A 54,101-nucleotide genomic window follows, 5' to 3' on the forward strand; every position below is an offset into this window, starting at 1 on the left:
GAGACGAAGGCCTGGAAGTCGTCCTCGTCGGCCCGCCTCACCGCGCTGTTCTCTCTTCGCTGACCATCACGGCGGTACGACGCAGCGCTGTTCCGCCGAGGTTGCACGGCCGACCACACCGACCGCGCGTCGGCTCCGGCCGGGCGGTCGGAGCGGGCCCTCACACCGCACAGCGCGTCAGGCCGCCGACCGGACGGCGATCACGAACCCGCCGCGGGCCCGGCGCTGCGGAAGGTGCGGCGGTAGGCGTCCGGAGGTACGCCGACGGTGCGGTGGAAGTGCCGGCGCAGCGTCGTGGCGGTGCCCATGCCGGCCGCCTCGGCGATGGCGTCGATGCTGTCGTCGGTGTTCTCCAGCAGTTCCTGGGCCCGTCGGATCCGCTGCGTCGACAGCCACTGCAGCGGGGTGGTGCCGGTCGCCGACCGGAAGTGGCGGGTCAGGTTGCGCGAACTCATGTTCGCCCGGCGGGCCAGGTCCTCCACGGTCAGCGGGCGGTTCAACCGCTCCATCACCCAGGGCAGCAGGTCGGCGAGGGGATGATCGTCGCGGGCGGGCACCGGGGTGGTGACGAACTGGGCCTGACCGCCGGCGCGGTGCGGCGGCACGACCAGGCGGCGGGCGACGGCGTTGGCGACCGTCGAGCCGTGGTCGCGGCGGATCAGGTGCAGGCACAGGTCGATCGCGGCGGCCTTGCCGGCGGAGGCGAGCACGTCGCCGTTGTCGACGTAGAGCACGTCCGGGTCGACCGTCACCCGGGGGTAGCGGGCGCCCAGCGCCTCGGTGTGCGCCCAGTGCGTGGTCGCGCGCAGCCCGTCCAGCACCCCGGCGGCGGCCAGCACGAACGCGCCGGTGCAGAACGAGACCATCCGGGCGCCCGCCCGGTGCGCCGCGCGGACGGCGTCGAGCAGGTCGGGGGGCACCTCGGCGTCGATGTCCGCCACGGACGGGACGATCACGGTGTCGGCGCGGGCGAGCCGGTCCAACCCGTCGTCGGGATCCAACCGGAACCTGCCGACCCGGACCGGGCCCGGGCCGCACACCACGAGGTCGTACCACGGGTCCGCCAGGCCGGAGGGGTCGCGGACGAAGACCTCGCAGGCCATGGCGAGCTCGAAGTGCAGCATCCCGTCGGTGGCGGCGAGGGCGACAGTGGCCATGTCCGAAATTGTACGGGGGATGGCGTTCCAGACACTGGCCGGGTCCGGCCGCCCCTGGGAGGCTCTTTCCAGTCGATCTTTCGGAGAGAGGAACCGCAATGGATTCGGGGCAGACGGTGGCGGTGTTCGGCGCGTACGGACACACCGGGCGGTTCGTGGTGGCGGAGCTGCGTGATCGCGGGTTCGTCCCGCTTCTCCTCGGTCGCGACGCGGGCAGGCTCCGGGCGCTGGCGGCGTCGGGGCTCGAACACCGGGTGGCGTCGGTCGACGATCCGGCCTCGCTCGACCAGGCGTTGCGGGGCGCGGCCGCGGTGGTCAACTGCGCCGGCCCGTTCGCCTCGACCGCGGCTGGCGTGATCGAGGCCGCCCTGCGCGCCGGCATCCCGTACGTTGACGTGGCGGCCGAGATCGAGGCCAACGTCGACACGTTCACGCACTTCACCGAGCGCGCCCGGGCGGCGGGCGTCGCGGTGGTCCCGGCGATGGCCTTCTTCGGTGGGCTCGGCGACCTGCTGGTCACCACGGCCATGAGCGACTGGACGGCGGCCGACGAGGCGCACGTCGCGTACGGGCTGAGCAGCTGGCACCCCACGGGCGGGACCCTCGCCTCCGGCACCGTCTCCCGGGACCGGCGCGACGGACGGCGGGTCCGCTACACCGGTGGCCGGCTGGAGTACCACGTCGCCGACGGTGACCTGCCGACGCTGGACTGGGACTTCCCCGCTCCGCTGGGCCGCCGGCCAGTCCTCGGCGAGTTCACCATGGCCGACGTCGTCACCGTCCCCAGCCACCTGGCCATCCCCGAGGTCCGCACCTACATGACCACCGGCGCGGCCAGCGACCTGGCCGCCGGGGACACGCCACCGACCGCCGTCGACGAGCGCGGCCGGTCAGCGCAGACGTTCACCGTCGACGTCGTCGTGCGCTCCGGTGGGACGCGACGGCGGGTCGTCGCCAGCGGCCAGGACATCTACGCCATCAGCGCCCCGCTGGCGGTCGAGGCGGTCCGGCGCATCCTCGACGGCCGGACGAGGACGACCGGGGTCGCCTCCGCCGGCGAGATCTTCGACGCGCCCGACTTCCTCCGCGCGCTGTCCGCGCACATCTCGCTCGAACCGGTGCAGGAGTCCCGCACGCCACAGTTCGCCTGATCGCGCGAGGCGGGAATAGCCGCGAGATGCCGTACGCTGTACGGTACTCCGTACGAGAATGGAGGCCGCCTTGTTCGACGCCGCGACCGAATTCGACCGCCAACTCGACCGACTGGTGGAACTGGGCTACCCGGCACTCGCCGAGCTGACCGAGGACGCCTTCCGGGAACTGGTCGCCCCGCTGCGGGCAGCAGCCGTCGCCGGCACCGCGGGCCTGCCCGGGCCCACCGCGGCACGGGTGCCGTTCCTGCTGGTCGTCACCCGTGACCTGGTACCCGTCGAGGATCGGCTGGCGCGCACCACGCTGGCCGGCAGGCGCAAGCCCGGCTTCCTGGACCGCCACTACGCCGAGGGCGACCTGGCGACGTTCGACCCGATCAAGGAATTGGAGGTGCCCGCGGGCCCGGCGTACCTGCTCTTCGACGTCGACCGGGGCGAGGAGACGCTGAACCTGGCCCCCTCCGCCGCGATGGAGGTGATCACCGCCCAGGATCGGCTGCCGCTCACCATCGACGAGGGGCTCGCCTTCGTCACGCTGCACCCGGCGGCGCTGGCGAAGAACAAGTGCTTCTCGCTGGTCGGCTCGCGCTGCGGCGACAAGCGGGTGCCGGCGATCTGGATCAGCCAGGGCGCACCCAAGCTGGGCTGGTGCTGGTACGGCAACCCGCACACCTGGCTCGGTTCCGCCTCCGCCCGGCCGGAGCGGGTCGGCCTGTCCTGAGGCTGGCGGGCGCCCCGGTGCGGCCGGGGTGCCCGCCGCTGCGTCAGGGTCGGTAGAAGCGGCCGGCCACGTCGACGACCACGTTCACGCTGCCCGCGTGATTGCGCACGTTGAACTTCCCGTATGGACCGAGCTCGCCGAACACCGCGCCGGAAACGGTCTGCCCGGGTGCCGGGTTGAGGTTGCTCGCCCCCGGGAGGCCGTAGTCGGGCCAGTCGGCCGGCCACACGGTGAGCACGGTCTGCCTCGTCGGCGCCACGGCCGTCACGTTCATCGCCAGCACCACGTCCTCCGTGGTCCCCATCGCCGAGGGCGGAACCACCTTGCGGATGTCACCGGCGCCGAGCGCGCCCGCCGTGCCCAGACCGGTGCGGCTGTCGACGATGCGGGTGGGATTCAACGGCTGGAACCGCCGGCCGAAGAGGACCGTCCCGTCGTCCATCATCCCGAACCCGTCGACGACGATGTGCGCGCGGGCCGAGATGTAGATGGAGAAGGTCGGGGCTCCCTCCGGTGAGCAGAGTTCACCGTCGCAGGGCCGCGTCTGCACGATCGTGAGGTTCGGCGTGACGGTGCCGGCCCGGAAGTTCACCGTGGAGACGGCGGGCCGCTCGCCGGCACCCGACCAGGCCGTGACGAAGCCGTCCTGCTCGGGGTCGACCACGGTGATGTTCACGACCAGCGCCCGGGCATGTGGGTTGTCCCCGCCGAGCAGCCGTGTCAGGTGCAGGTAGCTGCCGGCCCCGCGCTTCTGACCGCCCGTGTCCGGATCCGTCCGGCTGTCGTAGATCCGGGTCGGCCGGTACGGGTGGTAGAAGCTGCCGATCCCGCGGTTGGCCAGGGTGTTGTCCGCGGCGTAGAAACCGATCACGTCGACCACGACGTGCGTGTCGCCATTCCGGTTGAACACCGACACGCGGCCGCCGGAGCCGAGCTTGACGGTGACGTTGTTGGAGCCCAGCCACCCCTTGGCGAAGTTGACCGAGGATGCGTTCGGGCGGGGCTGACCCGCTGGATAGACCGTGACGAAGCCGTCCGCGGTCGGGCCGGTGATCGTCACGTTGAGAACGACCGCACCGGCCCCGCTGGCCGGTACGCCGCCCCGCCCGGCGACCTGGAGGTCGACCTGGCCCGACGGACCGATCGTGGCCTGCGGCGCACCCAGGCCCTCCCGGGTGTCCATCAGCCGGGCCGGAGCGACCGGGTAGTAGGTGCCGGTCACGTCCGTGACGGCGCTCGCCGCCTGCGGCTGCGCGGTGGCCGGGGCGGCCGTGAGCCCGCAGACCGTGGCCAGGGTGACGCCGCTGCTGAGCAGTGCGCGGAAGATTCGCATTCAGTCCTCGGGTGAACGACGGGCGAGGTCTGCTCGGCCCAGCCTAGGGTTGGTCATCTATGCCGGCAAGCCTGTGACCTGCACACAAGTTCTCTTCGGATCCACCATTGGCAACGGGCGCCCCGGCCGTCGGTCGGGGCGCCCGTTACGCGGGTGGTGCTCAGCTGCCGGTCGAGGCCCGGCTCGCCTTGCCGGCCACCGGAGCGGTCTTGCCGGCCTTGAGCGTCGCGGCGGCGGTCGCCGACACGGGCTCCGGGTAGTAGAACGTGCCGACCACGTCAGCGATCATGTGCACGTTCCCCGAGAGGTTGTGCGTGTTGAACGCGAAGGGCGGCGTCGCCGAGGCCGGCCCGATCGGGCTCAGCACCGCACCGGACACGGTCTGACCGGCGGCGGGGTTGAGGTTGCTGGTGCCCGGCTGCGGGAAGAGATCACCGTAGCCGAACGGCCAGACGGTGATCACGGTGTTGCTGGTCGGCGCGACGGCGGTCATGTTCATCGCCAGCACGTCGGTCGTGTCGGTGAGCAGCGCGGGCGGGGTGGCGACCTTGCGGACCGAGCCCGGGTAGAGCATGCCCTGGTAGCCCTGGCCGATCCGGCTGTCGGCGATCCGGGTCGGGCTCATCGGCTTGAACCGCAGGCCGTACTCCAGGGTGCCGTCGTCCATCATGCCGACCAGGTCGGTCACGAAGTGCGCTGACTGCGAGGTGTAGACCCGGAACATCGGGGCGCCCGCGAAGCCCTCCGCGTAGCACCAGTCCTCGTAGCACGGCCGGGTCTGCACGAAGGCCAGGTTCGGCACCACCTTGCCGGCGCCGTAGTTGACCGTCGAGGCGGTCGGCATGCTGCCCGCACCGGACCAGGCGGTCAGGAAGCCGGCCTTCGCCGGCGAGACCGCGGTCAGGTTGATGACCAGGCTCCGGACGTTCGGGTTCTCGGGCCCGAAGTCGATCACATAGTCGATCCAGGAGTTGGCAGGCATCTTGCCGGTGCCGTCGTAGCGGGTGTCGAACATCCGCTCCGGGACGTACGCCTGGTACTCACCGCCGTTGCGGTTGGTCATGGTGTTGTCGGCGGCGTAGAAGCCGACGACGTCCACCACCACGTGGGTCGACCCGGCGTGGTTGTAGAACGACACCTTGCCGCCCGAGCCGAGCTTCACGGTGACGTTGTTCGAGCCCAGCCAGCCCTTGGGGAAGTTGATCGAGGAGGCGTTCGGCCGGGCCTCGCCCGCCGGGTAGGCCGTCACGAAGCTGCTCGACGTCGGACCGGTGATGGTCACGTTGAGCACGACAGCGCCGACGCCCGTTGCCGGAACGCCGCCCCGGCCGGCGACCTGGAGGTCGACCTTCTTGGTCGCGCCGATCGCGCCGGCCGGCGCGCCCAACCCGCTACGGGTGTCGAGCAGCCGGGCCGGGGCCAGCGGGTAGAACGCGCCGGTGGTGTCGTCGATCGCCGCCGCCTGCTGCGGCGCGGCCGGTGCCGCGGAGGCCGTCCCCGGCACCACGGCGAGTGCACATGCTCCGGCGAGGGTCGCGCCGAGCAGAGTGCGGAATTTGCGCATAGAAACCCCGTGGAAGGAGAGGAATAGGGAATTGCCGCCTCAGCGTAGGTGTCGGGGTCAATGCCGGCAAGGCCGATCCGGCCGAGGGACCGGCGAAAACAGCTGACGGACGAATCGGGACTTAATGGCCCCTTAAAGGTCGGCGCACTGGTTTATCCACAGGGGTGAGGCGTTTTCCACACGTTGTCCACAGCGGTCGTCGCACCCCTTGACAATCAGGCTGAGCAGGCGAGACTGCCCGGGTGGCCGCTGCCGACGACCCCGTACCGGCGCCCCGGGCGCCGGAGCCGCCCGGGCGCGCCCGGATCGTGCTGGCCGAGGTGTCCCGGCGCGCCGACCGGGCCGACCGCACCCGCACCGAACTGGCCCAGCAGACCCGGGTCGGCGAGGCGCTGGTCCGGGGCCTGGTCCGCGCCCAGTTGGCGCTGGCCCTGCGACTCTCCCTGGTGGTGGCGATCGGGCTCGGCGGGCTGCCCTGGCTGTTCGCCATCGCGCCCTCCGTCGGCCGGGTCACCGTGCTCGGCGTCAAGCTGCCCTGGCTGCTGCTCGGGGTGGTGTCGTTCCCGTTCCTGATCGGGGTCGGCTGGGCGTACGTGCGGCTGGCCGAGCGGAACGAGCAGGACTTCACCGACCTGGTCCAGCGGCCGGAGCGCTGAGGTGGGCAACTCCTTCGTCGTACCGGCGATCGTCGCGGTCACCCTGGTGACCGTCGGGATCGGCTTCTACGGGCTGCGGCTGGCCCGCACCACCTCCGACTTCCTGGTCGCCTCCCGGGTGATCAGCCCGACCTGGAACGCGGCGGCGATCGGCGGGGAGTACCTGTCCGCGGCGAGCTTCCTCGGCGTCGCCGGCCTGATCCTCAAGTACGGCGTGGACGTGCTCTGGTACCCGGTCGGCTTCGCCGCCGGCTACCTCGCCCTGCTGCTCTTCGTGGCCGCGCCGCTACGCCGCTCCGGCGCGTTCACCCTGCCCGACTTCTGCGAGCTGCGGCTCGGCTCGCGCCGGCTGCGCACCCTGGCCACCGTCTTCGTCATCTTCATCGGCTGGCTCTACCTGGTGCCGCAGTTGCAGGGGGCCGGGCTGACGCTGAGCACCGTCACCGGCTCGGCGTACCCGGTGGGCGCGCTGGTGGTGGCCGTGGTGGTGACCGCCAACGTGGCGCTCGGCGGCATGCGGGCGATCACCTTCGTCCAGGCCTTCCAGTACTGGCTGAAGCTCACCGCGCTCGCCGTACCCGCGATCTTCCTGGCGTTGCAGTGGCAGGCCGACGCCCGCCCGGCGGTGACCCCACCCGACGGGCCGACGTTCCGGGTCGCGACCACCGTCGTGGTCGAGCACCGCGCCACCCTCACCCTGCCCGACGGCGAGACCCGGGAGGTACGCCCCGGCGAGGAGCTGAGCTTCGCCGCCGGCGACCCGGTGCCGGAGGTCGCCGGGGTGGCCACCGACGCCGCCGAATGGCTGCTGCCCAGCACCGCCGGCGACGACGACCAGGGACTCTTCGCGACCTACTCGCTGATCCTGGCGACCTTCCTGGGCACCATGGGGCTGCCGCACGTGCTGGTGCGCTTCTACACCAACCCGGACGGCGCGGCCGCCCGGCGCACCACCCTGGTGGTGCTCGCCCTGGTCGGCGTGTTCTACCTGCTCCCCACGATCTACGGGGTGCTCGGCCGGATCTACACCCCGCAACTGCTGGTCACCGGGCAGACCGACGCGGTGGTGGTGCTGCTCCCCGAGGCCGCGCTCGGCCACGGCACCACCGGCCGGCTGCTCGCCGCGCTGGTCGCCGCGGGCGCGTTCGCGGCCTTCCTCTCCACCTCGTCCGGGCTGCTCACCAGCGTCGCCGGCGTGATCTCCACGGACGTGCTCGGCCGCGGCTCGGTACGCGGCTTCCGGCTGGCCACGGTGATCGCCGGCGCGGTGCCGGCGGTGCTCGCGCTCAACCTCGCCGGGCTCGACGTCTCGCAGGTGGTCGGGCTGGCGTTCGCGGTCGCCGCGTCCAGCTTCTGCCCGCTGCTGGTGCTCGGCATCTGGTGGCGCGGGCTGACCGACCTCGGCGCGGCCGCCGGGATCCTGGTCGGCGGCGGCGCCGCGATCCTCGCGGTGCTGGTCACCGTGGTCGGGCCGCCGCTGTCCGGCTGGCCGGCCACGCTCACCACGCAGCCGGCCGCCTGGACGGTGCCGCTCGCCTTCACGGTGATGGTGGCGGTGTCGCTGGCCACCCGCCGCCGGGCGCCGGCCGACGTCGGGGCCACCATGCTCCGCCTGCACACCCCGGAGTCCCTGCGCCTGCAGCCCGGCCGTCAGCAGTAGGGCCGCACGTCGGCCGGGTACGACTGCGGGATGACGGCGGATCATCCCTCGGCCGGACCAGGTGTTCGTCACGGACGGATACGGTCGTAGGCATGACTGGTGAGCACCCGGCCCTTTCGCTGCGTGGCCTGGCCAAGGCGTTCGACGGCAAGGTCGCGGTGGCCGGCGTCGACCTCGACGTGCCGGCCGGTTCCTTCTACGGCCTGCTCGGCCCGAACGGCGCCGGCAAGACCACCACGCTGTCAATGGCCGTCGGGCTGCTCCGGCCGGACGCCGGCGGGGCCCGGGTGCTCGGGCACGACGTCTGGGCCGACCCGGTCGGCGCCAAGCGGCTGCTCGGCGTCATGCCGGACGGCGTACGCCTCTTCGACCGGCTCAGCGGCGCGGAGCTGCTCGCGTACCACGGCCTGCTGCGCGGCATGGACCCGGCGGTGGTCGACCAGCGGGCGGCGGAGCTGCTCGACGTGCTCGCGCTCGGCGACGCCGGCCGGACCCTGGTGGTCGACTACTCGGCCGGCATGAAGAAGAAGATCGGCCTGGCCTGCGCGCTGCTGCACGGGCCGCGGCTGCTCGTGCTCGACGAGCCGTTCGAGGCGGTCGACCCGGTCTCCGCCGCGCTGATCCGGGACATCCTCCAGCGCTACGTGGCCGGCGGCGGGACGGTGGTCTTCTCCAGCCACGTGATGGAGGTCGTCGAGCGGCTCTGCTCGCACGTCGCGATCCTGGCGGCCGGCACCATCAAGCGGGTCGGCACGCTGCCGGAGGTCCGCGGCGAGCGCTCGCTGGAGGAGGTCTTCGTCGAGGTGGTCGGCGGTCGGACGGCGACCGGTGAGGAGCTGGCGTGGCTGTCCCGGTGACCGCACCGGCCGCCCCGGCCAACCCGGCCGCGACGACCCGTGGGGTGTCCCCGCGGCACTTCGTCCGGCTCAAGCTGCGGGTGATGGTCAACAATTTCCGCGGCCAGGGCTGGCGGATCGCGCTCTACGTGGTCGGCGTGGTGGTCGGGCTCTGGTTCGCCGGCACCGGCTTCTTCCTGTTCGCCGCGCCGGGGCTGGCCGGCGACGACCGGTACGCGCCGATGGTCGCGGCGTTCGGCGGCGGCCTGCTGCTGCTCGGCTGGCTGCTGCTGCCGCTGGTCTTCTTCGGGGTGGACGAGACGCTCGACCCGGCCCGGTTCGCGTTGCTGCCGCTGCCCCGCCGCACCCTGGTCACCGGGCTGCTCGCCGCCGCGCTGGTGAGCGTGCCGGCGGTCGCGGTGCTGCTGGCGCTCTCCGGGCTGGTGTTCACCGCCGGCGCGCTCGGTGACTGGTCGGCGGCCGTTGTCGAGGCGATCGGGGTGGTCGCCGGCCTGCTGCTCTGCGTCGCCGCCGCCCGGGCGGTGACCAGCGCGTTCGCCGCCATGCTCCGCTCCCGCCGGGTCCGCGACCTGGCCGCCGTGCTGCTCGCGGTGGCCGCCGCCCTGCTCGGCCCGGTGCAGATCTTCGGCCTGGCGGCGTTGCGGGACGCGGACTGGGACCGGCTCGATCCGGTGGCCGAGGTGGTCGGCTGGACCCCGTTCGGCGCACCCTGGACGGCCGGCATCGACGTGGCCGAGGGGCGGGTCTGGGCCGCTCCGGTCAAGCTCCTGATCACCGCGCTCGCCCTGCTGGCACTGCTGGCCTGGTGGTCCCGCTCGCTGGAGTCGGCGATGGTAGGTGCGGCCAGCGCCGGCCCGGCTCCGGCCCGCCGCGGGCCGGCCGGCGGGGCGGTGGCGCAACTCTTCCCCCGCTGGGTCGGCTGGGCGCGGCGGGACCGGTTCGGCGCGCTGGTGGCCCGGGAGGCCCGGTACTGGTGGCGGGACGCCCGGCGGCGGGCGAACCTGATCACCGTGGCGGTGGTCGGTCTCTTCGTGCCCGTCATGGTCAACCTGGGTGGCGCGAACCTGGCCGGCGGCGGCACCGAGGGGTTCACCGTGCCGGACGCCTCGTCGCCGGTGCTGGTCAGCCTCTCCATGCTCTTCGTCGGGGTGCTCGCCTCGGTCACCCTGGCCAACCAGTTCGGCTTCGACGGCAGCGCGTACGCCGCGCACCTGGTCGCCGGTGTGCCCGGCCAGCAGGAACTGCGGGCCCGGATGGCGGCGTTCTCGCTCTACGTGCTGCCGATGCTGGCGGTCGTCTCGGTCGCGCTGGCGGTGATCCTCGGCCGGCCCGGCTGGATCGGGGTGACCGCCGGCAGCCTGCTCGCCACCTACGGCGTGGGGCTGGCGGTGAACAGCTTCGTCTCGGTGCTCGGGGCGTACGCGCTGCCGGAGACGAGCAACCCGTTCGCGCTGAACAGCGGCGCCGGGGTGGCGAAGAGCTTCCTCACCCTGCTGGCCATGGTGGGCACCGCGGTCGCTGCGGTGCCGATGGTGGTGGCCGCGGCGCTGCTCGGCGGCGTCTGGCACTGGCTGGCCCTGCCGGTCGGCGCGGCGTACGGCCTGGGCGCCGCGCTGCTCGGCGCGTACCTGGCCGGCGACGTCCTCGACAGTCGTCAGCCCGAACTGCTCGCCACCGTGACCCCCCGCCGCTGACCCGTCCCGCACGGAGGACGCGGCACCGGCCGTGGCTCACCGGATCTCCGGGACGGCCGGGGTTGGCGCGGGCGGCGAGAATGGGCGGATGCCCGTCGTCGAGGCGGTGGCGACCGTGCCGGTGCCACCCGAGCTGGCCTTCGCGGTCTCGCAGACCACCGCGCCGGTGCGCTACCGGTGGGACCCGTTCGTCCGGGAGCAGCACTTCGTCGACGGGGTGACCCGACCCGGCAAGGGGGTACGCACCTACACCCGCTCCCGGCACGGGCTGGTGATGGTGAGCGAGTACGTCTCCTGGGCGCCGCCGAGCCACGTCGGCATGAAGATGGTGCGCGGGCCGTGGTTCTTCGAGATGTTCGCCGGCGGCTGGCGGTTCGCGCCGGCCCCGGAGCCCGGCCACACGATCGCCACCTGGCGGTACAGCTTCCGCTGCCGCCCCGCGTTCCTGCGCCCGGTCGCCGACCGGATCGGGGGGTGGCTGCTCGGCCGGGACATCCGCCGCCGGATCGCCGGGTACGCCGCCGGCTGCGCCGACCCGCAGGTGCTGGCCGCCGCCCGCCGCTCGCTCGCCGCCGAGGACTGACGCCAGGGGTGGCGCCACCCGGCTGAGCGCCCTGCGAGACCGCGCTCGATCGACGAAACAGTGCCATCCCGTCGACCCGGAGCGAACTACTTCCTGGATCGGGCGCGATGCTGCCGGGTCAGCCGGGGCGGGTCGACCGAAGCACTCCCACGAACGACCGCCAGGCGTCGGGGCGGAACGTGAGCGCCGGGCCGGAGCGGTCCTTGCTGTCCCGCACCAACACGACCCCCGGCAGATTGTCCGCCACCTCCACGCAGTTGCCGTCGTTGGCCGACCTGGTTGACTTGCGCCAACAGGGTGTGACACGGGTCATGGCGTCACCTTCAACTTATTGATCAGTTCGAGGGACGTGCGCTCGGAAAGCGCCTCGGCGAGTAGATGCTCCCACTTTCGCCGCATGAGGCCAATCCACTCGGGATAGTCGGCGATCTGACCTCGCGCTGCGTTGTCGAGACACAGCAGTAGGTCGTTGCCAGGCAGCTCGGCGATGACGAATCCGCCGCCCAGGCAGACGTGAGCACCGGCGTCGAGCGGCATGACGTGCAGACGGACATGCGGCAGCTCGGCTGCTTCCAGCAGCCGACCAAGCTGACGGTCCATCACTGCCGGCCCGCCGATAGAGCGGCGCAGAGCACTTTCGTCGATGACGAAAATGCACTCCGGGGGATCGTCCCGGTACAGCAGGCGCTGCCGATTCATGCGTAGGCCGAGGAGATGCTCGACCCGGTCGGCGCGATAGAACCCGCCAGCCGAGAAAACAGCTCTCGCGTAGTCCTCGGTCTGCAGGAGACCCGGGATCAGGCACGGTTCGAAGTGACGCAGCCGGACCGCCCGTTCCTCGTGGCCTGGCCATGACTCGAACCAGGACGGCGAATGGTCGGCCTCCTGTTCCTTGAGCAGGCCGGCGAGGAGGCCGCCGGTCATCAGGGCCTCGTCGGCGGCAACGGCGAACTCCATGGTGGGCCGGCGGCGGCCGGTTTCGATGGCCGCGACGGTGGACGGGCTCCACTTGATCAGCGTGGCCAGCCCTTCCTGTGACACGTCGGCGCCGGCTCGGGCCGCCTTCAGCGCCCGGATCCACATCTCGACGTTCATCCTTACCTCTCCGGTAAGTACGTGATCGCGTTGCGTAGTAAGCCCTGGCATCCTCCCCTGTCCGGCCCGTCGAGTCCAGGGTGGAGGGCACGCGGCCCGGCCGGTGGAGGCGACGACCCGGCGGCCGGTCCTGCGTCGGGCCGCCCCGGTCATTCCCCCGGCCGGGGCGGCCCCCGACATCGAGGAGGGCAGCCATGTTCAACCCGTTCCGGAAGAACGCCGCGGTGCGGTCGTACCGTCGGACGACCCGGACGGCACCGACCGAGGTGCCGGACGCGACGGCGCTGGACCGGGCGTCGGCCCGGCGGGCGATGCCGCCGGCCTGGGCGGCATGGCCGACGGTGGCGGTGCCGCGACCGGGCCGGGCCGGCTGGCTGACCCCGGCGCAGACCTGGCGGGCCAACGGCGGCCGCTGGTGACCGGCGCTCTCCGCGGCCCGACTCGTTGTCGGGATCTTGGAGGAATGCGGCCCCTGGAGGGGCGGGAATCTTCCAAGATCTCAAGCGACGGTCCGGCAGGAGCGCGGCGGTGAGCCGGTTCGTGCCGCACGTGCCGATGCGGCCGCTCTGGCGGTGCCGAGCCTGTGGCGCGCACTGGCCGTGCCAGCCGGCCCGGCTCGCGCTGCTGGTGGAATACCGGGCGGACCGCACGGCACTGCTGGTCTACCTGGGCGCGCTGATGACGGAGGCAGGCGACCAGCTCGCCCAGCTCAACGGTCACGCCCGACCGGTCGACCTGCACGACCGCTTCCTCGCCTGGGCGCGCACCCGGGTGCCCGGTGAGGAGCGGGGTGGGGTCGGGAACGTGGCCCGGCGCAACGCGGAGCCGGCACGGTCGACAGCGGGGAGCGGCAGAATGTTCCACGTGAATCATGAGCCGGGTGCCGAGATCCACCACACCGATCCGTTCGCCGTACCGGCCGGGCAGCGCTCGCCCGTCCGCCGGCTGCGGGGTCGGCTGGCCGCTCCGGTGACGCTCTGGACGGCGCCCGGCCCGGCGGGCCTGACGGTGTCGTCAACCCTGGTTGCCGAGGGTGAGCCGGACCGGCTGCTCGGCCTCGTCGACCCGGAGTCCGACCTGTGGGCGGCGGCCGAGGCGGCCGGCCGGTTCGCGGTGGCCCCGCTCGGCCCGCCGCACCGGCAGCTCGCCGACCGGTTCGCCGGTCTCTTCCCGTCGCCGGGCGGCCTCTTCGCCACCGGCGAGTGGACCGACACGCCCTACGGCCCGGTGCCGGCCGACGCCGGCGGGTGGGCCGGCTGCCGGCTGGACACCGCCCGGGAGTACGGCTGGGGGCTGCTGGTGGAGGCCACCATCGAGGCCGTCGAGCTGGCCGACGAGACCGACCCGCTGCTGCACTACCGGGGCCGGTACCGCGAGCTGACCTGACCGGCGTCGGGCCGGCCCGCGGCACGCTGCGACCCGGCCCGCAGGAACCTCGACCGGCCCGAGCAGCCCGTCCGCCGCCCCGGACGCACCGTGAGCGACCGGCCGCCGACCGCTCATCGGAGTGAGCTGGGTCACTCGGCGCAGCCACCGTGCCGTTCGGCGCAACCGGCGACCAACGTCGATCTCGGCCTTCCCCGGCGGGGAGCGCGCTTCCTACCGTGCGCGGAAATCCCCGATGCCTTGTGAAGGTGGTGATCCACAGATGTCCACGGACACACCCGCGCCGGCCGACGCGTCCACGCCGGACCGGTATCTCGCCGTACAGCGGTCGGACGAGTTCGCCGGGTTGCGCCGCGCGCTGCGCGGCTTCGTCTTCCCGATGACCGTCGCATTCTTCCTGTGGTACGCGCTCTACGTGATCCTGTCCGCGTACGCGCGGGGGTTCATGGGCACGAAGCTGTTCGGCAACATCAACGTCGCCCTCGTCTTCGGCCTGCTCCAGTTCGTCTCCACCTTCCTCATCGCCTGGCTCTACTCCCGGCACGCCGACCGCAAGATCGATCCGGTCGCCGACCGGATCCGCGCCGAGATCGGGGAGGTGACCCATGAACACGGTCCTCGCGGCTGAGGCGGGCGACACCACCGCCCGCAACCTGACCATCACGCTCTTCCTGGTCTTCGTGGCGGTGACCCTGGCCATCACCATCTGGGCCAGTCGGCAGACCAAGACCGCCACCGACTTCTACGCCGGCGGCCGGTCCTTCTCCGGCTTCCAGAACGGCATGGCGATCGGCGGCGACTACATGTCGGCGGCCTCGTTCCTCGGCATCGCCGGCCTGATCGCCCTCTACGGCTACGACGGCTTCCTCTACTCGATCGGCTTCCTGGTCGCCTGGCTGGTGGCGCTGCTGCTGGTCGCCGAACTGCTGCGCAACTCGGGCCGGTACACGATGGCCGACGTGCTGGCCTTCCGGATGCGCCAGCGCCCGGTGCGGACCGCCGCAGCGGTCTCCACCATCACCGTGTCGATCTTCTACCTGCTGGCCCAGATGGTGGGCGCGGGTGCGTTGGTGGCGCTGCTGCTCGGGATCAAGCCGGGGACGACCTTCCTCGGCATGGACGCGGACGCCGCCAAGATCGCCACCATCATCATGGTCGGCGCCCTCATGATCATCTACGTCACGGTGGGCGGTATGAAGGGCACCACCTACGTGCAGATCGTCAAGGCGTTCCTGCTGATGGGCGGCGCGATCATCATGACGCTGCTGGTGCTGGCGAAGTACAAGTTCAATCTCTCCTCGCTGCTCGGCGACGCCGCGGACGCCTCCGGCAAGGGAGCCGCCTTCCTCGAACCCGGGCTCCGCTACGGGGTGGAGACACCCGGCGACGCGCTGAAGACCTTCTACAGCAAGATGGACCTGCTCTCGCTCGGCATCGCCCTGGTGCTGGGCACCGCCGGCCTGCCGCACATCCTGATCCGCTTCTACACGGTCCCGACCGCGAAGGCGGCCCGCAAGAGCGTGCTCTGGGCGATCGGCATCATCGGCACCTTCTACCTGCTCACCCTGGCCCTCGGCTTCGGCGCGGCGGCCCTGGTGGGCGGGGAGGCGATCACCGCCCAGGACCGGGCGGGCAACACGGCGGCCCCACAGCTCGCCGAGGCGCTCGGCATCGACTTCCTCGGCGGCGACCTGGGCGGCGCGACGCTGCTGGCGGTCATCGCGGCGGTCGCCTTCGCCACCATCCTGGCCGTGGTCGCCGGATTGACCCTGGCCTCGTCGTCGAGCCTCGCGCACGACTTCTACGCCAACGTGGTCAAGGACGGCAAGGCCTCGGAGCGGCAGGAGGTCGCGGTGGCCCGCATCTCCGCGCTGGTGATCGGCGCGATCTCGATCGTGCTGTCCATCTTCGCGCAGAACCTGAACGTGGCGTTCCTGGTGGCGCTGGCGTTCGCGGTGGCCGCCTCCGGCAACCTGCCGGCCATCCTCTACAGCCTGTTCTGGAAGCGGTTCAACACCTCGGGCGCGGTCTGGGCGATCTACGGCGGCCTGCTCTCCGCCGTGCTGCTGGTGTTCTTCTCGCCGGTGGTCTCCGGGGCGGCGACGTCGATGTTCCCGGACCAGGACTGGCAGTGGTTCCCGCTGTCCAACCCGGGCATCCTGTCCATCCCGTTCGGCTTCCTGTGCGGGTGGATCGGCACCGTCATCTCGAAGGAACGCGACGAGGAGAAGTACGCCGAGCTGGAGGTCCGCTCCCTCACCGGAGCCGGCGCGCACTGAGCCGGCCCGTCCGGCGGGGCCCCCGGTCGAGACCGACCGGGGGCCCTTCGCGCGGCGGTACGGGTGGCCGGTGCCGGACCGGCCCGGTGAGTAGGCTGACCTCCATGAAGGTTGCAGCGCGCTTCGGACCGGGTCACCGCATCCTCGTCACCGGCGGCGCCGGTTTCGTCCCGTCACACCTGGTGGACGTACTGATCTCCCGGGGCTGCACGGTGGTCGCGCTGGACAACTTCGTCACCGGGTCGAAGGAGAACGTCGCCCACCTGCTGGACGAGCCGAACTTCACGCTGGTCGAGGCGGACGTCTCCGACGGCCTGCCGACCCACCACCCGGCGGTGGCCGAGCGGTTCGACGCGATCCTGCACATGGCCTCGCCGGCCAGCCCGACGGACTTCGAGAAGCTGCCGGTGGAGATCCTCCGGGTCGGCTCGGTGGCCACCCTGCACCTGCTGGACCGCGCGGTCGCCGACGGCGCCCGGTTCCTGATGGCGTCCACCTCCGAGGCGTACGGGGACCCGAAGGAGCACCCGCAGCGGGAGACGTACTGGGGCAACGTCAACCCGATCGGCATCCGCAGCGTCTACGACGAGGCGAAACGCTTCGCCGAGGCGGCCACCATGGCCTACCACCGGAGCCGGGGCCTGGACGCGGCGATCGTCCGGATCTTCAACACGTACGGCCCGCGGATGCGGCCGGACGACGGGCGGGCCATCCCCACCTTCATCTCCCAGGCGCTGCGCGGCGAGCCGATCACCGTGCACGGCACCGGCAACCAGACCCGCTCGATCTGCTACGTCGAGGACCTCGTCCGGGGCATCCTGCTGCTGCTCGACTCCACCGAGACCGGGCCGATCAACTGCGGCACCGAGCACGAGATGAGCATGCGGCAACTGGCCGAGACGATCGTGTCACTCTCCGGCAGCAGCTCCGAGGTGACGTACGTCACCCGGGCCGCCGACGACCCGGAGATGCGCCGGCCCGACCTGACCCTCGCCCGGGAACTGCTGGGATACGAGCCGACCGTGGCGCCCGAAGACGGCCTGCGGCGCACGATCGAGTACTTCCGCGAGCGGCTGGGGTAACCGCGCCGCCGCCACACCGGCCCGCGGATCAGGGCGGTACTCGCTCCGGCTACGTACCCTGAGTTACATGTCAGCGACCACGCCAGCCGGCCTTCCGCTCCCGTACCTGCACCGCAGCGCCGGGCGCGCGTCGGTGCCCGGCTCCGGCCGGAGCGCCACCGGACGCGCCCGCCCGGGTGACGCGCGCTGGTACCCGGCGGGCGACGAACCGCAGGTCGGCGGGCCCGGCGGACCGGGTGGGCCGGGTGGGCCGGGTGGGCCGGGCGGCCCCGGCGGCCCCGGCGGCCGGCCCGGCCGGCCGGAGCGGCGGGGTCCGCGCCCGCGCTGGGGCCGGATCGCCATGGTCGCCGGGGTGGCCGTGCTGGTGCTCGCGCTGCTCGGCGGCGTGGGTGCCTGGTTCTACGCCCGCAACCTGAACAACGACCTGGCCCGCACCGACCCGTTCTCGGAGATCACCGGTGGCCGACCGGCCAAGCCGGTTGAGGGGGCGCTGAACATCCTGCTGGTCGGCAGCGACTCCCGGGACCCGGACGCCCCGGTGGACCAGAGCAGCAAGTGGCGGGCGGACACGATCATCGTGATGCACATCCCCTCCGATCACAAGCAGGCCTACCTGGTCTCCATCCCGCGCGACCTGTACGTGCCGATCCCGGAGAGCGCCAGCGCCGACTGCGGCTCCGGCCAGCGCGGGAAGATCAACGCGGCGTTCGCGTTCGGCGGCCTGCCGCTCGCGGTACGCACCGTGGAGTGCTTCACCGACGTCCGGCTGGACCACGTGATGGCGATCGACTTCGCCGGTTTCAAGCAGGTCACCGACGCGCTCGGCGGGGTCGACCTGAAGGTGGAGCGGACCATCACCTCGATCCACAAGCCGTACCGGACGTTCACCAAGGGCGTCAACCACATGGACGGCGCCGAGGCGCTGGACTGGATCCGGCAGCGCAAGCAGTTCCCGGACGGCGACTTCGCCCGGATGCGGCACCAGCAGGAGTTCCTCCGCGCGCTGATGGACAAGGCGGCGAGCACCGGCACGCTGACCAACCCCAAGAAGCTGCACGACTTCCTCCAGTCGGTGACCGACGCGGTCACCGTCGACCAGGGCTTCTCGTTGATGGACATGGCGGTGCAGTTCCGTAACCTGCGCGGTGAGAACCTCACCTTCGTCACCAGCCCGCACGTGGGCAGCCAGACGATCAACGGGGAGTCGGTGGTGGTGTCCGACCGGGAGAAGGCCCTCGCGATGTACCGGGCGATGGCCGGCGACACGATGGCCGACTGGGTGAAGGCCAACCAGAAGCCGGCCGCGGGCGACGGCGGCTGACCCGGCACGGACCGTCCGGCCGGGCGCCTCGGCGCCGGGCCGGACGTCGACGACCGTCGACACCGGCCGGTGGCCGGATTGCGGCTGCCGGAAGGCCAACCGCCGACCGGTCGCATCGATCTGTCCGTTCGGTCAGATCGCCTGGATGGCCGGCAGGGCAACGGAAATTGGCCGGGAGACGAACTCGCCAGGACGGGAAACCGTACGTACAGTAGTCCCGCCCCTTATCACGCGAGCTGGAGCACGCATGCCGGTTCAGACCAGCCGACGCCCCTCGTCGCTGGAGCCACCCCGCGCGTCCGTCCGGGTGTCCTCCACCGTTCCGGCACAGCCCGGCAGGGGCGGCGGCGCCCCGGCGAAGAAGCGGAAGCGTCGCAAGGATCCGCTCTGGGCCCGGCTCACCGTCGTCTTCGGCGCGGTGCTGATGATGACCAGCGGTGTCGCCATCGTCGGCAGCAAGGCCCTGATCAGCCAGGCCACCGGCAACATCGCCCAGCGGAACCTGCTCGGCGACGCCGGCAAGACCGACGCCGAGGGCGGCGCGAGCCTGGACGGCCCGATCGACATGCTGCTGCTCGGCGTGGACGCCCGGGAGCGCTGGGCCGCCGACGACGTCCGCGCGGACAGCATCATCGTGCTGCACATCCCGGCCACCCACGACCAGGCGTACCTGATCTCGATTCCCCGGGACACCGAGGCGCACATCCCGGCCTTCAAGAAGAGTGGCTACTCCGGCGGGGTCGACAAGATCAACGCGGCGTTCCAGGCCGGCGCCCGCAACGGCGGCGGCTGGGAGGGCGGCGCCCAGCTGATGGCGCAGACCATCAAGAAGATGACCGGGATCAGCTTCGACGGCGCCGCGATCATCAACTTCGGCGGCTTCAAGAACGTGATCGAGGCCCTCGGCTCGGTGCGCATCTGCGTCAAGCAGGAGGTCGAGTCGATCCACATGTCGTACGTCGACGGCAAGCCGATGTGGAACGCGGACGCCAAGAAGACCGGCAAGCCGAGGACCCCGGTGGTGCACAAGAAGGGCTGCCGGGAGATGGAGGGCTGGGAGGCGCTGGACTACTCCCGGCAGCGCAAGACCCTCAAGAACGGCGACTACGACCGGCAGGCCAACCAGCAGCAGCTGATCAAGGCGATGGCCCGCAAGGCCAGCGACAACGGCATGCTGACCAACCCGGTCAAGCTGAACCAGCTGATCAAGGCGGCCGGCAAGGCCTTCATCCTGGACACCGGCGGGGTGCCGGTCGCCGACTTCGTCTTCACCATGCGCGGGGTCACCGCCAACGACCTGACCATGCTGAAGACCAACGGCGGCACCTTCCACGGCGACGGCGCGGGCAAGGAGACCCTCAGCGAGGAGACCCTGGCCATGTTCCGCGCGGTCAAGGAGGACAAGCTGGCCGAGTTCGTCTTCGCCAACCCCGGGGTGATCTCCAACCGCAAGTAGCGGCAGCAGGGGCCGCTCGGCGACCCGGGATGCCAGCGCGACCGGGCGGATCTCGGCAAATCGGACCTGCCCTGGTCACCCCGCCCGTAGCCTGACGTGAGCAGGTTTCACGTACCGGCTGCGGGGAGGGGCGCCACGTCCAGGTCGGGGCGGGACGGACGCGAGCGGATCCGGATGGGCGCCGGGGCCGCGCCGCCGCGCTGGTCCCGCGTCCTGCTCGGCGCCGGCCTGGCGCTCGTACTGCTGGCCGGGCTCGCCGTCTTCGGCCTCCGCGCCCTCACCGACCGGTACGACCGCACGGTGCTCCGGGAGCAACTGCTCGACCCGAGTGCCCGGCGGGACCGGACCGACCTCGACGGGCCACTGAACTACCTGCTGGTCGGCTCCGACGCCCGCCCCGGCGACAGCGGCCCGGACCACCGCACCGACACCATCCTGATCGTGCACGTGCCGGCCGGTCTGCGCGAGGCGTACCTGGTCTCGGTCCCGCGTGACCTGCTGGTGGCCATCCCGGCCAGCGCGAACGGCTTCGGCGGCGGGCAGGACAAGATCAATGCCGCGTTCGAGCACGGCGGAGGCGGCGAGGGCGGCGCCCGACTGCTCTCCGCCACGCTGGCCCGGCTGACCGGAATCCGGTTCGACGGCGCGGCACTGATCGACTTCTCCGGCTTCCGGAAGGTGATCGACCTGCTCGGCGGGGTCCGGATGTGCGTACGGACCGAGGTCCGCTCGATCCACACCGACCGGGTGTTCCGCCCCGGCTGCCAGCAGATGGACGGTGCGCAGGCGCTGGACTACGTGCGCCAGCGCTACGACCTGCCCGGCGGCGACTACGATCGGCAGACCCACCAGCAGCAACTGCTCCGGGCGATGCTGGAACGCGCCTCGGAGAACCTGCTGCGCACCAACCCGGCCAAGCTCGACCAGGTGATCCGCGCGGTGGGCGGCTCGCTGACCGTGGACACCAACGGCGTGCCGCTGGAGGACCTGCTCCTCGCGCTGCGCGACCTGCCCAGCGATGCCCTGCGCGGGGTGCAGGTGCCGTCCTATCCGCAGACCATCGGCCAGGTCTCGTACGTGATGCTGGACAACGGGGGCAACGGGCTCTTCGAGGCCGTCCGGGGCACGGGGGTGGCCGAGTGGGCCCGGGCCAACCCCCGCTGGGTGACCCGGTTGTGACCAGACCGGCGGCCGCGACTGCGGCGGTCGGCCCGACCAGGATCTAGGCTTGGTACCCGTGTTCGGACCCCAGGTACCCACCGTGACCGTCCCCGAGATCACCGACGACACCTACCTGCTCGACGTCCGGGAGGACGACGAGTGGGCCGCCGGCCATGCCCCCGGCGCCCACCACCTGCCGATGATGGAGTTGCCCGCCCGGCTGGCCGAGGTGCCCACCGACCGCGACGTGGCGGTCATCTGCCGATCCGGCGGACGCTCCGCCCAGGTCGTCACCTACCTCACGCGCAACGGCTGGGACCAGGTGCGCAACGTCGCGGGCGGGATGGGCGAGTGGGCCGCCGCCGGGCGACCGGTGGTCGACGGGAACGGGCAGCCGGGGCGGGTCCTCTAGGCGGACGGCATGGCCGAACCCCTGGTCTTCGCGCACCGCGGCGCCTCGTACGACCTGCCGGAGCACACCCTCGCCGCCTACCTGCGCGCCCTCGACGAGGGCGCCGACGGGCTGGAGTGCGACGTCCGGCTGACCCGGGACGGGCACCTGGTCTGCGTGCACGACCGCCGGCTGGACCGGACCAGCAACGGCCGGGGCCTGGTCAGCGCACGTACCCTCGCCGAACTCGAGGCGCTGGACTTCGGCTCGTGGCACCCGGGCTGCGTACCGGCCGACGGGGACGAGGTGCTCGACGAGTCGCACACCCGGCTGCTCACCCTGGAGCGGCTGCTCGACGCCGTACTGGCCGCCGGCCGGCCGGTCCGGCTGCTGGTGGAGACCAAGCACCCGTCCCGGTACGGCGGGGACGTCGAGCGCCGGCTGGTCACCCTGCTGCGCCGGTACGGGCTCGCCGAGCCGAAACCGGACGATCCGGTACAGGTGACCGTGATGTCGTTCTCTCCGCTGGCCGTACGCCGGATGCGGGAGCTCGCCCCGGCGCTGCCCACCGTGCTGCTGCTGGAGGTGCTGCCGCGCTGGCTCCGGCTGGGCCGGCTGCCGTTCGGCAGCCGGATCGCCGGCCCCGGGATCGGCCTGGTGCGGGCCCGCCCGCAGCTGGTCCCGGCGCTGCGCGCGGCCGGCAACCAGGTCTACGTCTGGACCGTCAACGAGCCGGCGGACCTGGACCTGGTGCTCTCCGCCGAGGTGGACGGGATCATCACGGACCGGCCGGCGCACACCCTCGCCCGGCTCGGTCGCCGGCCACCACCGACCGCTGACCTCGGCCGGTGATCACCGGGTGGGGTGTCCCGCCGGGTGCGACGGGTCGGCCCGCCCGGGGGTGTCCGAAAGCCGGACGGCGCGGCACACTCGGGGCATGCCGGAGCGCACCGACTACGCGGCTCTCATCGCCGGCCACCGGGTGGTCATCGAGATGATCAACTGTGGCGACGCCGGGCTGCCGGTCCTCACCCAGCTGCTCCGGGTCGCCCAACCGGCGCTCGGCGCGGCGGCCATGGCGTTCGTGGAGTTCGGGCCGGCCGGCGGCCGGGTGATCGCCGCGACCGGGGCCGCCGAGTGGGCCGTGGGCCGGCCGCTGCCGGCCACCGACCCGGCCACCGTCTGCCTGCTCGCCGGCCCACGCGTGCAGCAGGTCCGGACGGACCAGCTCACCGGCCAGCTCACCGGCGAACTGGTCGCCCGGGGCCTACACCGGATGGTGGTCGCCCGGGCCGAGATCGGCGGGCTCACAGTGGGCAGCCTGCACGCCCTCTACCCGCGAGGTGACGAGGACCCGGGCACCGAGCAGCACGCCGTGGTCGCCTACCTCGCCTCCTGCATCGCGCACATGTACGGCGACCAGAGCGGACTGCCGGTGCACGGTGACGGGCCGGTGGTGGCCGCGCTCGCGGACGGGTTGGCGGTGGTCGACCGGGAGGGGCACGTCCGGCTCTGGAACCCGGCCGCGGCCCAGGTGACCGGCCGGGCGGCCGACCAGGCCATCAACCAGCCGTTGCCGTTTCCGCTGCCGCCGTCCGGCCAGGTGCTCGACCACCGGCTGCCGGACGGCCGGTGGCTGCGGATCACCTCGGGCGAGCTGGCCGGGCCGGCCGCCCTGCGGGTGGTCACCTTCCGGGACATCACCGACCAGCAGCGCCGCCACCACGACCGGGACCTGTTCGTCGCGGTGACCAGCCACGAGCTGCGCACCCCGGTCACCGTGATCAAGGGGTACGCGGACACCCTCACCGACCACTGGGAGTCGCTCACCGACGCCGACCGGCGGCAGGCCGCCCGGGTGATCGGCCAGCGCGCCAACGAGCTGGCCCGGTTGGTGGACCGGCTGCTCTCCTCCGCCACCGAGCCCGGTCCGGGCGACGACCCGCCGGCCCCCTTCGACCTCGGCGACGCGCTCCGGGCCGCGGTCACCGACCTGCCGGCCGAGCTGCGCCACCGGCTCGTCCTCGACCTGCCGGCCGACCTGCCCAAGGCGCTCGGCTACCGGCCCAGCCTGGCGACGGTGCTCACCGAACTGGCCACGAACGCGGGCAAGTACAGCCCGCCCGGGTCGCCGATCGAGGTCACCGCCGGCGCGGACGGGCAGACCGTCTCGTTCCGGGTCAGCGACCGGGGCATCGGCATCCGGCCGGAGCACGTGGAGCGGGCGTTCGACCGGTTCTGGCAGGGCGAGTCCGGCGACCGGCGGCGCTTTCCCGGCGCCGGACTGGGTCTCTATCTCGTCCGCCGGATCGTTGAACAGCAGGATGGTTGGGTATTCCTCCGACCGAGGGCCGGTGGCGGTACGGTCGCTGAGGTGCGGCTGCCCCGCGGGTGACCGGCGGCGGCGAGGCGAGAAGGGGCGACGCGTGTCGACGGGAGCGGGCGAACGGGCGTGGTGCGTGGTGGTGCCGCACCACGCCAGCGGAGCGCGGCTGGCCCGGCGGCGGCTCGCCGAGGAACTGACCGAGGTGGTACCCGCCACACTGCTGGCGGATCTGGTCGCGGTCCTGGCCGAACTGGTCGGCAACGCGGTCCGGCACGCCGACCCGCTGCCCGGCGGGGTGGTCCGGGTGGCCTGGCGGCTGCGCACGTCGGACGAGGGTCAACGGATCACGCTGCGGGTGACCGACGGCGGCGCGACCGAGGGGCCGCGGATCCGGTCGGCCGACCCGGATGCGGCCGACGGCCGTGGCCTGCACATCGTCTCCGGCCTGGCCAGCCGCTGGGGCGTGGACCGCGACGGGCTGGGGCAGAGCGTGTGGGCCGAGTTCGAGCCGGTCGGCGCGGCCCGGTCGGACCTGGTCGCGGCCGGCTGATCGGGCAGCGCAGGCGGGTCCTGCCCACGCCGTCCGGCCGCGGGCTCTAGGCTGTCTCGCCGTGAGCAAGCGTCGAAAGAGCCAGCGGGCCGCCGAAGCCACCCCGAAGCGGGAGAAGGTGCGCGACGTCTTCGTGCCCCGCCCCTTCGAGGGGCTGACCGACGAGCCGGAGTGGATCGCGCTGCGCGAGCTGGTGCCGGCCGCCTCCGCTCCGCTGCGGCTCGTCCCGGAACTGGTCGAGGAGTTCGGCGAGCGGCCGGTCACGCTGGCCACCGTGCTGCCGATGGCGGCGCCGGCGATGACCAAGCCCGACGGGCGGGTCCTCATCGGCCTCCAGCGTCACCAGCAGTCCGGTGACGTCTCCCGGGACCTGGCCGACGCGCTGCTCTGCGCGCTGCGCACCGAGCCGGGCCGCCAGGTCGCGGTGCCGCCGCTGCCCGGCCCCGGCCCCCGGCTCCAGGACGTCCTGGTCGACGGCCCGCTGGAGATCACCATGCACGACGGGTTCGAGTTCTGGCTCGACCCGGGCGCCGGCGAGGACCCGACCGTGCAGGCGTCCCTGGAGCGGGCCAACGCCGCCGTCTACCCGACCGTGCGGCTGACCGCCGCCCGGGCCGCGTACTGGTGCCAGGTGCCGGAGAAGGCGCACGTGCGCTGGGTGCTCCCGGACGACGAGGACGCCGCGCTCGACGCGCTGGCCCGGCTCGGCGCCGCCGGCACGCTGACCCTCGGCGGGGACACCCGGTTCGCCGGCATGTTCCGCGCGCACGGGCGGCTGGTGCCGGTCTGGGATCTGCCGGAAGAGACACCGGCCGGCGAGTGGGAGGACCCGGTCGCCCAGTTCGCCAAGCGGTACGCCGAGGCGCTCGCCGACACCACCCCGCTGGACGCCGCCGGCCGCCGCTCCCGCCAGGGCCTGCTCGGCCGCCAACTCACCCTCCGCTGACCCACCCCCCGCCCCCCGCCGCGCCGCGCGTCGGGTCACTCGTTCACGGAAAGAGTGGCCTTCCCGGGCGAAACAGCCACTCGTTCAGTGAACGTGCGCGGATCTTGGGGCGGGGGCGGGGGCGGGGTCAGGGGCGGAGGGGGTCGCGGACGAGGGGGCAGGACATGCAGCGGGGGCCGCCGCGGCCGGAGCCGAGCTCCGAGCCGGCGATCGGGATCACCTCGATGCCGGCGCGCTCCAGCTGCGCGTTGGTCTCCACGTTGCGCTCGTAGCCGACGCAGAGCCGGGGGGCCAGGGCGAGGGTGTTGTTGCCGTCGTCCCACTGCTCGCGTTCAGCGGTGACCGGGTCCAGCCCGGTGTCGATCACCCGGAGCTGGTCCAGGTCCATCGCGTCGGCGGCGGCCCGCAGGAACGGCGCCGGGCCGTCCACCCGCGGATCCTCGCCGTCCGCGCCGGCGATCACGGTGTACGCCGAGAGCGTGTTCGCCACGTTCGGGTACATCAGCACGGCGTCCACGTCGACCATCGTGCAGACGGTGTCCAGATGCATGGTGGCCCGCTCCTGAGCGATCGGCACCACCAGGATGGTGTGCGCCAGCCCGGCGGCGAAGACCTGCCGGGCGAGACGTTCGGCCCCGGCCGGCGTGGTCCGCTCACCCACCCCGACGGCGAGTACGCCGGGCGCGAGCAGCAGCACGTCACCGCCCTCCAGGTGCTCCAGGTGCGGGTGGTAGACGGCCTCGGTGCCGACGAAGCGCGGGTGGTGGCGGTAGATGGCGTCGGTCAGCGTGGTCTCCCGGCGCCGGGCCGGCATGGCCAGGCTGGTCACCCCGACCCGGTCGCCGATCCAGAGCGACGAGTCGCGGGTGAAGAGCAGGTTCGGCAGCGGGTCGATGACGAAGTCGTGCCGGTCCATCAGCGTGTAGACCAGGCCACCCGGCCGTTCCGGGCTGAGCCGCAGTTCCTCGTGGGCCAACCCGGCGATCAGCACGTCGGCCAGCGCCACCGGGTCCAGGTACGCGAGGTGGTCGGCGACCCGGGCGCGCAGGGTGTCGCCGAGCCGGGGCGCGCGGAGCACCTCCGCGGTCAGCTCGGCTCGCGCCTCGTCCACGGCGAGCGTCTCGGCCAGCAGGTCGGCCAGGTAGAGCACCTCGACCCCGCGCCCGCGCAGCGCCGCCGCGAAGGCGTCGTGCTCCTCCTGCGCCCGCCCCACCCACGGAATCGCGTCGAACAGGAGCGAGTCGTTGTTGCGTGGGGTCAGCCGGGCGAGTTCCGGGCCGGGTCGGTGCAGCAGCACGGTGCCGAGCCGGCCGACCTCGCTGTCGACGAAGTGGGTCACTCTCGCAGCGTAGGGCAGGGTTTGGCGGCATCCGAGAAAACAACTGTGGATGAATATGGCATTCATCCACAGTCATTCCGGCGCTCCAACTTGCCGAGCCCCGGGACTGGCAACGTAGGGTAGTGAGGACATAACTTCGAGGGACCTTTTGCCGGAGGTCGCGATGACTGTCTTTCCCGCTCGCCGAGCCGTACCCCCGACCCGGGCACTGCCGCCCGCGGCGGTGCCACACCCCCGGGTGGAGTCGCCGGGGGTCCTCACACCGTCCCGTCCGTCCCCGTTGGAGTGGGCCCGCCGCCGGCGGGCGGAGCGGGGCGCGCGGCGGTTGGAGGCGGCCGGCGCACGGGCCCTGGGCCAGCTCGACCACCTCGGTCCGGCCTGGCACGTCATCGAGTGGCCGCGCACCGACGTCGCGGACGTCCTGCTCGACCACGGCCAGGACGACCGGGCCGGCTTCCTGGCCATCGGTCCGAGCGGCCTGTTCGCGGTCACCATCGCCGACCACGGCCGGGCCCGGGTGCTGGTGGCCGGTGACGTGGTGCAGATCAACGGCAAGCGACCGCCGTACGTGGCCGAGGCCCGCCGGGACGCCAAGCGGGCCAGCAAGGCGCTGAGTACCGCGGTGGGGCATCCGATTCCGGTGACGCCGGTGCTGACCTTCGTCGGCTCCGGCGTCATCAGCGTCTACGGGCTGCCGAAGGACTGCCTCATGGCCACCCACCGCGAGCTGGACCGGCTGCTGGTGGCCGCGGGCAACCGGATCAGCCCGGCCACCGCCGAGAAGCTCTCCCGGGTCGCCCAGCACCCGAGCACCTGGCTGAACGGCACCTACCGTCCAGCGGCCGACTACCGGTGGTACGAGGAGGGCCGAACGGCCGCTGACAAGCCGGCCACCCGCCGGTAACGTCACCGGCGACGCCACGCGGCCCGGTCCGGTGTCGGCACCGTCGGTCGCGCCGTCGCCGGCCCGCCCGGTCAGGGCATCGTTCACCACCGGCGGCCCGGTGGCTCCCGCACGGTCGGCGACGGCCGAGGCGACCGGCTAGCGTGGACAGACCGTCGGTGTACATAGGAGGCGCGGTGGCCCACGTCGAACTCTCGCTCTCGGAAGTCCTCGCGCCCCCGGCCGGGACACCGACAGCGCAGGAGGTCGACAACTTCGGGCAGTGGTCGCTGACCGTGTCCCACGCCGACGAGCCCTGCCTGCTGATCGACGCCGAGGCGACGGTGGTCGCCGTCTCCGCCGCCGGGTGCGAGCTGCTCTGCCTCGGTGCGCCCGAGGACGTGATCGGGTTGCCGTTGCTCGGCGGCGGGCTCCGGCTGCTCGACTTCACGGCCAACCCGCGCGAGCTGACCGAGCAGGAGATCGACAAGATCCCGCCACTGCTCGCGCTCTCCTCCGGGCGGCTCGCCCGCGGCCTGCTCCGCGTACAGGCGGCGTCGACCGGGGCACCGGACGCGACCGTCGACGCGATCTCCACTCCGGTGCTCACCGACGGGTCGGTCGCCGGGTCGCTCACCTTCTTCTCCGAGGTCTGAGCTGCGGCCCGGTGTGGCGCTCGCCGCACGCGGCGAAGCTGGGGCCGACCCGCCACCAGGCCGTAGGGTGCCCTCATGCTCGATATCGCTCTGCTGCCGGGGGAGTACGCCGTGTGCCGGTTGGCCGCCGACTCCACCCTGCCGCCGGGGCTGTCGGGCGGGCTGAGCGACGGCAACGTCGTCACGGTGACCTGGACGGCCGACGGCATCTCGTTGATCTGCCCCGCCGACCGGGTACCCGACCAGGCCACCATCGAGACGGTCTGGCGGTGCCTGCGGGTGGCCGCACCGGTCGACCTCGCGGTCACCGGCACCCTCGCCGCGCTGGTGGACCCGCTCGCCGAGGCCCGGGTCAGCGCACTGGCCTTCTCCAGCTACGACACCGACTACCTGCTCGTCCCGGCGGTCCGCCTCGGCGCGGCGACCAGCGCGCTGGAGCGGGCCGGGCACCGCGTCCTGCGCTGAACCGCGGCCGCCGCTTCACCGCGCCGACCGATCCTCCTACGATGGGCTCGGCCAACCCCGGCCGCAACGACGACCCCCGATGTCCGAGGTCACCCCGTGCCGTCCACCCCACCCCGCCGCGCCCCGCACGGATCGCCCCGCCCTGTCCGGCTGCCGCCGGGCCGGTGGCCGGCGGTGGTCGTCGCGCTGACCGCCGGGGTGCTCGCCGGCTGCGGCACCCCACCGGAGCTGCGTACCGCCTCACCCGCGCCGGTGAGCACGCCGAGCCGCACAGCCGCCCCGACGCCGACCGTCACCGCACCGGCCCCGGTCGCCCCGACCGGGCTGCCGGGGCTCGGCACGTCCACCCCGACGGCCGACGCCGGACTGGTCGCGGTGGCCTGCACGAACGGGCCGACCGGCGCGCGGGTGATCGACCTGGTGCGCGGCCGGGGCGGAGTGCTCCCCCGGGACGTGCGGGTCCGGGTGGTCAGCGGGCCGCTCTGCGCCGCCGACTGGCAGTACACGGTGCTCGACGTGACCGGCCACGAGCAGCTCCAGGTGGTCACCCGGGGCTCGGGCGGCGCCCCCCGGCTGGTCACCGCCGGCACCGACGTGTGCACCGTGGAGGTGCGGGCGGCCGGCCCGCCCGGGATCCGGAACCTGGCCTGCGAGGGCGGCACGCTCGGCGTACCGGGTGCGTAGGCTGGTCGCCATGCCGGGTACACCGCCGACGCGTTTCGTCTACCTCGGGCCGGAGGGCACCTTCGCCGAGCAGGCGCTGCGCACCATCCCCGCCGCCGAGCGCGGCACCCGTACACCCGCCCGCAGTGTCGGGGAGGCGCTGGAGAGCGTACGGGCCGGCGAGGCGGACGCGGCCCTGGTGCCGCTGGAGAACTCGATCGGCGGCGCGGTGGGGGTGACCCTGGACGAACTGGCCGAGGGGGAGCCGCTGGTGATCACCCGCGAGGTGATCCTGCCGGTGGAGTTCGTCCTCGGCGCCCGGGCCGGCACGTCGCTGACCTCGGTGCACACCGTCGCCGCCCACCCGCAGGCGTCCACCCAGTGCCGGGGGTGGCTCCGGGCGCACCTGCCCGATGCGGTGGTGGTCGACGTGCTCTCCAACGGCGCCGCCGCGGCCGGTGCGGCGGCCGGCGACTACGACGCGGCGATCTGCGCCCCGATCGGGGCCGCCCGGCACCGGCTGGCCGTGCTGGCCGACAAGATCGCCGACCACCCGGACGCGGTGACCCGGTTCGCGCTGGTCTCCCGCCCCGGCCCGCCCCCGCCGCCGACCGGCGACGACGTCACCTCGCTGGCCGTCTACATCGCCCACGACCGGGTCGGCGCGCTGCTGTCGGTGCTGATGGAACTGGCCGTGCGGGGGGTCAACCTGACCCGGATCGAGTCCCGGCCGACCGGTGAGGCGCTGGGCCGGTACGTGTTCTTCCTCGACTGCACCGGGCACGTCGCCGACGTGCGGCTCGGCGAGGCGTTGCAGGGGCTCCGGCGGGTCTGCGCCGACGTGCGCTTCCTCGGCTCGTACCCCCGGCACCGCTGGACCGGGCCGGCGGGTGACCGGCCGGTCCCGGCCCCCGCCGGGCTCTCCGACGCCGACTACGCGGACGCCGCGGCGTGGCTGGCCCGGCTGCGGGCCGGCGAGCTGAGCTGAGCGCGGGGCGCCCCACCAGGCGGCGGGGCGCTCCGGGACGGGTCAGCTCAGCAGGCCGCCGAGCAGTCCGCCCTGCTGCTCCTGCGTGCCGCTGCCCATGATCGGCGGCTCCTCGGACGGCTGCACCACCACGAAGCCCTGGCCGGCGAAGGTCATCGTGAACGCCTCGCCGGTACGCCGGCCGAGCAGCGTGCCGAGGCCGAGTTGCTCGGCGCGGTGGTAGCCGGTCTGCAGGTTGGCCGACCAGCAGACCGCGGCCTGCGGGTCGACGTAGGTGGGAGCGTCCACGTTGAGCACCACCGGGGTGCCCTTGGTGGTGATGGCGATCCGGCCGTGGCCGGTGAAGACGCAGTTGAAGAGGCCGGACGAGGAGGCCATGCCGGCCCCCTGGACCATCCGGATGTCGTACTGGAGGGTCGAGTCGAAGGCCAGCACGCTGGAGCCGTTGATGGAGAGCGCGTCGCCCGGCTCCAGGTCGATGACGTGCACGTCCTTGGCGAAGTCGGCGAGGAAGACGTCACCGCGGCCGGTGAGCTTCATCAGCGGCACGCCCTCGCCGGTGAGCTTCTGCTTGAGGAACTTGCCGAGCCCGCCCGAGCCGAGCGCCTGGAACTGCACCTGCCCCTGGTAGGCGACCATCGACCCGACCCGGGCCATCGCCTCACCGTTGAGCTCGATCTTCAACATCTTGGAGTTCTGCAGCCGCATGCCGGGCTGCGCGGACTCCTTCTCCAGGTTCTCCGCCGAGAACAGCTCGCTGCGCATGGAAATGCCTCCTGAGGTCGTGATGCCTGCCTGCGAAGGTAGGTCAGACCCGCAACCGGCGGCATCGGCCGGTCAGGCCCAGCCCAGCTGGTGCAACCGCTCGTCGTCGATGCCGAAATGGTGCGCGATCTCGTGCACCACGGTCACCGCCACCTCGTCGATCACGTCGTCGTCGGTGTCGCAGATGCGCAGGATCGGGTGACGGTAGATCAGGATGCGGTCCGGCAGCACCCCGGCGTAGTCCCAGCCCCGCTCGGTGAGGGCGTGCCCCTCGTAGAGACCGAGCAGCTCCTCGTCACCGGGCGGCGGGTCGTCCTCGACCAGGATGACCACGTTGCTCATCAGGCCGAGCAACTCCTCGGGGACCTCGTCGAGGGCCTCGGCGACCAGTTCCTCGAAGCGTTCGCGGCTCATCTCCACCGGCACCCACCCATTCTGCCCGACCGGCGGCGCGCCCGGACGCCGCCAAGATCCGGGCCAGGTACGGAAAGAGTGGCCATCCGGCGCCGGATGGCCACTCTTTCCGGGGAGCTCAGGAGGCGAGGCGGGCGGTGAGGGTGATCTCGGCGCCCGGTGACAGCAGGCGGGAGATCGGGCAGTTCGCCTTGGCCGCCTCGGCGAGCTTCTGGAACTCGCTGTCGTCGATGCCGGGGACCTGGCCGACGGTGTCCAGCTCGATCCGGGTCACGGTCATCCCGGCGTCGGTCTTGTCCAGGTGGACCTTGGCGGTGGTCTCCACCGAGGTCGGCGTCGAGCCGGCGTCGGCGAGCGCCTTGGAGAAGGCCATCGAGAAGCAGCCGGCGTGCGCGGCGCCGATCAGCTCCTCGGGGTTGGTGCCCTCACCCTCCTCGAAGCGCGACTTGAAGGAGTAGTTTCCCTCGAGCCCGCCCTTGCCGGTGCGGATCGTGCCGGACCCCTCGGTGAGGTTGCCCTGCCAACGTGCGGAAGCGGTACGGATAGGCATGCACCGACGCTAGCCGAAACCGGTGCCCCCCTGCGACCGATCGCGATCCACGTCCCACCCTGCCGGCTGTGTCATGATTCGGCTCAGGCCCGCGAACGCGGAAGGGTGAGGCGATGTCCCAGGATCTCCCCATCCCACGACAGGAAGACCGGTCCGACGGCACGGCCGTCGTGGAGTGGGGCACGCCGGAGTCCGCCCCGACGGCGGGCCGGTTCGGTCGGTTGCTCTCCGGCCTCGCCGCGGACCGCAGGCTGCCCCCGCTGCTGGCCGCGCTCGGCGCGGTGGCCGCCGTGGCGTCGCTGCTCGGCGAGTGGCTGGTGATGACCCTGCCCAACGGCGGCCCGGAGGGGAACACCTCGATCCGGGTACCTGGCGGGGTTTCCGACGTGGGCGGTTTCGGGGTCGGCTACCTGGTCGGGCTGCTCGCGTTGGCCAGCGCGGTGGGGCTCGCGCTGCGCGGCACTCCGGCCGTCCGGACGAACGCCCGGATCGCCGGGCTGACCCTGGCCGGGGCACTGCTCGCCCTGCTGGCCGCGACGGCCGCCACGCTGGACGACACCAGCCAGCGCACCCTCTTCTACTCGACCGAGGACGGCTTCCGGGTCGAGTACGGCCGCGGCCTGGTGATGGCGTTCGTCGCCTGCGCCCTGCTCGCCGCAGCACTCAAGCTGGCCCCGGCCGGCGCGGCCTCGCCGGGCGACGCGGCGGACGAGGAGCCCGCCGGGCCGGTGCGCGGCCGGCGGCGCCGCTCGGGCCAGGCGACGGAGGAGGACGAGCTGCCGCCGCCCGCCGACCTCACCGTGGGGCCGGCAGTCCCGTTCGCCCGCCCGGAACCCCCGATCTGACCGGCCCGGCGGTCCGCCGGGCTCACGGCTTCGCCCAGCGGACCTCGCCGTCCACCACCAGGTCGGTGGCGCGCAGTCCGAGCCGCTCGGCGACCCGGGCGGAAGCCCCGTGGTCGGGGTGCACGTGGGCGAGCAGCGCCCGTACGCCGTGCCCCTCCAGCCAACCGACCATGCCGGCGGTGGCCTCGCCGGCGTAGCCGCGACCCTGCTGCGGAGCGGCGATCACCCAGGCCAGCTCGGCCACCGGCCGGTCGCCGTCGAGCCGGAGGGTGGCCTGCACGGTGCCGACGGCCGCACCGGTGTCCCGGTGCCGGACCACCCAGTTGAGCCAGCCCTGGCTGCCGTCGGGTGAGCGCCCGGTGACCTGCCGCCGGTACCGCTCGCGCAGCTCGTCGGGGGTCGCCGGCCGGCCACCGATGTACTCGTGCAGCACCGGGTCGTCGAGGAGCGGTGCCAGCTCCGCGGCGTGGTCTACCCGGAGCGGCTCCAGCACCAGCCGTTCGGTGCCGATGACCTCCGCCACCGGCCAGTCCCGTTCTGCCATCCGGTAACCGTACGACCGCCTCGGCGGGCCGCCGGGGCGGGGCACGGAACGTCACCCGGGATGCCCCGTCCGTTGGCACCCGATTCGCCGGGAAGCCATGGTTGCGGCCGGTTCCGCGAGGTACGGTTGCTGCCCGCCGTCGGATGGGTCGAGGCACTTCGCCGACCTCGACGGCTGGCTGCGACGGCGGCGGGCGAAGGAGGAACGATGACCCGCCCGGGACTGCCCAAGCTGATCGCCACCGACCTCGACGGGACGCTGGTCCGCAGCGACGACACCGTCTCCGCGTACACCCACGACGTGCTCGACCGGGTGCGCGCCGCCGGGATCCCGGTGGTCGGCGCGACCGGCCGCGGCCCCCGGCTGACCGAGCTGACCCGCAACGACATCCGGGCCGCGGACTTCCTGGTGATGGCCGGCGGCGGCCGGGTGGTGGACCAGAGCGATCCGGCCGGCCCGGTGGTGCTACGCGACGAGCGGCTCGCCGGGGAGGTGCTGGCCCGGCTGCTCACCGAGCTGGAGGCGGCGGTGGGGCCGCTGACCGTGATGGTGGAGGCGTCGGACGAGCACGACGCGCCGCTCTGGGGCGACTACCACCCGAGCTGGCCCTACCAGGACGCGTTCGAGGCGCGCAGCCGGGCGGAATGCCTCTCCGGCGACGTGATCAAGGCGTTCGTCCGGACCGCCGACCACCACGTCGACGAGCTGCTCGCGCGGGCGCGGCGGATCGTGCCGCCGGAGGTGGCGACGCTCACCCAGGCCGGGCTCGGCTTCGTCGAGATCTGCCCGCCCGGGGTGGACAAGTCCACCGGGCTCGCGGTGGTGGCGCAGACCCTGGGGGTGGACCCGGCCGAGGTGCTGGTCTTCGGGGACATGCCCAACGACCTGCCGATGTTCGGGTGGGCCGGCTGGGCCCGGGTGGCGGTGTCGAACGCCCACCCGGCGGTCCGGGCGGCGGCCGACGAGATCACCCTGCGCAACGACGACGACGGGGTGGCGGTGTACCTCGATCGGCTACTGTCCCGCTGATGGCAGAGACACCCCGGCTGATCGCCACCGACATCGACGGCACCCTGCTGGCCGACGACCGGACGGTGAGCCCGCGCACGGTGGCGGCGCTGACCCGGATCACCGCCGGGGGCACGCCGGTCGTGCTGGTCACCGGCCGTCCCATCCGCTGGCTCAAGCTGGTGTACGACCAGCTCGCCGAGCCGCTGCCGGCGATCTGCGCCAACGGCGCGGTGGTCTACGACCCGGCCGCCGACGAGGTGCTCCGGGCCGACCCGCTCGACCCGGGTCTGCTCGCCGAGGTGGCCCGCCGGCTGCGCGCCGAGGTACCCGGGGTGAGCTTCGCGGTGGAGATCGTGGACAGCCGGCAGATGCGGCACGAGGCGCACTACCCGCTGCGCTGGGACGCCGACCTCGACGCGATCCGGGCGGTCGAGACGCCCGAGGAGCTGCTCGCCGCCCCGGCGGTGAAGCTGCTGGCGCGCGCCGGGGAGCAGGACCCGGACGCCTTCGTGGCGCTCGTCGCCGGGGCGCTGGAGGGGCTGGCGGAGGCCACCCACTCGTCGTACTCGGGACTGGTGGAGATCTCCGCGGCCGGGGTGACGAAGGCGGCGGGGCTGGCCTGGTACTGCGCCCGGCTCGGCATCGACGCCCGGGACGTGCTGGCCTTCGGCGACATGCCCAACGACGTGCCGATGCTGACCTGGGCCGGCCGTGGGGTGGCGGTGGCCAACGCGCACCACGCCGTCCTGGCGATCGCCGACGAGGTCACCTCGGCGAACTCCGCGGACGGCGTGGCGGCGTACCTGGAGCAGGTCTTCGGGATCGGCTGAACGGGACGGCGACCGTCAGAGGTACTGGCCGGTGCTGTGCCCCTCGTTGCCCTGCGGCTGACCCATCCCGGGCATGCCGGGCACCATCCCGCCGGGGCCGCTGGGCAGCGCCTGCCGGCCGGAGCGCATCTGCTCCAGCTGGACCCGGGCCGCCATCTGCTGGGCGACCAGGGCCGCCTGGATGCCGTGGAACAGGCCCTCCAGCCAACCCACCAGCTGGGCGTGCGCGATGCGCAGCTCACCCTCGCTCGGCGTCTGCTCCTCGGTGAACGGCAGCGAGATCCGCTCCAGCTCCTCACGCAGCTCCGGGGCGAGGCCCTCCTTGAGCTCGACGATCGAGCGCTCGTGGATCTCGCGCATCCGGTTGCGGCTGGCGTCGTCCAGCGGAGCCGCCTTGACCTCCTCCAGCAGCTGCTTGATCATGCTGCCGATCCGCATCACCTTGGCCGGCTGCTCGACCAGCCGGGTCGGGTCCTCGCCCTGTCCCTCCTCGGTCTGCACGGTGCCGACCGGCCGGCCGTCCGGGCCGACCACCACCACGGTGCCGGTGTGGCCGGTGTCGCCGGGGCCCGGTTCGTCGTTCTGTCCAGAGCGCGTTTCGGTCATGGGATCCATCTTTACCCAGCCGACCCCGCCGGTGCTCGCCGGGACCGGGTCGCGGGCGGGAACCACCCGGGCGGGCGCGCTACCGTCTGGCCATGCCCGCCGACCCCCGCGCCGTCCTCACCCGTCCGGCACCGGCGCCGGACCACACCGTCGCCTACGGCGAGCACCCGGACCAGGTCGCCGACCTGCGCCGCCCGGCCGGCGACGGGCCGGCCCGGCCGCTCGTGGTGGTGGTGCACGGCGGCTTCTGGCGGGCCGGGTACGACCGGAGCCACACCGGGCCGCTGGCCGCCGCGCTGGCCGCGCTGGGGCACCCGGTGGCGCAGCTGGAGTACCGCCGGACCGGTCAGCCGGGCGGCGGCTGGCCGGGGACGCTCGCCGACGTGGTGGCCGGCGTGACGGCGCTGCCCCGGCTGGCCGCCGACGCCATGCCCGGCCTGGTCGGCGCCGGAGCGCCGCTCCTGGTGGGCCACTCGGCCGGCGGTCACCTGGCGCTGTACGCGGCGGCCACCGCCCCGGCCGCGGTCGGTGGCGTGCTGGCCCTGGCCCCGGTCAGCGACCTGGCCGAGGCGTACCGGCTGGACCTGGACGGCGGCGCGGTGGCCGCGCTGCTCGGCGGCGGCCCGGCGGAGTTCCCGGACCGGTACGCGGCCGCCGACCCGCGGTCCTCGGTACCGCTCGGAACACGCAGCGTAGTCGTGCACGGCACGCTGGATGAACAGGTTCCGGTGGCGATGAGCCGGAGTTTCGTCGCCGCCAGCCGGGCGGCGGGCGGCGACATCCGCCTCGTCGAGCTGCCAGAATGCGAGCACTTCGGGCTTATCGACCCGGAGTCGTCGGCGTGGCCCGAGGTAACAACCGCTTTCCGAAGCTTGCATGAAGATCACTAAGCATTGACGCAGCGTCGCCAAGCAGGTAGAACGCCGAGGGGGCGCTGATCAGCGCTGCAACGCTCCCGGAAGGAACTCGGTGTCGCAGATGAACCGCAGGCGGGCACTCCAACTGCTGGCCGCCCTGGGTACCGCCGGATTCGCAGCCGGATGTGGCTCAGAGTCGGAGGGCGAACCGGTCACCACCGCAAGCCCGATCAAGATCGGCCTGGTCGCGCCGCAAACCGGCAGCCTCAAGGCGATCGGTGTCGAGATCCTCAATGGTTTCCAACTCTTCCTCGACCTCAACGAACAGCGCCTCGGCGACCACCCGGTCACCCTGCTGACCGCCGACGAGGGCGACTCGCCCGCGAGCGGCAAGAAGGCCGTCGAGGACCTGCTCAAGGAGGGCGTGCTCGCCCTCACCGGTGTGGTCGACTCGGAGGTCATGGCGGGCATCCGGGACACCGTCGAGCAGGCCAGGGTGCCCCTGGTCGGCTCCAACGCCTCGCCGACCAGCCTGCAGAGCGTCGTCTACATCTGGCGTACCTCGTACGTGCTGGACGAGGCGGGCCGGGCGCTCGGCCGCTATCTGAAGGACGAGCTGAAGCCGACCGACAAGCTGGCGATCATCGTGCCGGACGACGTCGGCGGCCGGGACGTGGTGCGCGGCTTCCGGGAGGAGTTCGGCGGCTCCGACTCCCGGATCAAGGACCCGGTGGTCTGGACGTCGGCGAACGCGAGCCCGAACCGGTCGGACTACGCCAGCGACATCCGGACCGCGCTGAACCGGAAGCCGGCGGCGCTGTTCTGCCACTTCTCCGGGGAGGCGGCGGTCGAGTTCATCCGGGCGGTGCGCCAGGCCGGCTTCACCGGGACGATCTACGCGCCCGGCTTCCTCACCGAGGGCACGGTGCTGGAGAGCATCAAGCCCAAGGGGTACGCGCTGGGCATCCGGACCGCGCTGAACTACTCGGCCGACATCAACAACGCGGCCAACCGCCGGTTCGCCGCCGCGTACCGGAAGAAGCACAACCAGTCCCCCACCACCTACGCGATGGCCTCGTACGACGCGGCGCAGGTCCTGGACCAGGCCATCCGGTTCGCCGGTGGGGAGCCCAACCCGCAGCAGGTCAACCTGGCGCTCGGCAAGATCGGCCAGGTCGACAGCCCGCGCGGGATCTGGCAGTTCAACCAGCCGCGCACCCCGCAGCAGAAGTGGTACCTGCGTGAGGTGCAGAACGACGGCCAGGTGCTCGCCAACATCCTGATCAACGAGCTGGCCACGCTCGGCTGAGCGGACCGTCCGCAGACGCGCCGGGGCCGGCCTCCCAACGGGAGGCCGGCCCCGGGTCGTACCGGCCGGTGGTGTCCGGCTCAGTGCCGCAGCTCGGCGATGCAGCACTTCACGCTGCCGCCGCCCTTCTTCAGCTCGGCCAGCTCCACCGGCACCGGGTGGTACCCGGCCGCCTTGAGCTTGCCGGCGAGCCGGGTCGCCTCGCTGTTGAGCACCACGTTCAGGCCGTCGCTGACCAGGTTCAGGCCGAACGTCATGGCGTCCTCGTCGTCCGCGACGACCGCGTCCGGGAAGAGCTGGGCGAGCACCCGCTGGCTGGCCGCGGAGAACGCGCCCGGGAAGTAGACGATGTTGGTGTCGTCGATCGAGGCCAGCGCCACGTCCAGGTGGTAGAAGCGCGGGTCGACCAGGCGCAGCGACACCACCGGCCGGCCGAGCGCCTCCTGCGCCTCGGCGTGCGCTGGCAGCTCGGTGCGGAAGCCGTGCCCGGCGAGGATCAGCCCGCCGTGCGCCTCCGGCAGGTACGCGAAGTCACCCTCGCCCTCGTTGGTCTCGCTGGGCGCGATGAACCGCCAGCCGTGGGACTCGTAGAAGGCCCGGTGCACGGCCGCCTCGGCGGTCCGCTGCTCGTGCTTGAACTGGGCGCCGTAGACCGTCCCGTCGACGACGAAGGCGCCGTTGGCGGCGTACACCATGTCGGGCAGGCCCGGCTCGGCGGTGAGCAGGTGCACCTCGTGGCCGAGACCCACCAGGGTCTCGCGCAGCCGATCCCACTGCTTGACCGCCAGCTCCGGGTCGACCGGCGTGGTCACGTCCATCCACGGGTTGATCGCGTACTCGACCGCGAAGTGCTCGGGCGAGCACATGAGATATGTCCGCTTTCGCGGAACTCGCTGCTGGTTCACGGTCACCAAGAGTAGGTACCGTACAACTTTGGTAACAGCCACAACCATTGCATGCCAGAGGCGGAACGTTGCAGATAGATGCGGTTGACCAGCGGATCATTGCGTTGCTCGTCGCGGACGCCCGCGCCTCGTACGCGGACATCGGCACCCGGGTGTCACTCTCCGCCCCGGCGGTCAAGCGCCGGGTGGACCGGTTGCGCGCCGCCGGGGTGATCCGGGGATTCACCGCCGTCGTCGACCCGGCCGCGGTCGGCTGGACCACCGAGGCGTTCGTCGAGCTGTTCTGCGCCGGCCGGACCACCCCGGCCCAGATCGGCGTGGCCGCCCGCCGGCACCCGGAGGTGGTCGGCGCGTACACCGTCTCCGGCGAGGCCGACGCGCTGGTGCACCTGCGGGCGGCGGACATCGCCCACCTGGAGGCGGCCCTGGAACGGCTGCGCGCCGAGCCGTTCGTGACCTCCACCCGCAGCACCATCGTGCTGTCCCGGCTGGTCGAGTCCCCCGGCGTCGGCCCCTCCGGCGGCTGACCGGCCGCGTCGCCCGCCGATCCGCGGGACGCACCGCCGACCGGAGACGTGCCGCTGCCGGAGCGCGGCGGCGAGATCGGACGGGCGGGCGGGAACCGGGCCGGGGCGGCCGGCGTCGAACCGGCCATGAATCGGGGAGTGCCCACCGCCGCGGCCGGCACGCTGGTCGCGCTCGCCCTGCTCGCCGGCAGCAGCTCCGCGCCGGCGCCGACGCCCGTTCCACCGCCGGCGCCGCCACCGGCCGCGCTCCGGCTGGTCTCCTTCGACTCCTGCGCCGAGGCGCTCGCCGGGTTGCGCGCCGCCGCGTCGGCGTCGGTCGGCCCGTGGGGCTTCACCGGCGGCTGGCGCACCGCCGTGGCCCTGGACGCGGCCGAGGCGGCCGGGGCGGTGGCGAAGGCGGCTCCCGGCGCGCGGGAGGCCGGCGCCGCGGCCCCGGAGCACACCGGCACCAACAACCACGAGGCCGACGCGGACGAGCCGGACCTGGTCAAGACCGACGGCCGGCGGATCGTCACGGTCACCGGCGGCGTGCTGCGGGTGGTCGACCCGGCGACCCGCCGGGTCACCGGCCGCCTCGACCTGGCCCGGAGCACCCCGCCGGTCGGCTGGTCGACGCAGAACCTGCTGCTGCACGGCGACAGCGCCCTGGTGCTCGTCGCGGGCGTGGAGGTGCAGCCGGGCATCGCGGCCACCCGACCGGCCGGCCGGCACGAGGCGGACGCCCGGCTGCTCCTGGTCGACCTGACCGGGACGCCCCGGGTGACCGGGACCTACCGGATCCAGGGCCACCTGGCGGACGCCCGGCTGACCGGGAGCACCGCCCGGGTGGTGATCCGGTCGACCGCCCGGCTCACCTTCCCGTACGCGGAACGGGCCACCGACGCGCAGCGGACCGCGACCAACCGGGCGGTGATCGCGGCGGCCGGGATCGACGCCTGGCTGCCGGCGTACGAGTGGACCGACGGCACCCTCCGACACACCGGCCGGGTCGGCTGCGAGCGGCTCAGCCGACCGGACCGCTTCTCCGGCACCACCACGCTGACCGTGCTCAGCTTCGACCTGGCCGGCGACCGGCTCGGCGACGGCGACCCGGTCAGCGTGGCCGCCGACGCGGACACCGTCTACGGCACCGGGCGGAGCCTCTACCTCGCCGGGCAGCGACCGCCGGACCGGCCCGGCTCGCCCCGCTGGGGCCGGGCGCTGCCCGAGCAGGTCACCGAGATCCACCAGTTCGACACCGCCGCCCCGGGCCGCCCCCGGTACGTGGCCACCGGCTCGGTGCCCGGCTGGCTCGTCAACCAGTACGCGCTGTCGGAGTGGCAGGGGCACCTGCGGGTCGCCACCACCGTCGAGGACGTCAGGGCCGGCCGCGCCCGGTCGGAGTCCGCCGTACGCGTTCTGCGCCGCGACGGCGGTACGCTGACGCCGGTCGGCGCGGTCACCGGCCTGGGCCGGGGTGAACGGATCTACTCGGTGCGCTTCCTCGGCCAGGTCGGCTACGTGGTCACTTTCCGGCAGACCGATCCGCTCTACTCGCTCGACCTGACCGAGCCGACCGCGCCCCGGGTCACCGGCGAACTGAAGATCACCGGCTACTCGGCGTACCTGCACCCACTGCCCGACGGGCGGCTGCTCGGCGTGGGGCAGGAGGCCGACCGCCGGGGACGGACGCAGGGGCTCCAGGTGTCGCTCTTCGACGTCCGGGACCCGGCCCGACCGACCCGGCTCGACCAGTACCACGTGCCCGACGCGTACTCCTCGGTGGAGTTCGACCCGCACGCCTTCCTGTCCCACCCCGACAGCGGCCTGGTCGCCCTTCCGGTCGACGACCACGTACGCCTGCTCCGGGTGACCGGCGACGCGATCACCGAGGTCGGCCCGGTCCGCCACCCGGGCACGGCGGGCATGGTGGGCCGCTCGCTGCTGGTCGGCGGAACGCTCTGGACCGTCTCCGAGGCGGGCCTGCGGGCCTCCGACCCGACCACCGCGCGGAGCCTCGCCTGGCTCCCCACGACCTGACCGCCCTCCCCACGGGTGGGGCCCGGTTCTCGGGGATTCCGGGTCCCACCCCCGCGGGGTGTCAGAGGTACATGCCGGTGCGGTGCTCGCCCTCGTCGCGCTTGACCGGCTTGTCGCCCTCGCCGAAGAAGCGCTTGCCACCGAACTCGCCGTGCAGCCGGTCGTCCAGTTCGTCGGCGAGGCCGGTCATCACCTGTACGGCGAGCATCAGGTGGGTCGGCTGGAAGTTGCGGCCGAACACCGGGATGGACGCCCACACGGTGTCGTCGGCGCAGTACAGCCGGCCGATCGGCATCCGGTTGGTCAGTTCGGAGAGCTTGACGTAGAGCCGCTCGGTCGGCTCGACCTCGGTGAGCACCGGGGAGAAGACGTCGACCAGGGGCGGGTTGTCGCGCACCCGGACGAAGACCATCGCGGACCCGGCCCGGATGTTGATGTCGCCGTCCGAGTCGACCTGGAGCCGGTCGGAGTCCGACTTCAACATGGTCGACACCACCGTGCGGACCCGCTCGGCCAGCGCCAGCACGTCGCTCTCGCCGGACTGGCTGGCGGCGGCCGCCAGCGCCTCGTCCAGGTCGGCCTCGACGTCCCGGTCCGGGCCGAACTCGCTGCGCGCGGTGCCGAGCGACTCGACCGGCAGCGGCTCCCCCTCCGCGTCGTGCACCAGGTAGACCAGGAAGGCGGGGTGCGGGGCGCCGTAGACGTCGCGCAGGGTGCGGGAGAGCAGCGCGGACAGCCGCGCGGCCTCCGCGGTCGAGGAGTCCAGCCCGAAGTACTCGCCGGAGCCCTCCACCACGCCCGGCGGCGACCAGCCCAGCGCGATCATGTCCGCCACCGCGTTGCGGTCCAGGCGGTAGCCCTGCGGCAGGCTGGCGTTGCCGACCGCGCGGGCGGCGAGCGTCCCCTCCGCGCCGGCGTCGACGCTGACCGAGTAGATGGCGTCGCCGGTGCCGGAGGCGGTCGGGTCGAGGGTCACCTCCAGGTGCGCCCCGGCCGGCAGCGCGGCCAGCCGGTCGGCCAGCGCCCGGGCGAACTCCTGCCACGCCTGGGTCACCTTGGCCCGCAGGTCGGCCGTGCTCGGCTCGTCGAGCAGGATCGACTCGTGGTGCTCCGGCATCCCGCCGGGCGGGCCACCGGTCGGCGCCGAGGGGTGGTCAGCCGTCATGATCGCCTCCGTCCGTCACGGGTCACCCTACCCACGACGCCGGGCGGCCGAATCAGCCCCGACCGGGATCGGACAGCGGCGGCGGACGAGCGGTCAGGCCGGGCTGTCGTCCGGGCGCTCGGCGCCGAGTTCGACCGGCCAGGCGCCGGCCAGCGCGCCGAGCCGGGCCGCCGCGTCGGCCGGATCCGCGCCGCGTCCCACGGCCAGCCCGAGCAGGTACGCGGTGACCGGCGCGCCCGGTCGCAGCACCTGGTGGGCCACCTCCTTGGCCAGGTCGAGCACGGCCGGCACCGGCACCTGGGCCGGGTCCAGACCGAGTTCGGCACAGGCCGCCGTGACCCAGTCGTCCAGCACCGTCATCGCATCCACTCCTCCGCCCGGCGTACGTCCGAGTCAGTGTCGCAGTCGAACCACGGCGGCGGGCCGGCGCCGGGCCACGGCACCTCGCGGACGGCCAGCCCGGCCAGCAGGGCGCGGATCGGGGCGCCGGCCAGCCCCCGCCCGGCGGCGAGCCGGTCGACGGCGGCCCGCAGCGCCGGCACCCGCCACACCCCGCAGAGGGTCTGCCGCCGCCCGTCGGCGTCCACGAAGCAGGCCCCGTCCGGGCCGGCACCGGGTCGGCCGCCGGTGGCCGCCCCCGGCGGCCCGGCAGCCGGCCGCCGATCGAGCGGGGCCGGGTGACGCCCGTCCGGGCCGGCGTCGAGGTGGCGCAGCAGGTGGCCGATCGCCTCCGGGGTGAGCAGCGGCAGGTCGCCGGCGAGCAGCGCGACGACCGGGGTGTCCGGGTCGAGCAGGGCCAGCCCGGCGGCCGCGGCGGCCACCGGCCCGCCGCCGGGCGGCTGCTCCCGGGTCATCAGGACACCCGCGGGCACCGCACCGGCCGGCCCGACCAGGACGCGGGGGTGGGCGTCGGCCACCGCGGCCAGCACCCGGTCCCGCATCGGGCGGCCGCCGACCGGGCGGGCCGGTTTGTCCACCCCGCCCATCCGGCGCGCGGCGCCGCCCGCGAGCACCACCGCCGCGTACGCCCTCACCCGGCCACGGTAGCCCTGCGGGCCGCTCGGCGCGCGGGGCAGGATGGCGGGGTGGGACGGGCGACTGACCGGCGGAGCGTGCTCCGGATCGACCTCGACGTGGCGACCGACGGACGCGCGGCCGTCCGCCGGCGGGACAGCCTCAGCGTCGAGGAGCCGCTGGAGATCCGGGTCGGTCCGCCCGGGCCGGGGCGCCGGCGGCCGCTCGCGGTCACCATGCGCACCCCCGGCGACGACCTGGACCTGGCGATCGGCTTCCTGCTGACCGAGGGGCTGATCCGGTCGGCGGACGACGTGCACACCGCGCAGCTCTGCGCCGGCGCGGAGACGCCCAACACGTACAACGTGGTGGACGTGGTGCTGGCGCCCGGCGTACCGGAGCCGACCACGGACCCGGCCCGGAACTTCTACACCACCAGCTCGTGCGGGGTGTGCGGCAAGGCGAGCATCGACGCGGTGCGTACCCGGTCGGTCTTCGCGGTGGCGGACGACCCGGTGGGCGTGCCGGCGACGGTGCTGGCGGAGCTGCCGGACCGGTTGCGGGCGGCGCAGAAGGGCTTCGACCACACCGGGGGGCTGCACGCGGCCGGGCTGTTCACCGCCGACGGCGAGCTGGTGACGCTGCGCGAGGACGTGGGCCGGCACAACGCGGTGGACAAGGTGGTCGGCTGGGCCGTCCGGGAACGGCGGTTGCCGCTGGCCGGGCACGTGCTGCTGGTCTCCGGGCGGGCGAGCTTCGAGCTGACCCAGAAGGCGTGGATGGCCGGGGTACCGGTGCTCGCGGCGGTCTCCGCGCCGAGCACCCTCGCCGCCGACCTGGCGCAGGAGGCCGGGCTGACCCTGGTCGGCTTCCTGCGCGGACGCACGATGAACGTCTACGCCCACCCGCACCGGGTCACGCTCTGAGCGCGACCGCGCCGGTCAGCGTTCGACGAGCCGGCCGAGGACGTGGTCAGCAGGCCCAGGGTCGGGCGTACGGCCGTGCTCGTGGTCAGCTTCCCACCCGAAAACCCCCGAATCTATTGACAATCGATAGGTAGCGAGTGATAGTCGATGCATGATCGCAGAGCATCGGGCGGTGGCCCCTCTCCGGGTCTTCCTCGTGTTGTTGTTCGGGATCCTGGTTGTGCTGCAGACCTTCTCGCTGCCCGGGCAGTTCGCGCACATGGCCGAGGAGTCGCCCGACCTGGCGTACCTGCGGTGGCCGCTGACGGCCGTCGCGGTGTTCTGGGTGCTGTGCGCCCAGGTGGTGATCGTGGCCACCTGGCAGCTGCTCACCATGGTCAAGCACGACCGCATCTTCAGTCCGGCCTCGCTGGTGTGGGTGGACGCGATCGTCTGGGCCGTCGCCGCCGCCTGGGTGGTGCTCGTGGGCGTGTTCCTCTACGTCGGCTTCAACGCGGACGACCCCGGGCTGCCGCTGCTGCTGCTCCTGATGGTCACCGGCGTCGCCGTGCTGGGGTTGCTGATGGTGGTGATGCGGGCACTGCTGCGGCAGGCCACCACGCTGCGCACCGACATGGAGGCGGTGATCTGATGCCCATCGTCGTCCGCATCGACGTCGAGCTGGCCAAGCGCAAGATGAGCGTCGGGGAGTTCGCCGAGCGGGTCGGGCTCACCCCGGCGAACGTCGCGGTGCTGAAGAACGGCCGCGCCAAGGCCGTCCGGTTCAGCACCCTGGAAGCGATGTGCCGGGTGCTCGACTGCCAGCCCGGCGACCTGCTCGAGTGGGTCGACGAATGAGCGCGTGCTGGCGGGATGAGCGGCGAGTTCGCCGCCGCCGAAGGGAGAACCCATGAGGTACGTCCTCGCGGTCGTCGCCCTCCTCGGCGTCGCCGGCGTCGTGTACGGAGGAGCCGACGACTCGCCCGGCCTCCAACTGCTGGGCGTCATGCTGGCCGTCGGGGCGATCGCGTTCGGCGTGCGGGCCGTCCGGCGCAGCCGGTAGCGGCACCGCCGCCGGCGCGAGGCCGAGCGCCGACGGTGACCCGGTCGCGTCCGGGCCACCGGATGCCCACCGATCAGGGCCCGAAGCGGCCCCGGCTGCCGGTCGGCGCTCAGGGGCCGAAGGTGAAGGCGTACGCGCGGAAGCCGGGTCGGTCGGTGACCAGGGTCAGCAGGTGGTCGTCGCGGGACGCGCCGGCGACGAGCCGGAGCATGGCCGCCCGGTCGACCTGGGCCACCGAGTCGGGGCCGACGTCGGCGCCGCGTTCGGCGCCGATCGGCTGCCCGTCGAGCAGCACGCTGACCGGGACCGGCCGGCCGGGGCCGGGGTCGACGACCAGGTTCACCTCGCCGGCGTTGAAGGGCAGGGCGAGCTCACCGGCGCCGCTGGCGAGTTCGACGTACTCGCCGTTGTCCCGCCAGTCGCCGGTCAGCGTGAAGCTGCCCGGCACCCGCCGGTCGGTGCCGACGTACGTCTCCTCGGTGAGGTTGGCGTACGTCGGCGGGGTGGTCGCGGCGAAGGCCGCCGCCTCCGGGGTGACCGGCGGCAGGTCGCGCTCGGGCACCGTGGCGGCGAGCAGCCGCCGGATCTCCGCCTCGGTGCGGTCGTAGTCGCCCTCCCCGATCCACCGGTCGGCGAGATTCCCGTCCGCGTCGAAGAGGTACCTCGCCGGCCAGGCGATGTTGCCGAGGCCCGCCCAGACCCGGAAGTCGTTGTCCAGCGCGATCGGGTAGGTCAGCTCGTGGTCCCGGATGCCCTGGTCGATGTTCTCGGCGTGCCGGCCGAACTCGAACTCGGGCGCGTGCAGGCCGATGACGGTCAGGCCCAGCGGCGCGTAGTCGCGGTGCCAGGCCTTGACGTACGGGGAGGTGCGGATCCAGTTGACGCAGGTGTACTCCCAGACGTCGATCAGCACCACCCGGCCGCGCAGCGCCTTCGGCGTCAGCGGCGGCGAGTTCACCCACCGCTGGACCTGGAACGCGGGGATCGGCATCGTCAACCGCCGGCCTGCTCGCCGCGGCGCGGGGCGAGGAGCCTGGTCAGCGCCGCCCGCAGCTGCTCGGGAGCCGCGACGGGACACCGGCTGGCGGATGAGCTCAACCCGATTTCCTCACCTGGCGGGGCCCGCGTCCACCCTGCCCCGGGCCCTGGATCCGCCGATTCTCCCGGCGCCGACACCGGCCGCGAAGCGGTACGTCGGGCGACTCACCCGGTCGAGGTACCGCGACGCGGACCCGTGGTCGCCGGTGAGCGGACGCACCCGGACGGCGGGGCGGTCGTCAGCAGCGCGGCACCCACTCGGCGTGCCGGTCCCGCTCGCGTCGGCTCGTCCCCGGATCGACAACGGTCATCCGCGTGGGCGCGCCCAGTTGGTGAAGCGCTCGGCCAGCACGACCGGCGGCGTGGCGTGATCCAGCCCGGTGAGTTCCACGGCCGCCTCGGCCTGGAGCGTGGCCAGGTGGACCAGCAGGGCCGCCCGGTCCGTCCGGTACTCGGCGAGCAGGCGCAGCTTGGCCGCCGAACACGGCCAGGCGATCCCGCACGCCTGGCAGCGCCAGGTCGGCCGGGTGGGCAGGTGGTCACGGGACCGGCGGCTCACAGGCTCACCACGCGCACCCGGTCGACCCGGACGAAGGCGAAGCGCGCCCGGACGGCGAGCGACCCGTCCTCGCGTACGTCGTGCCCACGCACCTCCGCCCAGACGTGCCCCTCGAACGGTCCGCGGCTGAGGATCTCGGTGACTGCAGCGTGAGCGGCCCGGTGCCGAAGCGGTAGGAGTCCTCGGGCACCCGGATCGTGCTGCCGATGGTCAGGCTCACCACCGGCCTCCGTTTCCGCGCCACCGCTGGCCGGGGGTCAGGTTGCCCGGGCGGCCCGGACCGGCGGTCGGGAAGACGGCCGTCGGCTGCGCCCAGGTCGATCGCTCGTTGCGGGTCGACCTGGGCGCAGCCGACGGCGGAGACGGGGGCGGCGTGGGGACGGGCTGACGGCGCCAGAACCTGATTCGCACGGGCATGCCTCCCTCGTGATCTGGAGGGGACGCCCCGCCCTTCGCCGAGGCGGCCCACTAGCCCGGCCGCCAAGTTCGGGTCATCACGGCCGCGCATCTGATCGCACCATCCGGTCCGTGATGGGACCGGTACACAGCGTTCAGGTATGGTCAGTCGATGTTCGGGACGTCCTCATCGGAGGCGGCATGAACCACGGACTGATAGCGGCGATGGCCGAGGCCGGCGAGACGGCGGAATCTCTCGCTGGTCAGATCGGCGTCGACCCCAAGACCGCGCAGCGATGGATCAACCCGGGACGCGTCCCTCAGCCCCGGCATCGTTCCCGAGTCGCGGCAATCCTCGGGCGGGACGTAGGGGACCTTTGGCCGGACGTCCTCAAACGGCGAGAGCCGATCTGGCTGCGGGCCTGGGTCGACATTGAGCGCGAGGCAGTCGCCCTGCGCGCGTTTCAGCTCGCATGGGTCCCCGGTCTTCTTCAGACCGAGGCGTACGCTCGCGCCACTCTCGCGGGCGAGGCACTAACCGTCGACGAGGTGAACGAACTCGTGGGCGCGCGGCTGGGACGGCAGACGATCCTGCATCGCCAGCGCCCGCCTCTCCTGGTTGCGGTCATAGACGAGGCCGTCCTTCGCCGACCGGCTTACGGTGACCGTGAGCTGATGCGTGAGCAGTGTGCGCATCTGGCCGAGTGCGCCGAACTCTCGTCGGTCCAGATACACGTCGTGCCCGCGGAGGTGGGGATGTACCCGGGGCTCGGTGGGCCGTTCACGATCGCGGAGCTGAGCGAAGGTGGAAGGGTCGCGCACGTCGACAGCCAGGCACAAGCTCAGATAATTGAGCAGCCTTCGGACGTTGCTAGCCTGGATCGACGGTGGGAACGCATCCGGGGAGAAGCCCTGCCCCGAGGGCGGTCCCTGGAAATGCTCAGGGAAGCGGCTCGATCATGGACCTGACCGGTGCACAGTGGCGCAAGAGCACGAAGAGTGGCAACAACGGCGGCGACTGTGTAGAGGTAGCGGACAACCTTCCCGGGGTCGTCCTCGTCCGCGACACGAAGGACCGCGACGGCGGCACCCTTACCTTCTCGCCCGCAGCCTGGCGCACGTTCGTCGCCAACCTCAGGCGGGGCTAGCGCCGCTGGCCACGTCGACGGGCAAGTGATCCCTCTACCGGGCCGGGTCCGGGTCGGTGACGTTCAGCGGTCGCTCGAAGAACGTCTCGAGCACGACGACGGTCTCGGTGCCGGTGACACCGTCGATGTCGAAGACGCGGCGCAGCACAGCCTGCAACTGCTCGGTGGTCGGGGTGCGGATCTTCACCAGCAGTGACGAGGAGCCGGCGACGATGTGCGCCTCCTGGATCTCGGGGATGGCCGCGAGAGCGTCCCGGGTCGGCGGGTCACCCATCCAGGCGTTGGACTGCAACATGACGAAGGCGAGCACGCCGCGGTCGACGGCGGCTGGGTCGACGTCGATGGTGGTCCGCCGGATGACCCCGCGTTCGCGCAGCTTGCGCACCCGCTCGTGAGCCGACCCCGCCGACAGTCCGACCGCCTTGCCGAGGGCCGAGTACGGCTGCGTGGCGTCGGCCTGCAGCTCCGCCAGCAGCGCCCGGTCGGTGTCGTCCACCGCGCCCCAATCTCTAGAGAACGGTTCAGCCAACCTGCTAGTTGCCCATACCATGTTCGGCAATGTTAGCGTCCTGTCGAATGTTATCAGGCAGGCCACGGTGAGGAGCATACGATGGCCGAGACCTTTCCCGCCCAGTTCCAGGTGCTCGACGGACGCTTCCAGTACATCAACGGCGACTTCGTCCTCGAACGCATCCACACCGGCTCGCGCAAGACCGAGGGCCCGGCGTACTTCCCGGCCGGGCGCTACCTGGTGTGGAGCGACATCCCCAACGACCGGCTGCTGCGCTGGGACGAGACAACCGGCGCCGTGGGCGTCTTCCGGCACTGCTCCGGCTACGCCAACGGCAACACGGTCGACCGGCAGGGCCGCCTGATCACCTGTGAGCAGGGCAACCGACGGGTCACCCGCACGGAGCACGACGGCACCGTCACCGTGCTGGCCGACCGCTATCAGGGCAAGCGGCTGAACAGCCCCAACGACGTGGTCGTCCGCGCGGACGGCACGATCTGGTTCACCGACCCGAGCTACGGCATCTTCAGCGACTACGAGGGCAACAAGGGCGACAGCGAGTTCGGCGGCGCCTGCTACGTGTTCCGACTCGACCCGGCGACCGGTGAGCTGCGGGTCGTCGCCGATGACTTCTGCCGCCCCAACGGCCTGGCCTTCGCCCCGGACGAGCAGCGACTCTTCATCGCGGACACCCGGCAGGAACCCAGCCATCTCCGCGTCTTCGACGTCACCGCCGACGGCACCCTGACCGGCGGCGAGATCTTCGCCGAATGCGACAACGGTCGCTTCGACGGTCTCCGGTTGGACGACGCCGGGCGGGTCTGGGCCGCCGCCTGGGACGGCGTGCACTGCTTCGACCCCGATGGCACCCTCATCGGCAAGCTGCTGCTGCCCGAGAGCGTCGCCAACCTCACCTTCGGCGGACCCAAGCGCAACCACCTCTTCGTCACCGCCGGGACCAGCGTGTACGCGCTGCGGGTCACGGTCAACGGTGCCCGCTATCCCCAACCCGACGAGGCCGGGCGACCGTGAACGACGCCCGCGACCGCCGGACGACAGCATCGGCGTCAGGTTCAGGACCGGGTGCTTGTTCCGTCGACGTGCGCGTCAAGGGCCCGAGCCAGGATTCGGTGCACGTAGTCGGGATCGGAGGGAGCGTTGTCGATCAGGATGGCGGTGCACAGGCCATCGGAGGCGGCAACGAGTGCGGCGATGGCTTCGGGGTCGTCGGTGAGGGCCGCGGCCAGCTCGGCGACGTTCTCCCGCCAGCGACGGGCGACGGGTGCCAGCGCCGGCCTACGCGCGGCCAGGGTGGACAGTTCGCGTTCGGCCAGGGCGCGTTCACGGCCGGGTCCAGCGGATTCGGCAATCAGCTCGGCCAGGCCACGAAGCTTGTCACCGGTGCCGTCGATGATCTGGCGAATACGCGCGGTGTAGACATCGGCGACGCTGGACAGCGCCGCGACGAGCAGGTCGTCAAGCGTGGCGAAGTAGTAGGTGCTCAGACTGGTGGCGATGCCGGCCCGCTTGGCGACGGTGCGATGGGTGACGCCGGCGGCACCGTCACGGGTGACGATGGCGAGGGTCGCGTCGATGATCTCAGCGCGGCGCTTGTTGCCTCGGGCCTTGCGCCCATCGACGGGCTCGCTCTCGTCGCTCATGTTCCCCCTCCGACACGTTCCAGGGTAGTCGGGCACATCACCGCTGCTCCGCTTCAGCTTGCTGCTCCTCCCCAAGCGCCTGCACGTTCCGCAACGCTGCAAGGCAGAGCAGAGCCGCCGCGATGATGGCGACACCGGCCACGGCGGCGGAGGTGTTCACCCCGCTGGTGAACACCTCCCGCGCCGCCTGCACGACCCCGGCTGGCACCTGATCGGCGACCGACAGTGCCCCGGGAAGACTCTCGGTGAGACGACCCGCGACGGCGGGCGAGACGTCTGCAGGCGTGTCCATCCGGAAGGTGTAGAGGGCGGTGGTCAGACTGCCGAGGACGGCGACACCGACGGCGATGCCAAGTTCTTGAACGGTCTCCGACATCGCGGCGGCCGAGCCGGACTTCGACGCCGGCGCCGCGCCGACGACCATGTCGGTGCCCAGCGCGGCGATCGCGCCGAGGCCGAGGTAGACGAACGCGAACCCGGCCACCACCAGCACGGCATCCCCGGTGCCCGCGAACGCCAGCAGCGCGTAGCCCACCACTGAGAGCCCGAGCGTGACCGCCATGACGAGACCGGGCCGCACTCGCCGGGCGATGAGCGGTGCGCCGATCGCCGCGGCGAACATCGCCAGGGCGGGCGGCCCCATCCACAGTCCCGCCGCGAATGGCGTCAGGCCCTCGACGAGTTGTAGGTACTGGGTGACCAGGTACATGGTTCCGCCCACCCCGACCAGTCCGATCAACAGCACTGCCAGGGCCGCGGAGAACGCCCGGCTCGCGAACAGCGTGACGTCCAACAGCGGAGCGGTGAGGCCGCGTTGCCGGCACACGAAGACCACCCCGGCAACCGTCCCGACGACGGTGAGGATCACCGTGCTGAGGTCGGGACCGTGGACGGTGGAGTGTTTGATCGCGTAGATCACCGGCAGGATCGCGGTCAGCGACAGAGCCACACTGGTCAGATCGAGTCGGCCTGCCTGCGGGTCCGCGTACTCGGGCAGCAGGATCCATGCCCCGGCCAGGACCATGGCGGCGATGGGGACGGCGAGCAGGAAGGCCGCACCCCACCAGAAAGTGTCGACCAGTGCGCCACCGACCACCGGTCCGGCGGCCATGCCCAGAGCGAACATCGTGGCCCACACCCCGATCGCGACCGCGCGCTGGCGCACATCGGCGAACATGTTCGAGATCAGGGACAGTGTCGAGGGCATCAGCGTGGCCCCGGCGACCCCCAGCAGCGCCCGGGCGACGATCAGCAGCTCGGCGTTGGGAGCGAAGGCCGCGAACGCCGAGACGGCCGCGAACGCCGTCATCCCGATGACCAGTAGGCGGCGCCTGCCGATCCGGTCGCCCAAGGTTCCCATGGTGATGAGGAACCCCGCGATGAAGAACCCGTAGGCGTCCATGATCCACAGCGTCTGCGTCGCCGAGGGATCCAGCGCCGTGGCCATGCTCGGCAGTACCAGATACAGCACGGTGACATCGAGGCCCAGCAGCGCCGTCGGCAGCGCCAACAACGCCAGGCCCGCCCACTCGCGCTTACCCGCACGCCGGGCGGCGACTACTGCCATGACCCTGGCGGCTTCCGCCATGACACCCTCCCTCAACGAGATTACTTGTACGATCGTACAACTTGTACGATAGTACAAGGAACTATCGAGGTCAGAGATCACGCTTGGGTTGGTGGCGGGAGTCTCCGCTTGCGTCGGCGCATCACGCCCGGGGCGCCGACCGCCGGCCAACCGTCCAGCTCGGACGGCGGTACGCCCCGGCGGAGCAGGTCGTCCAGGAGGGCCGCGAGGGTGTAGTCGGGGTGTTCGGTCAGCGCCCGCTCCAGCGCCACGGCGGCCAGCGCCCCCTGCCCGGCCCGCCAGGCGGCGAACGCGAGCAGACTCGCCGGCGCGGCCGTCAGCTCCGGCTCGGCCCGGCGCAGCACGTCGGTCCAGAGGGCGATGTCCGCGTCGCGGCCGTCGGTGCGGTCCCACGCGTGGTCGCGTACCGGCAGGTGGGTCAGGAGCAGGCTCAGCCAGGCCACCTCGTCGTCGGTGAGCCGCTCGCCGCGACGCTGCCGGCGCAGCGCCGCCCGTACCGCCGCCACGCCGGCCGAGCGCAGGGACCGGCCGCCGAGCAGATCCTCCGGGGGCGCCTGGTCGAGCAGGTCCGTCAGCCGGCGCTCGGCCCGGGCGGTGGCCCGGCGCATCGCCACCCGGACCGGACCATCGAGCGGGGCCACCTGCGCGACCAGGGCGGCCCGGTCGGGCAGGGCGACCTGGCCGGCGAGCACCGCGGCGGCGGGTACCGCGCTGGCGCCCGGGTCGTACGGGGAGCCGTCCGGCGGGCAGCACTCCGGCTCGGTGCAGACGTACGACCACCACCGCCCGTCGGTGACCCGCAGCGCGTCGAGCACGGCCAGCCCGGCGCCGGCCAGCGCGGCGCGTACCGCGTCGACGGCCGGGGTGACCCGGGCCGCCGGGCCGTACCCGATCACGGTGGCCGAGTCGGCGTGCTGGCGGGCGATCACCCCGGCGAGGTGCCGGGCCGGATCCGCCTCGCCCGCCGGCTCTGGCAGGTCGGCCCGGGCGGCGAAGGTGATCCGCCGACCGCGCATGGCCACCACGACCACGCTGTCGGCGGGGTGGAAGCCGAGCAGGTAGGGCACGGCGGCGATCAGGTCGGCGGGGGAACGGACGGCGAGCCGGGGACGGTCGGTCGAGGTCATGTCGGCAGCCTGCGGTCCGGCGACCCGGCCCGGCAGCCCCTGTGGACGACACGCCGCTCATCCACAGCTACCCACCGTATTCTCCCTGCTCACCCCGATCCGCCGGCACACTCGAACGCCGATTTGCGGGGGATCGTGGTGGGTAACGGCCCGTGACGGGGCCGAAATCTTCCAAGATCCGTGGGGAAGCCGGCGCAGCCGACACCGGGACGGGGACGGTGGGGGCGGGGAGGGGCTACCTTGCCGTCATGGACCTGGCGTACCTGCGGGCGCACCCGTCCCACCTGCCGACCTTCCTGACCCACCAGCGGATCCGGGAGACCCCGGTGGCCGGCGGCGACATCTGTGCCGCCTCCCGGCTGACCCTGGACGACGGCCACT

The 54,101-nt window shown here is 72.9% G+C and carries 62 protein-coding genes (2 of these 62 running past the window's edge); 40 read left to right on the top strand and 22 right to left on the bottom strand.

Annotation, left to right across the window (positions count from 1 at the left end; translation table 11 throughout):
- Both FHX32_RS08855 and FHX32_RS08860 read right to left on the bottom strand, forming a co-directional pair.
- Positions 1-41: the beginning of a SigE family RNA polymerase sigma factor gene (locus tag FHX32_RS08855; RefSeq protein WP_167180256.1), read on the bottom strand. Its footprint begins 469 nt before the window's first position; 41 of the gene's 510 nt are visible here — the first part of the coding sequence; the start codon lies at positions 39-41; the stop codon falls past the left edge of the window.
- Between the two features lie 159 nt (positions 42-200).
- On the bottom strand, positions 201-1,157 hold the full coding sequence (locus FHX32_RS08860; RefSeq protein WP_167180257.1) for a helix-turn-helix domain-containing protein: 957 nt from the start codon (positions 1,155-1,157) through the stop codon (positions 201-203).
- Positions 1,158-1,255: 98 nt separating this feature from the next.
- On the opposite strand from FHX32_RS08860, the gene FHX32_RS08865 reads away from it, so the two are divergent.
- Together FHX32_RS08865 and FHX32_RS08870 are read left to right on the top strand one after the other, a co-directional pair.
- The gene (locus FHX32_RS08865) at positions 1,256-2,308 is read left to right on the top strand and encodes a saccharopine dehydrogenase NADP-binding domain-containing protein (protein WP_167180259.1); all 1,053 of its coding nucleotides are present in this window, start codon (positions 1,256-1,258) and stop codon (positions 2,306-2,308) included.
- A gap of 70 nt (positions 2,309-2,378) precedes the next feature.
- A complete protein-coding gene (locus FHX32_RS08870; RefSeq protein ID WP_486480972.1) occupies positions 2,379-3,029 on the top strand; it encodes a DUF5701 family protein in 651 nt (216 codons plus the stop codon).
- Between the two features lie 43 nt (positions 3,030-3,072).
- Here the strand turns inward: FHX32_RS08870 and FHX32_RS08875 are convergent, their stop codons facing one another.
- Together FHX32_RS08875 and FHX32_RS08880 are read right to left on the bottom strand one after the other, a co-directional pair.
- Positions 3,073-4,362, bottom strand: a complete 1,290-nt coding sequence (locus FHX32_RS08875) for a hypothetical protein (protein ID WP_167180262.1) — start codon at positions 4,360-4,362, stop codon at positions 3,073-3,075.
- A gap of 160 nt (positions 4,363-4,522) precedes the next feature.
- Positions 4,523-5,926: a hypothetical protein gene (locus FHX32_RS08880; protein WP_167180264.1), complete on the bottom strand. Its 1,404-nt coding sequence runs from the start codon at positions 5,924-5,926 to the stop codon at positions 4,523-4,525.
- Positions 5,927-6,168: 242 nt separating this feature from the next.
- Here FHX32_RS08880 and FHX32_RS08885 point away from each other — a divergent pair, with 242 nt between their 5' ends.
- The 5 genes from FHX32_RS08885 (at position 6,169) to FHX32_RS08905 (ending at position 11,376) form a co-directional block, all read left to right on the top strand.
- Positions 6,169-6,582 (top strand): hypothetical protein, encoded by a 414-nt coding sequence (locus tag FHX32_RS08885; RefSeq protein ID WP_167180265.1) that lies wholly within the window; start codon positions 6,169-6,171, stop codon positions 6,580-6,582.
- Position 6,583: 1 nt separating this feature from the next.
- Positions 6,584-8,242 carry a sodium/solute symporter gene (locus FHX32_RS08890; RefSeq protein WP_167180266.1) on the top strand — a complete coding sequence of 553 codons (1,659 nt, stop codon included), beginning with the start codon at positions 6,584-6,586 and terminating at the stop codon, positions 8,240-8,242.
- A gap of 92 nt (positions 8,243-8,334) precedes the next feature.
- Positions 8,335-9,099, top strand: a complete 765-nt coding sequence (locus FHX32_RS08895; protein WP_167180267.1) for an ABC transporter ATP-binding protein — start codon at positions 8,335-8,337, stop codon at positions 9,097-9,099.
- Positions 9,084-10,793, top strand: coding sequence for an ABC transporter permease (locus FHX32_RS08900; protein WP_167180269.1), 1,710 nt, complete (start codon positions 9,084-9,086; stop codon positions 10,791-10,793). Before FHX32_RS08895 ends, FHX32_RS08900 begins: the two co-directional genes overlap by 16 nt.
- Positions 10,794-10,881: 88 nt before the next feature.
- On the top strand, positions 10,882-11,376 hold the full coding sequence (locus FHX32_RS08905) for an SRPBCC family protein (RefSeq protein WP_167180271.1): 495 nt from the start codon (positions 10,882-10,884) through the stop codon (positions 11,374-11,376).
- 118 nt (positions 11,377-11,494) lie between these two features.
- Here the strand turns inward: FHX32_RS08905 and FHX32_RS08910 are convergent, their stop codons facing one another.
- Both FHX32_RS08910 and FHX32_RS08915 read right to left on the bottom strand, forming a co-directional pair.
- The gene (locus FHX32_RS08910; RefSeq protein ID WP_167180272.1) at positions 11,495-11,689 is read right to left on the bottom strand and encodes a DUF397 domain-containing protein; all 195 of its coding nucleotides are present in this window, start codon (positions 11,687-11,689) and stop codon (positions 11,495-11,497) included.
- Positions 11,686-12,471, bottom strand: coding sequence for a Scr1 family TA system antitoxin-like transcriptional regulator (locus tag FHX32_RS08915; RefSeq protein WP_167180274.1), 786 nt, complete (start codon positions 12,469-12,471; stop codon positions 11,686-11,688). The genes FHX32_RS08910 and FHX32_RS08915 overlap by 4 nt, the downstream gene beginning before the upstream one ends.
- Positions 12,472-12,665: 194 nt before the next feature.
- Between FHX32_RS08915 and FHX32_RS08920 the strand changes: the two genes are divergently transcribed.
- From FHX32_RS08920 to FHX32_RS08980, 13 genes are all read left to right on the top strand, one after another.
- Entirely contained in the window at positions 12,666-12,890 is a 225-nt protein-coding gene (locus FHX32_RS08920; protein ID WP_167178318.1) for a hypothetical protein, read from the top strand.
- A gap of 136 nt (positions 12,891-13,026) precedes the next feature.
- Complete coding sequence (locus tag FHX32_RS08925) at positions 13,027-13,857, top strand: flavin reductase family protein (RefSeq protein ID WP_167182444.1); 831 nt, start codon at positions 13,027-13,029, stop codon at positions 13,855-13,857.
- 262 nt (positions 13,858-14,119) lie between these two features.
- Positions 14,120-14,485, top strand: coding sequence for a DUF485 domain-containing protein (locus tag FHX32_RS08930; RefSeq protein WP_088996602.1), 366 nt, complete (start codon positions 14,120-14,122; stop codon positions 14,483-14,485).
- Positions 14,463-16,136, top strand: a complete 1,674-nt coding sequence (locus FHX32_RS08935; RefSeq protein ID WP_167180275.1) for a sodium/solute symporter — start codon at positions 14,463-14,465, stop codon at positions 16,134-16,136. Before FHX32_RS08930 ends, FHX32_RS08935 begins: the two co-directional genes overlap by 23 nt.
- A gap of 104 nt (positions 16,137-16,240) precedes the next feature.
- On the top strand, positions 16,241-17,218 hold the full coding sequence (locus FHX32_RS08940) for a UDP-glucuronic acid decarboxylase family protein (RefSeq protein ID WP_167180276.1): 978 nt from the start codon (positions 16,241-16,243) through the stop codon (positions 17,216-17,218).
- A gap of 67 nt (positions 17,219-17,285) precedes the next feature.
- Positions 17,286-18,539, top strand: coding sequence for an LCP family protein (locus FHX32_RS08945; protein WP_167180277.1), 1,254 nt, complete (start codon positions 17,286-17,288; stop codon positions 18,537-18,539).
- Positions 18,540-18,786: 247 nt separating this feature from the next.
- On the top strand, positions 18,787-19,995 hold the full coding sequence (locus FHX32_RS08950; RefSeq protein WP_167180279.1) for an LCP family glycopolymer transferase: 1,209 nt from the start codon (positions 18,787-18,789) through the stop codon (positions 19,993-19,995).
- A gap of 174 nt (positions 19,996-20,169) precedes the next feature.
- Positions 20,170-21,174 carry an LCP family protein gene (locus FHX32_RS08955; RefSeq protein WP_167180280.1) on the top strand — a complete coding sequence of 335 codons (1,005 nt, stop codon included), beginning with the start codon at positions 20,170-20,172 and terminating at the stop codon, positions 21,172-21,174.
- Positions 21,175-21,232: 58 nt separating this feature from the next.
- On the top strand, positions 21,233-21,568 hold the full coding sequence (locus FHX32_RS08960; protein WP_167180281.1) for a rhodanese-like domain-containing protein: 336 nt from the start codon (positions 21,233-21,235) through the stop codon (positions 21,566-21,568).
- Between the two features lie 9 nt (positions 21,569-21,577).
- Complete coding sequence (locus tag FHX32_RS08965; protein ID WP_167180282.1) at positions 21,578-22,399, top strand: glycerophosphodiester phosphodiesterase family protein; 822 nt, start codon at positions 21,578-21,580, stop codon at positions 22,397-22,399.
- Between the two features lie 85 nt (positions 22,400-22,484).
- Positions 22,485-23,942: an ATP-binding protein gene (locus FHX32_RS08970; RefSeq protein WP_167180284.1), complete on the top strand. Its 1,458-nt coding sequence runs from the start codon at positions 22,485-22,487 to the stop codon at positions 23,940-23,942.
- A gap of 64 nt (positions 23,943-24,006) precedes the next feature.
- Positions 24,007-24,423, top strand: a complete 417-nt coding sequence (locus tag FHX32_RS08975; RefSeq protein WP_231928930.1) for an ATP-binding protein — start codon at positions 24,007-24,009, stop codon at positions 24,421-24,423.
- Between the two features lie 61 nt (positions 24,424-24,484).
- A complete protein-coding gene (locus tag FHX32_RS08980; RefSeq protein ID WP_167180286.1) occupies positions 24,485-25,369 on the top strand; it encodes a DUF5926 family protein in 885 nt (294 codons plus the stop codon).
- 127 nt (positions 25,370-25,496) lie between these two features.
- Here FHX32_RS08980 and FHX32_RS08985 read toward each other — a convergent pair whose 3' ends face one another.
- Positions 25,497-26,708 (bottom strand): arginine deiminase, encoded by a 1,212-nt coding sequence (locus tag FHX32_RS08985; RefSeq protein WP_167180287.1) that lies wholly within the window; start codon positions 26,706-26,708, stop codon positions 25,497-25,499.
- A gap of 163 nt (positions 26,709-26,871) precedes the next feature.
- Here FHX32_RS08985 and FHX32_RS08990 point away from each other — a divergent pair, with 163 nt between their 5' ends.
- From FHX32_RS08990 to pheA, 5 genes are all read left to right on the top strand, one after another.
- The gene (locus FHX32_RS08990; RefSeq protein WP_167180289.1) at positions 26,872-27,612 is read left to right on the top strand and encodes a hypothetical protein; all 741 of its coding nucleotides are present in this window, start codon (positions 26,872-26,874) and stop codon (positions 27,610-27,612) included.
- A gap of 176 nt (positions 27,613-27,788) precedes the next feature.
- A complete protein-coding gene (locus FHX32_RS08995) occupies positions 27,789-28,247 on the top strand; it encodes a hypothetical protein (protein WP_167180290.1) in 459 nt (152 codons plus the stop codon).
- Positions 28,248-28,322: 75 nt separating this feature from the next.
- Positions 28,323-28,712 carry an ACT domain-containing protein gene (locus FHX32_RS09000; protein ID WP_167180291.1) on the top strand — a complete coding sequence of 130 codons (390 nt, stop codon included), beginning with the start codon at positions 28,323-28,325 and terminating at the stop codon, positions 28,710-28,712.
- Between the two features lie 150 nt (positions 28,713-28,862).
- On the top strand, positions 28,863-29,396 hold the full coding sequence (locus FHX32_RS09005; RefSeq protein ID WP_167182447.1) for a hypothetical protein: 534 nt from the start codon (positions 28,863-28,865) through the stop codon (positions 29,394-29,396).
- A 10-nt stretch (positions 29,397-29,406) separates the two neighbouring features.
- A complete protein-coding gene (pheA, locus tag FHX32_RS09010; protein ID WP_167180292.1) occupies positions 29,407-30,363 on the top strand; it encodes a prephenate dehydratase in 957 nt (318 codons plus the stop codon).
- Between the two features lie 42 nt (positions 30,364-30,405).
- On the opposite strand, the gene FHX32_RS09015 is transcribed toward pheA, so the two are convergent.
- From FHX32_RS09015 to FHX32_RS09025, 3 genes are all read right to left on the bottom strand, one after another.
- Positions 30,406-31,128, bottom strand: coding sequence for an AIM24 family protein (locus FHX32_RS09015; protein ID WP_167180294.1), 723 nt, complete (start codon positions 31,126-31,128; stop codon positions 30,406-30,408).
- A gap of 72 nt (positions 31,129-31,200) precedes the next feature.
- Entirely contained in the window at positions 31,201-31,548 is a 348-nt protein-coding gene (locus FHX32_RS09020; protein WP_486481088.1) for a metallopeptidase family protein, read from the bottom strand.
- A 112-nt stretch (positions 31,549-31,660) separates the two neighbouring features.
- Positions 31,661-32,092 (bottom strand): OsmC family protein, encoded by a 432-nt coding sequence (locus FHX32_RS09025; protein WP_167180295.1) that lies wholly within the window; start codon positions 32,090-32,092, stop codon positions 31,661-31,663.
- 113 nt (positions 32,093-32,205) lie between these two features.
- Here FHX32_RS09025 and FHX32_RS09030 point away from each other — a divergent pair, with 113 nt between their 5' ends.
- Positions 32,206-32,937 (top strand): hypothetical protein, encoded by a 732-nt coding sequence (locus FHX32_RS09030; protein WP_167180297.1) that lies wholly within the window; start codon positions 32,206-32,208, stop codon positions 32,935-32,937.
- Between the two features lie 22 nt (positions 32,938-32,959).
- On the opposite strand, the gene FHX32_RS09035 is transcribed toward FHX32_RS09030, so the two are convergent.
- Complete coding sequence (locus tag FHX32_RS09035; RefSeq protein ID WP_167180299.1) at positions 32,960-33,481, bottom strand: GNAT family N-acetyltransferase; 522 nt, start codon at positions 33,479-33,481, stop codon at positions 32,960-32,962.
- Between the two features lie 207 nt (positions 33,482-33,688).
- Between FHX32_RS09035 and FHX32_RS09040 the strand changes: the two genes are divergently transcribed.
- Positions 33,689-34,510: an HAD family hydrolase gene (locus FHX32_RS09040; RefSeq protein ID WP_167180301.1), complete on the top strand. Its 822-nt coding sequence runs from the start codon at positions 33,689-33,691 to the stop codon at positions 34,508-34,510.
- Positions 34,510-35,322, top strand: coding sequence for an HAD family hydrolase (locus FHX32_RS09045; protein ID WP_167180302.1), 813 nt, complete (start codon positions 34,510-34,512; stop codon positions 35,320-35,322). Before FHX32_RS09040 ends, FHX32_RS09045 begins: the two co-directional genes overlap by 1 nt.
- 15 nt (positions 35,323-35,337) lie before the next feature.
- On the opposite strand, the gene FHX32_RS09050 is transcribed toward FHX32_RS09045, so the two are convergent.
- Positions 35,338-35,937 (bottom strand): bacterial proteasome activator family protein, encoded by a 600-nt coding sequence (locus tag FHX32_RS09050; RefSeq protein WP_167180303.1) that lies wholly within the window; start codon positions 35,935-35,937, stop codon positions 35,338-35,340.
- An 83-nt stretch (positions 35,938-36,020) separates the two neighbouring features.
- Here FHX32_RS09050 and FHX32_RS09055 point away from each other — a divergent pair, with 83 nt between their 5' ends.
- Both FHX32_RS09055 and FHX32_RS09060 read left to right on the top strand, forming a co-directional pair.
- Complete coding sequence (locus tag FHX32_RS09055; RefSeq protein WP_167180304.1) at positions 36,021-36,818, top strand: alpha/beta hydrolase; 798 nt, start codon at positions 36,021-36,023, stop codon at positions 36,816-36,818.
- A gap of 79 nt (positions 36,819-36,897) precedes the next feature.
- Complete coding sequence (locus tag FHX32_RS09060) at positions 36,898-38,094, top strand: ABC transporter substrate-binding protein (RefSeq protein ID WP_167180305.1); 1,197 nt, start codon at positions 36,898-36,900, stop codon at positions 38,092-38,094.
- A gap of 80 nt (positions 38,095-38,174) precedes the next feature.
- Here the strand turns inward: FHX32_RS09060 and ddaH are convergent, their stop codons facing one another.
- Positions 38,175-39,008, bottom strand: coding sequence for a dimethylargininase (gene ddaH, locus FHX32_RS09065; protein ID WP_486480973.1), 834 nt, complete (start codon positions 39,006-39,008; stop codon positions 38,175-38,177).
- Between the two features lie 59 nt (positions 39,009-39,067).
- Here ddaH and FHX32_RS09070 point away from each other — a divergent pair, with 59 nt between their 5' ends.
- Positions 39,068-39,526: an Lrp/AsnC family transcriptional regulator gene (locus FHX32_RS09070; RefSeq protein WP_088996627.1), complete on the top strand. Its 459-nt coding sequence runs from the start codon at positions 39,068-39,070 to the stop codon at positions 39,524-39,526.
- Between the two features lie 126 nt (positions 39,527-39,652).
- Complete coding sequence (locus tag FHX32_RS09075) at positions 39,653-41,545, top strand: beta-propeller domain-containing protein (protein WP_167182455.1); 1,893 nt, start codon at positions 39,653-39,655, stop codon at positions 41,543-41,545.
- A gap of 61 nt (positions 41,546-41,606) precedes the next feature.
- On the opposite strand, the gene FHX32_RS09080 is transcribed toward FHX32_RS09075, so the two are convergent.
- The 3 genes from FHX32_RS09080 to mobA all read right to left on the bottom strand — a co-directional run bounded on the left by FHX32_RS09080 (position 41,607) and on the right by mobA (position 43,789).
- The gene (locus tag FHX32_RS09080; RefSeq protein WP_167180306.1) at positions 41,607-42,710 is read right to left on the bottom strand and encodes a YbjN domain-containing protein; all 1,104 of its coding nucleotides are present in this window, start codon (positions 42,708-42,710) and stop codon (positions 41,607-41,609) included.
- Between the two features lie 93 nt (positions 42,711-42,803).
- A complete protein-coding gene (locus tag FHX32_RS09085; RefSeq protein ID WP_167180307.1) occupies positions 42,804-43,070 on the bottom strand; it encodes a DUF6457 domain-containing protein in 267 nt (88 codons plus the stop codon).
- Positions 43,067-43,789 (bottom strand): molybdenum cofactor guanylyltransferase, encoded by a 723-nt coding sequence (mobA, locus tag FHX32_RS09090; RefSeq protein WP_486481089.1) that lies wholly within the window; start codon positions 43,787-43,789, stop codon positions 43,067-43,069. Before mobA ends, FHX32_RS09085 begins: the two co-directional genes overlap by 4 nt.
- A gap of 6 nt (positions 43,790-43,795) precedes the next feature.
- On the opposite strand from mobA, the gene fdhD reads away from it, so the two are divergent.
- The 4 genes from fdhD to FHX32_RS09110 all read left to right on the top strand — a co-directional run bounded on the left by fdhD (position 43,796) and on the right by FHX32_RS09110 (position 45,692).
- Positions 43,796-44,650 (top strand): formate dehydrogenase accessory sulfurtransferase FdhD, encoded by an 855-nt coding sequence (gene fdhD / locus FHX32_RS09095; protein WP_167180309.1) that lies wholly within the window; start codon positions 43,796-43,798, stop codon positions 44,648-44,650.
- 151 nt (positions 44,651-44,801) lie between these two features.
- Entirely contained in the window at positions 44,802-45,281 is a 480-nt protein-coding gene (locus FHX32_RS09100; RefSeq protein WP_167180310.1) for a DUF2975 domain-containing protein, read from the top strand.
- Entirely contained in the window at positions 45,281-45,487 is a 207-nt protein-coding gene (locus tag FHX32_RS09105; RefSeq protein ID WP_026874506.1) for a helix-turn-helix domain-containing protein, read from the top strand. The genes FHX32_RS09100 and FHX32_RS09105 overlap by 1 nt, the downstream gene beginning before the upstream one ends.
- Positions 45,488-45,539: 52 nt before the next feature.
- Positions 45,540-45,692 (top strand): hypothetical protein, encoded by a 153-nt coding sequence (locus tag FHX32_RS09110; RefSeq protein ID WP_167180311.1) that lies wholly within the window; start codon positions 45,540-45,542, stop codon positions 45,690-45,692.
- 109 nt (positions 45,693-45,801) lie between these two features.
- Here FHX32_RS09110 and FHX32_RS09115 read toward each other — a convergent pair whose 3' ends face one another.
- On the bottom strand, positions 45,802-46,683 hold the full coding sequence (locus FHX32_RS09115; RefSeq protein ID WP_167182458.1) for a thioredoxin family protein: 882 nt from the start codon (positions 46,681-46,683) through the stop codon (positions 45,802-45,804).
- A gap of 354 nt (positions 46,684-47,037) precedes the next feature.
- A complete protein-coding gene (locus FHX32_RS09120) occupies positions 47,038-47,289 on the bottom strand; it encodes a flavin reductase (protein ID WP_167180312.1) in 252 nt (83 codons plus the stop codon).
- Positions 47,290-47,886: 597 nt separating this feature from the next.
- Between FHX32_RS09120 and FHX32_RS09125 the strand changes: the two genes are divergently transcribed.
- Positions 47,887-48,654, top strand: a complete 768-nt coding sequence (locus FHX32_RS09125) for a Scr1 family TA system antitoxin-like transcriptional regulator (RefSeq protein ID WP_167182461.1) — start codon at positions 47,887-47,889, stop codon at positions 48,652-48,654.
- Positions 48,645-48,833, top strand: coding sequence for a DUF397 domain-containing protein (locus FHX32_RS09130; RefSeq protein ID WP_167180313.1), 189 nt, complete (start codon positions 48,645-48,647; stop codon positions 48,831-48,833). The genes FHX32_RS09125 and FHX32_RS09130 overlap by 10 nt, the downstream gene beginning before the upstream one ends.
- Positions 48,834-48,867: 34 nt before the next feature.
- Here the strand turns inward: FHX32_RS09130 and FHX32_RS09135 are convergent, their stop codons facing one another.
- A complete protein-coding gene (locus tag FHX32_RS09135; protein ID WP_486481090.1) occupies positions 48,868-49,329 on the bottom strand; it encodes an Lrp/AsnC family transcriptional regulator in 462 nt (153 codons plus the stop codon).
- Positions 49,330-49,443: 114 nt separating this feature from the next.
- Between FHX32_RS09135 and FHX32_RS09140 the strand changes: the two genes are divergently transcribed.
- Entirely contained in the window at positions 49,444-50,376 is a 933-nt protein-coding gene (locus FHX32_RS09140; RefSeq protein WP_167180315.1) for an SMP-30/gluconolactonase/LRE family protein, read from the top strand.
- A 41-nt stretch (positions 50,377-50,417) separates the two neighbouring features.
- Here the strand turns inward: FHX32_RS09140 and FHX32_RS09145 are convergent, their stop codons facing one another.
- From FHX32_RS09145 to FHX32_RS09155, 3 genes are all read right to left on the bottom strand, one after another.
- Positions 50,418-51,005 carry a TetR/AcrR family transcriptional regulator gene (locus FHX32_RS09145; RefSeq protein ID WP_167180316.1) on the bottom strand — a complete coding sequence of 196 codons (588 nt, stop codon included), beginning with the start codon at positions 51,003-51,005 and terminating at the stop codon, positions 50,418-50,420.
- 37 nt (positions 51,006-51,042) lie between these two features.
- Complete coding sequence (locus FHX32_RS09150) at positions 51,043-52,593, bottom strand: MFS transporter (RefSeq protein WP_486480974.1); 1,551 nt, start codon at positions 52,591-52,593, stop codon at positions 51,043-51,045.
- Positions 52,594-52,670: 77 nt separating this feature from the next.
- A complete protein-coding gene (locus tag FHX32_RS09155) occupies positions 52,671-53,720 on the bottom strand; it encodes a DUF4192 domain-containing protein (RefSeq protein WP_167180317.1) in 1,050 nt (349 codons plus the stop codon).
- 248 nt (positions 53,721-53,968) lie between these two features.
- Here FHX32_RS09155 and FHX32_RS09160 point away from each other — a divergent pair, with 248 nt between their 5' ends.
- On the top strand, positions 53,969-54,101 hold the start of the coding sequence (locus tag FHX32_RS09160) for a fructosamine kinase family protein (protein WP_167180318.1). 782 nt of this gene lie beyond the right edge of the window; only the first 133 of its 915 coding nucleotides appear in the window; it begins with the start codon at positions 53,969-53,971; its stop codon lies off the right edge, out of view.

Source organism: Micromonospora sp. CNZ280 (genome assembly GCF_011759515.1).

Bases quoted from the DNA above. Each gene is read 5' to 3' on its own strand.
- FHX32_RS08910 (WP_167180272.1), bottom strand. From the start codon at position 11,689: ATGACCCGTGTCACACCCTGTTGGCGCAAGTCAACCAGGTCGGCCAAC.
- FHX32_RS08875 (WP_167180262.1), bottom strand. From the start codon at position 4,362: ATGCGAATCTTCCGCGCACTGCTCAGCAGCGGCGTCACCCTGGCCACG.
- FHX32_RS09100 (WP_167180310.1), top strand. From the start codon at position 44,802: ATGATCGCAGAGCATCGGGCGGTGGCCCCTCTCCGGGTCTTCCTCGTG.
- FHX32_RS09155 (WP_167180317.1), bottom strand. From the start codon at position 53,720: ATGACCTCGACCGACCGTCCCCGGCTCGCCGTCCGTTCCCCCGCCGAC.
- pheA (WP_167180292.1), top strand. From the start codon at position 29,407: ATGCCGGGTACACCGCCGACGCGTTTCGTCTACCTCGGGCCGGAGGGC.
- FHX32_RS08950 (WP_167180279.1), top strand. From the start codon at position 18,787: ATGCCGGTTCAGACCAGCCGACGCCCCTCGTCGCTGGAGCCACCCCGC.
- FHX32_RS09055 (WP_167180304.1), top strand. From the start codon at position 36,021: ATGCCCGCCGACCCCCGCGCCGTCCTCACCCGTCCGGCACCGGCGCCG.
- FHX32_RS09150 (WP_486480974.1), bottom strand. From the start codon at position 52,593: ATGGCGGAAGCCGCCAGGGTCATGGCAGTAGTCGCCGCCCGGCGTGCG.
- FHX32_RS08930 (WP_088996602.1), top strand. From the start codon at position 14,120: ATGTCCACGGACACACCCGCGCCGGCCGACGCGTCCACGCCGGACCGG.
- FHX32_RS09035 (WP_167180299.1), bottom strand. From the start codon at position 33,481: ATGGCAGAACGGGACTGGCCGGTGGCGGAGGTCATCGGCACCGAACGG.
- FHX32_RS09085 (WP_167180307.1), bottom strand. From the start codon at position 43,070: ATGACGGTGCTGGACGACTGGGTCACGGCGGCCTGTGCCGAACTCGGT.
- FHX32_RS09045 (WP_167180302.1), top strand. From the start codon at position 34,510: ATGGCAGAGACACCCCGGCTGATCGCCACCGACATCGACGGCACCCTG.
- FHX32_RS08970 (WP_167180284.1), top strand. From the start codon at position 22,485: ATGCCGGAGCGCACCGACTACGCGGCTCTCATCGCCGGCCACCGGGTG.
- FHX32_RS08955 (WP_167180280.1), top strand. From the start codon at position 20,170: ATGGGCGCCGGGGCCGCGCCGCCGCGCTGGTCCCGCGTCCTGCTCGGC.
- FHX32_RS08895 (WP_167180267.1), top strand. From the start codon at position 8,335: ATGACTGGTGAGCACCCGGCCCTTTCGCTGCGTGGCCTGGCCAAGGCG.
- FHX32_RS09115 (WP_167182458.1), bottom strand. From the start codon at position 46,683: ATGCCGATCCCCGCGTTCCAGGTCCAGCGGTGGGTGAACTCGCCGCCG.
- FHX32_RS08860 (WP_167180257.1), bottom strand. From the start codon at position 1,157: ATGGCCACTGTCGCCCTCGCCGCCACCGACGGGATGCTGCACTTCGAG.
- FHX32_RS08915 (WP_167180274.1), bottom strand. From the start codon at position 12,471: ATGAACGTCGAGATGTGGATCCGGGCGCTGAAGGCGGCCCGAGCCGGC.
- FHX32_RS09025 (WP_167180295.1), bottom strand. From the start codon at position 32,092: ATGCCTATCCGTACCGCTTCCGCACGTTGGCAGGGCAACCTCACCGAG.
- FHX32_RS09040 (WP_167180301.1), top strand. From the start codon at position 33,689: ATGACCCGCCCGGGACTGCCCAAGCTGATCGCCACCGACCTCGACGGG.
- FHX32_RS08905 (WP_167180271.1), top strand. From the start codon at position 10,882: ATGCCCGTCGTCGAGGCGGTGGCGACCGTGCCGGTGCCACCCGAGCTG.
- FHX32_RS08990 (WP_167180289.1), top strand. From the start codon at position 26,872: ATGACTGTCTTTCCCGCTCGCCGAGCCGTACCCCCGACCCGGGCACTG.
- FHX32_RS09050 (WP_167180303.1), bottom strand. From the start codon at position 35,937: ATGGATCCCATGACCGAAACGCGCTCTGGACAGAACGACGAACCGGGC.
- FHX32_RS08925 (WP_167182444.1), top strand. From the start codon at position 13,027: ATGCGGCCGCTCTGGCGGTGCCGAGCCTGTGGCGCGCACTGGCCGTGC.
- FHX32_RS09140 (WP_167180315.1), top strand. From the start codon at position 49,444: ATGGCCGAGACCTTTCCCGCCCAGTTCCAGGTGCTCGACGGACGCTTC.
- FHX32_RS08865 (WP_167180259.1), top strand. From the start codon at position 1,256: ATGGATTCGGGGCAGACGGTGGCGGTGTTCGGCGCGTACGGACACACC.
- FHX32_RS09080 (WP_167180306.1), bottom strand. From the start codon at position 42,710: ATGACGGCTGACCACCCCTCGGCGCCGACCGGTGGCCCGCCCGGCGGG.
- FHX32_RS08920 (WP_167178318.1), top strand. From the start codon at position 12,666: ATGTTCAACCCGTTCCGGAAGAACGCCGCGGTGCGGTCGTACCGTCGG.
- FHX32_RS08945 (WP_167180277.1), top strand. From the start codon at position 17,286: ATGTCAGCGACCACGCCAGCCGGCCTTCCGCTCCCGTACCTGCACCGC.
- FHX32_RS09110 (WP_167180311.1), top strand. From the start codon at position 45,540: ATGAGGTACGTCCTCGCGGTCGTCGCCCTCCTCGGCGTCGCCGGCGTC.
- FHX32_RS08965 (WP_167180282.1), top strand. From the start codon at position 21,578: ATGGCCGAACCCCTGGTCTTCGCGCACCGCGGCGCCTCGTACGACCTG.
- FHX32_RS08880 (WP_167180264.1), bottom strand. From the start codon at position 5,926: ATGCGCAAATTCCGCACTCTGCTCGGCGCGACCCTCGCCGGAGCATGT.
- FHX32_RS09105 (WP_026874506.1), top strand. From the start codon at position 45,281: ATGCCCATCGTCGTCCGCATCGACGTCGAGCTGGCCAAGCGCAAGATG.
- FHX32_RS08940 (WP_167180276.1), top strand. From the start codon at position 16,241: ATGAAGGTTGCAGCGCGCTTCGGACCGGGTCACCGCATCCTCGTCACC.
- FHX32_RS08935 (WP_167180275.1), top strand. From the start codon at position 14,463: ATGAACACGGTCCTCGCGGCTGAGGCGGGCGACACCACCGCCCGCAAC.
- FHX32_RS09015 (WP_167180294.1), bottom strand. From the start codon at position 31,128: ATGCGCAGCGAGCTGTTCTCGGCGGAGAACCTGGAGAAGGAGTCCGCG.
- FHX32_RS09130 (WP_167180313.1), top strand. From the start codon at position 48,645: ATGGACCTGACCGGTGCACAGTGGCGCAAGAGCACGAAGAGTGGCAAC.
- FHX32_RS09125 (WP_167182461.1), top strand. From the start codon at position 47,887: ATGAACCACGGACTGATAGCGGCGATGGCCGAGGCCGGCGAGACGGCG.
- FHX32_RS09030 (WP_167180297.1), top strand. From the start codon at position 32,206: ATGTCCCAGGATCTCCCCATCCCACGACAGGAAGACCGGTCCGACGGC.
- FHX32_RS09000 (WP_167180291.1), top strand. From the start codon at position 28,323: ATGCTCGATATCGCTCTGCTGCCGGGGGAGTACGCCGTGTGCCGGTTG.
- FHX32_RS09145 (WP_167180316.1), bottom strand. From the start codon at position 51,005: ATGAGCGACGAGAGCGAGCCCGTCGATGGGCGCAAGGCCCGAGGCAAC.
- FHX32_RS09075 (WP_167182455.1), top strand. From the start codon at position 39,653: ATGAATCGGGGAGTGCCCACCGCCGCGGCCGGCACGCTGGTCGCGCTC.